Below are 57,671 nucleotides of genomic sequence, written 5' to 3'. Positions count from 1 at the left end.
TTCCTGAAGTCGCAGGACCACGATCTGGCAGGTGCCATTGCCCTCGCGCAAATGCTGCAGAAACAACCCGCCACCCAGGCAGCGGGCCTCTCGCTGGAAGGCGACCTGTACATGGCGAACAAGTCTTATCGCGAGGCCGCCCAAGCCTACCAGCAGGGACTGAAGCTCCAGTACGAGCGGCCGCTGGTGGTCAAGAGCTTCCTGGCGCTGAGCGAAAGCGGGGTCAACGCGCCGGAAGGCGTACTGCGCGACTGGTTGGCCAAACATCCGGACGACGCCGCCACCCGCCTGCTGCTGGCCGACTACTACCTGAACCACACGCAGAACGCGCTGGCTGCCGGAGAGTACGAGCAGGTGTTGAAGACGTATCCGTCCAATATCGACGCACTCAACAACCTCGCCTGGATTTACACGGAGCAAAACAATCCCAAGGCGCTGGCACTGGCGGAGCGGGCGTACAAACTGGCGTCTGGATCGCCGGGCATTGCGGACACCTATGCCTGGGCGCTGATCGCGCACAACCAGCCCAAGACCGCGCTGCCGATCCTGCTGCAGGCAGCCAAGGCGGCACCCAAGGCATCGGCGATTCAATATCACCTGGCCGTGGCCCAGGCGCGCACCGGCGACCATGCCGGCGCGCGAAGCACGCTCGCCGCACTGCAAAAATCCGGCGCCGATTTTCAGGGCAAGCCAGCCGCGGAAAAGCTGTATCGCGAGTTGACCGGCGTAGCCGCCAAGTAGGCGGAAGCCATCGGCGGTTTCGCGCTCTTACCGATTTCCAATAAGAAAGCCCAGAAGAACCAGTCCAACTCCGATGGCCCAACCGGTGATGAGCGCAACCATGAGCCGACCGATCCGGATGCTTTGCAGACGCCAACACAGATCGCTCAGCAACCACCACAGGCCGGTGAAGACGGCAAGCGCAAAAAAGCCCCAACCCAGATGACCGGACGACCACAAGAAGTCATTCATGGGGAGGTCACGCCTTCTGCAACGGCAGTTTCGCCGGCCCAGACACGATCGCCCGTGCGCACCAGCAGTTTCACGGCGGGCGGCAGCTCGAGCACCACGGTGCTCCCCAGCAAGATCCGGCCGATCCGCTGGCCGCGCTCGATCTGCTCGCCCTCCCGGACCCAAGTCTCGATACGCCGCGCCGCCAGGCTGGTAATCAAGCGCACCGCGACTTGTCCGGCATCGGTCGCAATCACCAGGCGCTTTTGTACCGGACAGGATTTCTCACGGAGAAAAGCAAACTCCCTTCCCTCTCCGTCCATGAAGCCGTCGCCGTGCGATTCCACGCTGAGCACCCTTCCGGACACCGGGCTGCGCTGCACATGCATGTCCCAGAAACTGAGCGCAATCACCAGATAGCGCACTCCCCCGTGTACCTCCGCACTGGTCACTAGCCCGTCTGCCGGGGCCAGCATGCTGTTGCCGGGAGGCGCAATACGCTCCGGATCACTGTAAAAATGGCGCAAAAACGCACGCTGAAATCCCCCCTGCTCCAGCCACGTGCGGATTTGCGATTCCGGCCAGCGTCTTCGCGGTGGAAGCCAGCGCCGTATCAGCGGCGACGGATACGGGAAATAAAGCGCCCAGAGCACGATGGCCACGGCCACCACGCACAAGATCACGATTTGCAGAATAAGTATCGTCATTGCGGATTGGACATCATGTCTGGCTTCCTGCTGGCGACAAGCCGTGCAACACAACGAATACTCAAGATCGACCCCCGTTCAGATGTGGATCGCATCCGTAAACTACTGTAAATCCAATGGAGCGCTCGCTGGGTGTGAGTCAGCGTAGGTATCCAAACTCCGGCCTACCTCGTTCTGGCGCCGGACAAAAATCAGACGCAATGGCGCGTTGCGTGAACTGGTTCACGCTCCCTGGATTTCTTCACTCTATTTTCACCGCTGATTCAGAAGCAGCCCGCTAACTGTCAACGGTAAAACCGTGTTTCCACCTTGACGACCGCGTTTCGCGAACGGGAAGCGGGCTCTGCCGGACGTGCTGCGTGGTTCTCAAGGCGTAACGCAAATTATGCGCCAGGCGTGGCGGGTCATGGAGGAGCCGTGACATTCAAAGAACCGCCAGCGGCACCCGGGCTTGATCGGCAACTTCGCGGGAGCAACCAGATCGTCAGCCAATGGCCGCATCTGTCGATGCAGCCTGACGCAGGCGACCGCTCCGGGACATTCTGGTGCGGCAACACAAGACGGCAGGATCACAAACTGATGCGTATAAGCGACCAAGCCGTACGGTTCAACCAAGAAAACTGGCTTGGTAAGACCGCTGCGAAGATGCTGTGTGGGTGCGCAGGCTGCGTGTTGATGCTCGGTGCGGTGACGGCACGAGCGGGAACCGTGGTGACGGACAAGGTGATCAGCACGGTCGCGCAGGCGCAGACCAATGTTCCCGTCACCTTCGGCCAGGTCTTCAAGGCTGGCGACATACCCCAGGGCGAGACGGTTACCGCCACCCTCAATGGCCAGCCGATAGCCTTGCAGGTGGACAGCAAGGCTACCCATCCCGACGGCAGCTTGCGCCACGCGGTGCTGACAGCGACGGTTCCGACGCTGCCGGGTAATGCAACCTTAGCGTTGACGCTCTCCGCAGGGCCCGCGCCAACGGTGACCGGGCTGGACCAGCCCGTCAGCCTGTCGCAATTGCTAGCGACAAGCTACGACGCCAACGTATCGCTCAACATCGGCGGCCGCAAATACAGCGCAAATGCCCGCGCACTGTTGCAGACGGCCAGCAACACGAATGCGTGCAAGCCGTGGGGCACCCAATGCAATCAGTGGCTTTCCGGCCCCCAGACCAGCGAGTGGATCGTTAACGGCCCCGTGACGGCGGCGGATGGCACGACCAACCCGAACTTGAGAATCTACTTCGCGGTGCGAGCCTACGCAGGCGGCTCGCATGGCACCGTGCGCCAAGTGCAAACCGATGTCATCGTGGAAAACACCGCGGCCTACACGCCGCAGGCGCAGCCGCAATACACGGCGACCCTGACTTCCGGAAACGAGGTTTACTCCAGCCCCGCGCTGACGCATTACGCCTACACGCGCTGGCACCAGGTGCTGTGGTGGAACCATGTCCAGCCACAGGTCTACTTGCAGCAGGACACCGGGTACATTCAGGCGAGCAAGGCGGTGTCGCGCTACATGCCGTTGACGCCCGACGAGAAGTTTCTGGCCGGCTTGCGCCAGACCTGCGCGCCCCTGGATCACTGCGACCAGACCCAGAAGATGCACATGACCGGGGCACAGGCAGCGATCGGTCCGCTGCCGCGCTGGACCAGCGTGTACATCATCGACCCGGATGTACGGGCCTACAACTGGATGCTGGCCAACACCGATGCGCTGGGTGCGTATGACATCCACTACCGGGATGCGGCGACCGGCTGGCCGGTCAGCATCCAGAAGCACCCTTACATCACGACCGCGGCCTGGGGCTACGCGCAAGGCGTGGCGCAGCAACCGATGACGGGATCCGCGGCCAACCAGGCGAAGATTGCTGCCTACCGGCGTGACCTGCTGCCGAACTGCGTGAACAACGCGGTGGTGACGGGGTGCACCACGGGGTATTACGGGACGGGAAGCCCAACGCTGTGGGACAACGCGCACCAGCCGGCGCAGGCATACGTACCGTACATGGTGACGGGTTCGTACTATTACATGTCTGAATTGGCCTTTGCCGCCTCGCGCAACCAGCTTTCGCCGAATCCCGTTTACCGTGGTTACTCGCAGGGATTGATTGATGACAGCTACAGCCAGGTGCGCGGCAAAGCCTGGGTACTGCGCCAGATGGCCGACGCGGCGTGGTTGTTGCCGGATAGCTACCCGCTGAAGGCGGAGTTCAACGCGAGTGTCAATAACTCGCTGGCGGACTGGAATCAGAAGTACGCAAACAATCCAGGCGCCAACCCGCTGGGCCTGGTGGATAGCGGCCATAGCTACAGCATGAACGGCGGCACCAGGAACGCGATGGCGCCATGGATGCACAACTTCTTCACCTGGTCGGCGGGTCACGCCGCGGAGCTGGGCTTTGCGGGTGCTGCGCAACTGCGTGATTGGCTGGCCAGATTCGAGATTGGCTTGATGACCGACTGGCAATCCAATTCCACGCAAGGGTATTGCTGGCTGGAAGCCTCGGCCTATACGTTGGTGGTTACCGAACCCACTGGGCGGACCTACCTGCCGTCGTACAGCGCCATATATGCGGCGACGTTTCCGAGTCTGGTTGGGCTGGCCTGCAATTCGCCGGCGATGGTCGCCGCGATGGGAACCCTGGAGGGCCAATCGTGGCAAGCGGGCCAGATGCACGGCTATGCGTATTCCTATACGGGCTATCCGGCCAACCTGCAGATTGGGTTGGCTGCCGCTGCCGATAGTGCCGTGCCCAACGCTCACCAAGCGTGGAGTCTGTTTGAATCGCGCAGCGTGAAACCCAGCGGCACCACCTCCTACAACAACTACCCCAACTTCGCCGTCATCCCGCGGTCCGTCCAAGCCGGCACAAGCACGGCGCCGCCGACCATGCCGCCGCCGGCCACGACTCCACCACCAGCCACGACGCCGCCACCAAGTACGCCACCGCCAACGTTGCCGCCGTCACCGATCGCGGCACCGCCAAAAACCGAACCGCCGTTCCCGCCGTCACAGCCCGTGGATACCCAACCAAAATCCGTCGGTCCCGTGTTCGGCCTGTTCGGTGGCGCAACGACGAGGGCCAACGCGGACAAGCCTGGATTCATGGAGCGTGCCGTGAATGAGGTCTGCAGCCGGGTTGCCCTGTTTTGCGCGCGGTTTCTGTCCGCCGATTGGTTCAGCCCGCCGGTCCGGAGCCCGGGCGCATCGACACCAGCCACCAGCAAGGCCCCCATGCGGGCGTACCCATCGCGGGCAACGGGTGGCGTGGCGTCAGAACTTGCCCCGCACACCACGATCGCCTCGAGTGGCACGGTGCTGCGCACCGTTCCCGCCATGGTGAAAGTTGCGTTGCCACCGTGTCGGGAGGGAGACAGTGCGGGCGGGCGGCAGGCGGTGAATTCGGATTGCCGGGTGAAGCCCACCGGGATGATTTACCGGACCGCGCTGAAGTAGCCGCCTGTCACGAAATGGGTGTGCCTGTAGCCAAGCCGGGGACCATCCCCGGCTTGGCACATTCTGGGTGTAGCATCTGACGCGACCCGCGTGTGTCCGGCAGCCGCGGTGCGTCCAGGCTCCGCTCCGATACGAGCCCCGACACGCCACTGCACCTGCATCTGGACGATTGGACGGTACGGAGGTTGGCACGATGGCAACGAATCTTCGCAGCCGATCCAGCTCAGACGACGTGCTGGATGCGCTTGGCCACTTCGCCGTCAGCACGCTATGCGTGGTCGGGATACTGATGCTCGGAACGGCGGCGCACGCGGCTACCGTCGTCACCGACAACATCCACAGCCTGGCCAAGCAGGGGCAGACCGACGTTCCCGTCACCTTTGGCCAGGTCTTCAAGAGCGGCGACGTGCCAAGCGGATCGTCACTGACGGCCACACTCGGCGGCCAGCCGGTCATGTTGCAGGTGGACCCGAAGGCGACCAACCCGGATGGCAGCTTGCGCCATGCGGTGCTGACGTTGAACGTGCCTGCACTGGCGGCCGGGGCGAAGTTGCCACTGGTGCTTTCGACCGGGACGGCCGCATCGGCAGCACCCATTACCGTGGCGCAGCTGCTGGCGACCGGTTATGACGCCACGGCATCGATCCCCATCAGCGGCAAGATCTACACGGCCAGCGCGCGTGCGGCGTTGCAGGCAGCTGACACGGCGAAACAATGCAAGCCATGGAATCGCCACTGCGATGTGTGGTTGTCGGGTCCGCTCGCGAGCGAGTGGGTGGTGAACGGTCCGGTGACAGCTTCCGATGGCACCACCAACCTCAATCTGCGGATCTACTTTGCCATCCGCGCGTATGCGGGAACGATGCCAGGCAGCGTCGGGCGAGTGCGCACCGACATCATTGTCGAGAATTCCGATGCGTTTTCGCCACAGGCACAGCCGCAATACACGGCGACCCTGACGTCGGGGAGTGCGAGCTACACGAGCCCCGCACTGACGCATTACGCCTACACGCGCTGGCACCAGGTGCTGTGGTGGAACCATGTCCAGCCACAGGTCTATTTGCAGCAGGACACCGGGTACATTCAGGCGAGCAAGGCGGTGTCGCGCTACATGCCGTTGACGCCCGACGAGAAGTTTCTGGCCAGCTTGCGCCAGACCTGCACGCCCCTGGATCACTGCGATCAGACCCAGAAGATGCACATGGCGGGCGCACAGGCAGCGATCGGTCCGCTGCCGCGCTGGACCAGCGTGTACATCGTCGACCCGGATGTGCGGGCCTACAACTGGATGCTGGCCAACACCGATGCGCTGGGCGCGTATGACATTCACTACCGGGATGCGGCGACCGGCTGGCCGGTCAGCATCCAGAAGCACCCTTACATCACGACCGCGGCCTGGGGCTACGCGCAAGGCGTCGCGCAGCAACCGATGACGGGCTCCGCGGCCAACCAGGCGAAGATTGCTGCCTACCGGCGTGACCTGCTGCCGAACTGCGTGAACAACGCGGTGGTGACGGGGTGCACCACGGGGTATTACGCGACGGGAAGCCCAACGTTGTGGGACAACGCGCACCAGCCGGCAGAGTCCTACGTGCCGTACATGGTGACAGGCGACTACTACTACATGTCCGAACTCGCGTTCGGCGCTTCACACAACGAGATCTGGTCAAACCCGGTTTATCGTGGGCTCTCGAAAGGCCTGATCGATGAGAGTCACGCCCAGACGCGAGGCAAGGCGTGGGTACTGCGTGAGATGGCGAACGCGGCATGGTTGTTGCCCGATCACCATCCCTTGAAGGCCGAGTTCAACGCCGATGTCGAAAACTCGCTGGCGGACTGGAATCAGAAGTACACCAACAACCCGAACGCCAATCCGCTGGCGGTGATGGACAGCGGCGCCACTTACCCCGTGGTAAACGCGCAGAAGGAGCGCACGGGGGAGAAAGGCATGGCGCCGTGGATGCAGAACTTCCTTACCTGGTCGGCGGGTCACGCCGCGGAGCTGGGCTTTGCGGGTGCGGCGGAGTTCCGCAGTTGGCTGGCCAAGTTCGAGATCAGCATCATGACGGGTTGGCAATCCAATCCGACCCACGGCTTTTGCTGGCTGGAGGCTTCGGCTTACAACTTTGTGGTGAAGGACGCCAACGGCAACTGGATAACCAACTACGAGGCGGTGTACGCGGCGACGTTTCCGAGTCTGGTCGGGCTGGCCTGTAATTCGCCGGCGATGATCGCGGAGATCGGCAAGCTGGAGAAGCAGCCGTGGCAGGCAGGTAAAATGGTGGGCTATCCCCATTCAAGTACGGGCTTCCCTGCGAATTTACAGATTGGCTTGGCATCGGCGGCTGACAGTGGCTTGCCCGACGCGCACGAGGCGTGGCGTCTGTTTGAGTCGCGCAGCGTGAAACCCAACGGCACGACCGCCTACAACAACTACCCCAACTTCGCGATCCTGCCGCGCTCCCTGACGCAGTGACCCATCGAACTGCTTCTGCACAACGCCCCTGCTTGCCACAACCTGGGATTTGCCTGGATGCCCAGGCCACCGGTTCGGATCACAACTGCTTGGCCCGCGCGAACGCGACATCTACATAAAGAAGTGGACCGCCTCTTGCCTGCTGGGTAAGTACGGGAAAATCAATCAAGCGAAAACCGTTGTCTTTCATGAACGCCCCGATCTCGATCAAATCCGGCTCCCCTTCCTGCCGTTTCGTGATCGCGACCTCCATGAGAACGACATCGGTTTGTTCCAGTACCTTTACGGCGCCACGCAGCACCTCGAGTTCAAAACCCTCCGTATCGATTTTCACGAAAAACGGACCCGGCTGCTCACGATAGTTATCCAATGGGACGATACGTAACTCGCCAGATTTTTCCGACGCTCCCCACCGTTGTTCAGTGTCTGGGTTCGGTGGCAAGAACGACGATCCGGTAGGACTGCTCAACAAGCGATAAATCGGCAGGCGTTGCTCCTTGCTGCCGACTCCTACCAAATGATATTCGGCGTCAATGCGCCCACAGATCTCGCGCAGCGCTGGCTCGAACTGCATTTGCGGCTCGATCAACACGAAATGGGCCTGGGGAAATGCCGCATAAAGCCAGGGTGTGCCGTCTCCCACTCCTATATCAAACACGGTGCGCGGCCGTACCCCGGCCTCCACCATGCGACGGAGGAAGCTGGAGTATCCGGAGGGAGGGGAGCCAACAATCTTCAGCTCATAGCCGAAGCGCGCGATGATGCGCTCCATGACCATGCGTGATATCCGCCTGATGCCCATGGGTCCACCTTTGACGTCTCGCACGATTCTCTTGCTCGGCACGTCTGGCGCTTGCGCGCCACGCGTGATGCGCTGACACGATGATGCGTTAGCGCGACTCTACCAGAACCTGGAAGCCTGACGATGGGATGCTGGATTGCCTGGTGCCGCGATGCTGGTCCACGATCGGGTCCGCTTCGCGCAACTCAGCTCTCACCCTCGATGTTGTGTAGCGCTGCGCGCGGGCAGGACCTCTGATTGAACGCACCAACTACAATTGGACACTCGCTCCGCAAAGGTCAGTCGATGGCCATCCGAGACATCTTCAACCGCGTGCGCCCCAAGGGGTTCTATCGCCCGGACATCGACGGCATGCGTGCGCTGGCGGTATTGGCGGTAGTCGTCTACCACTATTCGCCAGCGAACTTTCCGGGTGGTTTCATAGGCGTCGACATCTTCTTCGTCATCAGCGGTTACCTGATTACAGGAATCCTGGTCAAGGCAATCGAGGGAAACGAGTTCCCGACCTTTCGTGGTCTGCTGTCGGACTTCTACCAACGCCGCATACGCCGAATCTTTCCCTCGCTGATCCTTGTGTTGTTTGCCTGCCTGGCCATTGGATGGCTGGTGCTGTTTTCCTCGGAATACGAGCGTCTTGGCAAGTACGTTGCGGCAGGCGCCGGTTATGTGGAGAACTTCGTCTTATGGAATGAAGCCGGCTATTTCGATCACGCATCGATCGACAAAAGCCTGTTGCACCTGTGGAGCTTGTCGGTAGAGGAGCAGTTCTACATTGCGTGGCCGCTGCTTTTGTGGGTCGTTACCCGCCGACGCTGGCCGCTGCTGAGGTCCATTGGCCTGATCGCGGCAGTGACCTTTGCGTTGAATGTATCACTGGTCTTCAGCGGCCATACCACACAAGCGTTCTATTCCCCCGTCTCCCGCACTTGGGAACTGATGGTAGGGGCGTGGCTTGCCGTAGGGCACCGGCGCGGCGTCTCATGGTTGTCCGATTGGCGCTCCATGCAATCCTGGGGAGGGCTGATTCTCATCGTTGCAGGGCTTGCGCTCATCGAGCCCACAAGCGCATTCCCGGGCTTCTGGGCGCTGCTTCCCGTGCTCGGGACCGCGCTGATCGTCAATGCGGGGCCGAACACGTTCTTGAACGGCCGCTTGCTGAGTTGGCGTCCGGTGGTGTGGGTAGGGCTGATCAGTTACCCGCTGTATCTGTGGCATTGGGCCCTGCTCTCACTGGTGGTCATCGTCTTTGGCGACAACAGCCCGACGTTTCGCCACGTATCCAGGCTTGTGCTGGTGGTGGTGTCGATTCTGCTGGCTTGGCTGACCTACCGCTACTTCGAGGGACCGGTCCGCAGGAGTCGGAGTGGGTTCACCACCATTGGCCTCACCGTGGCAGTTGCCACATTGGGTGTGGCGGGCTTGGCTGTTTACGTGGCAACAGGAGTGCCAGACAGGCCAGCAAGTTTTGTTTCCGCCAGAGCCGAGCAGTATGTCAAATCCATGCAACTGGATGCCCTCGCCAACTCCCGGGACTGCTTCAACCCCCAGACCAAAATGACGTTTTTGCAGAAACAAGGCCATGACGCGTACCTGCCCGATAAATGGTACTGCGAGGTCGGCGACATACATTCCAAAACGGTGATGCTCGCTTATGGCGACAGCCATGCGCGGGCCATGGTCCCGACCCTGGACAAGTACGGCAAGGCTACCAACACGAAGATCGTTTTTTCATCCATCGGAAGTTGCTTGCCACTCGCGGACGTCATCGTGCGCACCGATTATTCGAATGCATGTCACGAGCTGGGCAAGAAAGTAACCCGTTTCGCCAGTGAAGAGCGGCCGAAAGCCATCATATTGATCGAAGCGTGGGCGAGTTATCTCGGTACTGGCAACATTCACATCCAACACTCGATCACTGGCGAGCAAGCGTTGCGCACCGCGTTGAGCGAAACGCTTGGCTTCTATCAGAAACTGGGGATCCCTGTCGTGCTCATGGAGGACAACCCCCACCAACTCACCCCGGTCCCCAAGGCGGCCATCCGATTTGCCGTGAACCCGTCGGACCAACGGCTGAACGCCAGTGCGGTGACGCGACTTGGAGATGAGCAGCAGCAAGCGGGCGCCAATTCGATACTCAAATCAGTCGCCTCGCAGTACCCGCTGGCGTCGGTACTGGAGGTCGGCGACGCGCTGTGCAACGCCGACATATGCCCGTGGGTAATGCACCATGAGTTTCTCTACTACGACTTGGATCACTTGAGTGCAGCGGGCGCGCTGCAGGTCTATCCGACGTTTGCGGCGCATATGGACGCCATAGGGCGTCACGGCGACTTGAGTAATTAGTGCGAGCATGACTGCAGCCCGCGGTTTGTGTCGGTGGGGAGACCAGCGCCGCTGTGCCGGATGGGTGCCCGCCCGAGCAGGCCTGGCGCATTGATTGTGGCTGGCCTAAAGAAGCAGCTTTCGCCATGCGACCTCCACTGCCAGCGCTCGTGCCAGGGCCTGGTTACCGGGCAAGCGTTGCAGGTCCAGCAGCCGGTCCAAGCACCATTCACCGGGCAGTACCGCGCGGCAGTGCGCCAGCAATGTCGGTGCCACTGCGCGCCTGCGCAGATAGCGCCCTGCAGCGTTGATGAAGGGTCGTGCGAATACCGGCCGTGAGCTGCTCATCCATGCGTGGAATCGCATCCTGGCATGCGGGCCATCACTAAACCGGAAACCGTACTCCGACATCTGGCGAGCCACGCCGGTGTGCAAGGCATCGATCAGACGGGCTTCCAGCAACCCGACGTCTTTCCACGCCAAGGGCAAGCGCCAGGCCAGTGCAACCGCCACTGGGTCCACCAAGGGAGTCATATAGTACCCATGGCGTACGGCTACGCTGTTGTTCACCGCCATCCAATGATGGCAACGAAATAATGGATAGGCGAGTTCTATCCGGCTGCGTTCGACAGGTTGGGTGAGGTTGTCGCCGGATACGCCCACCGCGCACGCAATGGCTGTCGCCATGCGGTTCTCATAGGTCGACAGGGCGCCGGGCTGCCGGAGCACCCGCCGATCGAAACCACGATAGAAGGCACGCACGATGTCCATCGCGCTGAAGCGGCGGTCGGGGAGATGGAAGTAGTTGCGAAAGATTTCACCACCGCCGCCGTTCAGGCCCAGACGACCGCCTGCAGTCTGGTCGAGGCGCGTTTGCTGGTCGACGCCCGAGTCGTACACGCCATCATTTGGAAGTCCGTCGAAGAACAGCGAGCTGGCGACGAGACGTTCGAGATTGGGTCGCGCTAGTTGTGCGTCCAGTGTGCCTTTGTCGATCACATCCAGCGGAATATCGACGCTGCCCGCGACGGAGCGGGCAATTGGGACATCTCCAGACGTCTCTTTGCCGTACACAAACAGCTCCGGTCGATTCCCCGACGCCAGCAGGCCTGCCAGGATGAGGCGCGAGTCGAATCCACCAGAAATCGCCGCACGCGTGTGCGACGGGAATGCCGCCGCCGTTTCCGCGAACACGGTTGCGAGGTGCGCCGCGACTTGTTCCACCGCCGCGTCGAGGGTGGCAGGGATTGCCGCCACACCGCTGTCCCATAGGCGCGTGCGGTCGTACCGGACGTTTCGGGTCAGGTCCAGCCCGCTGCCAAGCGGAAGCGTGGTGACACCCTCGGCGACGGTCTCGTCGGAGTGCGAGGCCCCCAGTAGCACGTACTCAACCGCAGCCGCCGCATTCAACCCGACCCGGCCGGCATAGGCGCAGGTCGCAAGCCAGCTGCTGCTGTGAAACAACCCATCGGGACTCGTGTACAACCGGACAAAACCGAGGCCGTCGTTCAGCACCATACACTGGTGCGCGGTGCGCAGAAACAGTACGAAGTTTCCGCGCAGCGAAGCCTCGTCAATCTGCCTGCCGGCGCTGCTGTCTTCGATCAGCGATCCCAACGCTCCCTTGCCAAATTTGCCGCCGTACCACAGCGGCCCCACGCAGTACGCGTTGCCGAGCGGCGTCTGGAGTTCAAGGTTTTCCACTTCAAGCTGGGATGGCGACGCCCAAGCGACCATGGCGCCGCCGCTCCAGTCCAAGCGGGGCCCCGGGACAAACCCTTGTTGCTGCATGGAACCCGATGCGCGACGCACGCCCTCCGGGTTGGCGCCAGTAACCGATACGTAAAGCGCGTTGAGCATCTGTTACCTCACTCGAGGTAGAAAGGGAATCCGAGTGTGTTTCCCATCCGAGTGTTACTGCGGCCCATACCCCCAATGCCGGGCTCACTCGTGATGCGTGGTCTATCAGGTGAGTGCGCGAAGCCGTGCTGCGGTCTTTTCGACCAATGGCAACATTTTCCAACGGGCAATGACCGCGTCAAGCGCTCCGCGCCGGCGGTATCCACCCCAATAACACAGTGAAAAATACAGCTGTGCCCAGCGTAGCGCGCGCATGTCGACCGCGTCGCCAAAGCCGACAAGGAAGGCGGTTTCCGCCAGCTCATGGCGGCGACGTGCACGGACGCCGATGCCGCCAAGATTTGCGAGCCAGAGGTGATTCACAAAAGGTGCAAGATCGTAGACTGCTGCGCCCGTAGTCGCCCGCTGAATGTCCAGGCCCACGTACCGTGTAGCGTTGCACAACATGTTGCTGGGCTTGAAATCGCCGTGGATCCGCACTCCATCCATGGCAAGCGTGTCGACATCGCGGCCGACGCGCGCAAACAGCTCACATGCAGAACGCAGCTTGCGGTCCGCAGCGAACGCGCTGCCGTAGGTCGCCTCCAGGTAGTCAATCCGCTTGCCCACTTCAAGCCCTTGCCTGACGTCGCGGCCACCGCCCGCTCCATGCAGCTTGTGCAGCCAAACTCCTGCCGACTGGAACGCCACGTACACTCCCGTGGCGTTCAGCTTGCGGGCATGGCGATCGAGCTCTTCGCCTGGGAACAACCCGGTAATCATGACGCCATGGTCGGCAACCGCAAGAAAGCCCAATGGCTCCAGCGTTCCGTAGCGTGCGCAACCAGCGAATACAGGTTGAAGCGCGCACAGGGTTTCATACTCCTCGCGTACCTCGGCGCAGCCATCCGGGTCAGTGACCCTGCCGCGGCTCGCCTTGGCCACAATTTGCGCGCCGCATTGCGCGCATTGCAACCGATGGATACTGGAGTTCTGGCGCGCCGTCGGCCTGGCTGCCCACACCCACTGGGCATTGGCATGGCACTGTGCGCACGCGAAACGTGTGTTGAGTGCTTGTGGTATGTCGAGACCTGACATGGCCTAGCCAAATAGAATCTGGTTGCATCTTGGGAAACGCGACGCGGCGCGCCGGAATTCATCCAACAACGGATGCCGAACGATTCGTGCGCCGACCAGCCACCCTGCGCAGCCCGCAACCACGGCACCGCAAAGGGCAGGAATCATATGTTGCTGGATCAGGCCGGGCCAGAATGCCACCACCGCTGGCGCGATGCAGGTGGTAATCGTCACCGCAATACTCGGAATTACCGCTCTCGCGCATTTGCCCATGGATAGCGGTTCGTAGCTGCGCAGCCGCCGGTAGTAGAGAACTGTCGCCGCGATATACACCAGCACCTGAACCGCTGCGACGGCCGTGACGCTGTACAAGGCCGCCACAATCGTTACACCAATCCGTACCAACTGGTATTGCACTTCGATGAGCGTCACGGCACCCACGTGGCCCAACGCAACCAGGAACTGACTGCATTGGTACGTCAAGGTGCCCACGATGGCAGCGGCACACAGCCAGCGCATCAGCGGCACCGCCGCATCCCATTGGCTACCGAACAAGACGCGGATGATCGGGAATGCCAGCAGTACGCCGGCGGCGAAGAACGGCCAGCTGATACCGGTGAGATAGACGAGGGATCTCAGGAAAAGCTGCGGGGCGGCGCCGGTTTCGCGGTGTTCGCGCGCAAACGCCGGGAACGCGACGCCGTTGATCGCGCCCACGAAGGTGCTGCTATACATGTTGACGATACCGTAGCCGCGCGAATAAAGGCCGGTGGCGGCCATGCCCAGCATGCGACCAATCACGAGGTTTGCGGACTGATCGCCCACCTGCCGTGCAATATCGGCGATGGTCCGGTTGGATCCGAAACCCAGTACGCGCTTCCAGTGCAACAGGCTGAGACTCGTGACCCGGTACTGCCTGCCCCACACGGCACAACCCGCCACCATCACCAGGATGCCGACCACCGAAGCCCAGGCCATGCTCATGTAACTGAAACCGGCATATGCCAATCCGACCGTGGTGCAGCTGCGTGTGATGTTCTCGCCGAGGCGGATCTTGAGCAGCTTTCCGAACTCCAGATCGCGTTTCATCAACGTCTGACTGATGGCGCCAAATGGCAGCAGCACGAAGACGATACTGACCACCTGCAATACATCGGACACACCGGGGTTGCCGTAAAACCTTCCTGCGACTCCGCTGAGCGCAAACAACGCAATACCCAGCGACCACGCAATCACCAGGTTGATCGTGAAGACGGTGCGAATCTTCTGCTCGTCGAGCTCTTCTTCCTGGATCAGGAATTCGCTCACGCCGAAGTCGCGCAACATCTGCATCAGTGCCACCAGACCGGCCGCCACGGAATAAATGCCGATTTCTGTGGGCGTCAGGAGGTGACTGACGACGATGACCCCGCCGAAGGTGAATACCAGACTGACAAGGGTTTGGACGAAAGACAGCGACAGCGCCTTGCGTACGCTGTTCTTGGGCTTTCTGCCGCCTATGCTCACGATACGGCCGCTGCCGATTGCGATTGCCTCGCCCGCGCGGATTCCGCGGCCGGCGTGATCCGTTCCGCGACGATATAGATTGCCTCGCTGACCAGCGAAGCCAGGCGATAACGTTGCACCTCGCGCAAGCCCGATTGCTGCAACAGAACCCTGATGTCGGCATTGCTGACGGGGTAGTTTGCGGAAGCCTGATTGCCCAACCAGTGTTTCACGCGCCGCCGGAACCGCTGATAGCCCGAATCGAGGCTGTGGTTGATGACCACGATCGAGCGACTCAGCCTGGCCACACCCGTGAGGAACTCGACCTGCTGATCGAGCGGGAAATGCATCAGAACCCTGGCGCACAGTGCAGCGTCATACAACGGTTCGTGTGGCCGCGATGCCTTGACATCCACGACCTCGCAGGCGAAGCGACCCGGGAAGCCACGCAGACGTTGCCTTGCTATTTCCAGCATTTCGTCGGAAATATCCAGGCCATGCACCCGGTAACCGGCGGCCAGTAACGGCTCGGCCAGCCGCCCCGTTCCGCACGGCGCGTCGGCGATTGTTTGCCCCTTGGGAACGCGGGCAAAACACTTCACGATGGTGCGTTTTTCCAGATGGTTGAATACCCGTCCCGGAACGCTCGCAAAACGCTTTCGGTCGTACTCGCTCGCGACCTTCCGGCTCTGGTAATGCTCGTCGGGACTCCAGTTCATGTTTCGTGTCCTCGAAAGGCTTGCGGATGGTCGGGGATCTCAGGGTTGAGACGGTGTCACGTCAGTGGACTCGCGGAACATGTTTTCGGGTGTGGCGGCAGCACCATCCAGCATGCCTGCAAGCCTCGCTGCACCCGCGCTTCTTGCATACCCCATTACGGCTTGCCTGCGCGCAACGGGGGCACGGCCTTCACGCACCGCGCGAACGAACGCGGGTAGCCGAGTGGCAATCGCATCAACATCATCAATCGGCACCGGCTCCGCACTGTCCGTGCTGCGTAATACTGCAGCCGTGTCTCCGTGCTCGCCCACCAGCGCGAAGATCGGCCGCCCGATGCGCAGGTACTCGTACAACTTCGCAGGAATCTGGCGGTCGAAGCGGGGGCCTTGGAACAACAACAGCGCATCCGCGCGAGCCTGTTCCTCGAGCGCCTCCCGATTGGAAGCTGGGGGCGCCAGCGTCACCATCTCCCCGAGTCCCAGACGCTCGATTTCGCGCGTGTACATTGCTTCCGACCCACTGGCTCGCAACACCACGTGGACGTCGGCGGCGCCCAGCGTGCCGTTGGCCTGGAGGCGCGCAAGTGCCGCAAAGAACGGCGCTGGATTGCGGCCATCCGTATACAACAGGCCGCTGTGCACCAGTACCAGGGGTCGCCCTGGCTGCGACGGTGGTTCGGGAAGCCCGTTGAACGCGATCTCGTCGTAACCGTTTTCGATCACGGCAAGGCGGCCCTCGGCATGCGCTGCGGGATAGCTCCCTGCAAAGGCGCGCAGGGCTCCCGGCGTAGTGACTACGACACGCGATGCATCCCGCAGTACGCGTCGTTCCCAACGCTGCTGTGAGGCAACAGCATAGGGATTTTCGGCCTCGACCGAGCTGGCGACCGGGTCCCGGAAATCCGCGACCCACGGCAACATGGTGATACGGCTCAGGGTCCGAGCAATGCAGTGTGCCGTCATGATGGGATAGGTGGACCAGATCGCGCACACCTGATGACGACGGATCAGGCGCATTCCCTGCACGACCGCCGCCGGCCACCAGGAGCTCCAGCGATCGGGCTGCGCCAGGAATCCGGGATACTTCCCGCCGATACCGAAATGGCGCCGGGCATCGAACGCCAACGCGCGGTGTGTCACGCAGCCTTCTGGAATGAGCTGAGCGGCGATCGGCGCAGTGCGTGGGTAAGCCAGCGCCCGCGCCGACAACACAACGGGGTCCCAGCCAAATGCCGGCAGGTGGCGCGCAAAACCAAGCGTGCGCAGGTGCCCGCTTCCCATCGCAGCAGGCGGGAAATGGAAGGCGATCATCAAGACTTTCCTGCTCACGTCCTCACTCCGCAAGCGCACTGTGCACCGGCGGCGATCGCACGCCCACACCGAAGCCGTGGCTCCGCTCGCCCGTCCGTTGTGCCCCACCCTCCTGCACATGCAGCCCCAGTAGTGCGCACACGGCCATCAGCTGGTAGCTCAGGTCAAAATAGGTCATCGGCAGGAAGGCCCCGGCTGCCATGAACGCTATCAGGGCTACCTGCAACATGGATGCAAGATCGTACGCCCATTTTTGATCTGGCAGGTCCCGCGTGCTCTTCCGAACGCGGCTGCAATTTCGCCAGCTGGCGAACATCAGCGTGAGAAAAAGAACCAGCCCGGGGAAGCCCTGCTCACCCAATACGCGAAAATAGATGCTGTGTATGGCGCGTTGCTCGGCGCCATCAGGCGCAAAGGCATCCCACAAGGGTGCACTTAGATAATCGTCGAACCCTCCACCCACCAATGGGTGGTGAATGGCGACGTTCGCGGCGAATTTCCAGGACTGTATCCGTGACTCGCCTGAAGACGTCTCCCTGGCCTGATGCAGCGTGTCCATGCGCGCCGCCCATTCGGGCGGCATGAAATGATAGGCGACCAAACCCACTGCAACCGCAACCAGGACAACAGCAAGCCGCCGGCGGCTCTTCAAGAACAAGGCGCCGGCGACGATGGCCAGACCTATCAGGCCACCCCGCGAATACGTGCCCAATACCGCGATGCCGGTAAACAACATGGCGATGCCCATCCCAATGCGCACGACTCGCGGAGACGAATGCAGCTGCAGATAGCGCATGAGCGGAAGCGTCATGCATAGCGCGAGTGCCAAGGCATTGTTGTCGGCAATGAAACTGTTGGGAGGTCCGAGCACATTGCTGCTACCGCCGTGCGTAACCGTGAACAGGCCACCCTTGAGGCCATAAAATCCCAGTGAAACGACAATGACCCATATAAGCCAGTGAATACGCTCCCGGCTATTTACCATCATCAAGGTGACGAACACCATGACCAAGACCTTGGCAAACTCCTGCCATTTGCTCCAAGCCGAATCTGGCACTGCCGCATAGAAAGTGGTAATTCCGGTCCACATCAGAAACAGGAACAGAAAAACGCTGATCGGAGACTTGGGAATCTTCTTGCTTTCCTTACTGAACGCCAAACCGACCAGCGTGGCGATGGCAATCAGCTGCACCCAGGGGAAACCGACGGCGAAGCCGAAGCACAGCCGGTTGGGATTCATGTAGCCGAGCCAAGACCATGCCAGCAGGCCCCAATACGGCCGCTTCAGAATGAAGGGGAGCATCCCGAAGATAAGCAGCGCAAAGGCGATATCGCGCATGGCGTCAACCCGCTTCCAATTGCAGCATGAGTGCGTCCATGAAGAACTTGGCGGCCCAGTTTGGATAACGGTTTTTCATGTAGCCGCCTGATCGCGGATACGAGCCCGGCACTCCACCACGCACCGCCCCGTCGGTCGCAGTCACATCCTGGATGGACAGATTGAAGCGATTGGCGCGTTCCACCACCGGTTTCCAGGCGTGCTCGCCGGTTTCCGCCGCCAGACGCTGCCAGATGATCGCCATTTGCGCGTTGCCGGTCACGCAGGTCCAGCGGCTTGCCGCCCGCCAGGCAGAATCCAACCGGCCGGGCAAGGCACCGTCGCGGCGCTGGGCTTGCGCGACGGATCGCGCCACGCGCGCCGCGGCATCCACAAAGGCGCTGTTGGCAGCGATCAAGCCGACCTCCAGAATGCCGCGGGTCGCATACGCGATGGTATGCGTAAGCGGACGATCGTTGTCTTCAAGGTCGTTGTTTTCCAGCCATCCGTTGGGATGCATCTGGGCGAGTGCCCACTGCACATTGCGCACGGCCGCGTCCAGATAACGGGGCTCCTGCAAGGCGCAGCTGGCCTCGGCCAGCGCGAACGCCACGCGTGTGTTGTAGGTGTTCACGGCGTGGGCGGCAAACGGCGAAGCAAAACGCCGCCATGCGCCATCCGGGTCCTGAGCGGCCACCAGCCAATCCGCCGCGCGCAGCGCCGAGTCACGAAAACGCGCGTCCCGCGTCTGCTGCCAGGCGCACAGCCAGCCAAACAACACCTGTCCCGTGTTGAAGATGGTCGGCACCGCCTGTGTCGTATCCAACGTACCGGCACGCACGCTCCCATCAGGGAGCTGGATGGCCGATTCCCACTCGGCCATGCGGATGGCGCGTTCCCGGTATTCGCTTTGACCGGAGAACTCCGCGTAGCGCAAGAAGGTCGGAATGATGTACCCGGTGGTTTCCGGATAGGCGCCAGCCCACTGGCGTTTCACCGCATCGTAATAGGCGCTGACACCGCCGCAGCCGGTGGCGTCCTGGGCGCGCGCCAGCCATTCGGCGGCGGCCTGCAGCCCACGGCGCGCATCCACGGCTGGACGTGTCCAGCGTCCGGACAGGAGGTTGGTGACCGCGCTCATGGCTTGCTCCTGGCCGCAGGTGGTCCCGGCATCAGCTTCAAAGTTCGACGGTGCAGCGCGCGCCAGGCGTGTTGCAGGCTTCGCACCAGGCACGGCATCGGATCACGCCACCGGCACAAGGCATCGGCCACATGACCACCGCGCGGATGGCCCTGCATGAGCCGCTGGCCCTGGGCGGCTGCGGACTGCACGTCCTCGGATCGCACCCGCCATACGACGGGCCGTTTCGTCGCGACGGCCGCCGGGAACGGCAGATCGAGCTCGGAGCACCATGCGGCGTACGGCAGGTTGACGCCGTTCAAGGTCGCCACTTCCTCTTGGTAATCGGTACGCCCGACCGTCGGCTCCACCATGCGGAACTCGCCGCTGCGCGTGTCGCGCTTGTACTCCATGCTGGCCATGCCAATCACGCCCGCGGCCTGGAAAAATCGGGTAGTCATGGCGGAAAGGTCTGCATGGACTTCCGGAGCCGCGGTGCAACTGGCCGTACCGCCCACCTGTGGCGGCCACGATCGGATTTTGCGACCGGTGAATGATCCGACAACCCGGCTCTGCCGATCGAGGTACTGCAGACAAAAGTAAATGTTGGAGTCCGGGCCCTCGATCCACTCCTGCACCACCACGTCCGCCATCACCGGCAGGATGCGACGGATCAGCTCAACACCTTCCGCGGCGCTCTCCACGCGATACGCCTTCTTGAACCGCCGCCCATAATCGGCATCCCGTTCGCCGGGTTTGATCACCACCGGATAATGCAGGCCCTCGAGCGCGGACAAATCCGCGGGTGTGCGTACGTGCACCAGCGGCGGAATGGGGCTGCCGAGTTGTTCGGCACGGCGCTGGAACCCCTGTTTGTGCAACAAGGTATCCACGACGCCTCTGGGCGGCAGGCTGAATCGATAAAGGGCGGACAGCCGATCGCGATGATGTGAAACGGTCTTGACGCTTTCTTCCCGGGTCAGGAGCAGCACCGGGCGCACACCGGAAAACTGCGTCGTACCCAGGCGCACAAGGTCTTCGACCAGCGTTTCACCGTGCGCCGCACGTATCTTCAAGGGCTGCGCCGCCCGGGTGTGCATTTCCGGGCGCTGCACATCGGAATCCAGCAACCAGACCGGGACCCGCGCGCGCGCCAGGCTGCGCGCCACGCCCAGGCCATTGGCTCCGGCGCCCAGTACCAGCGCAGGCGTATCAACGCTCATGCGCCCCTCCCGTGCTGCGCCGCTGGCGGTCGAGTGCGTCGGTATAAACGGCCCGGTAGCGTGCCACGCTCGCCGACCAGGTGCGTTCGCGCTCGACGAACTCCCGCCCATTGGCTATCACCTTGTCCCAGCTCGCGGGAGTCTGCAGCAGCTTGATCAGACACTGCGCGAGGGCCTCGGCCGATCCTGCGGGAAAAAGATGGCCATTGTGGCCGTCGCGAACCAGCTCGCGGTGGCCGCCGACATCCGAAGCCGCCACCAGCTTGCCCATGGCCATCGCCTCGAGCGGCTTCAGCGGCGTCACCAATTCCGTCAGCCGTCGCGAGATACGCGGATAGACCATGACGTCCATGGCGCTGTAGTAGCGGGTGACTTCGCTGTGCGGCACGCGGCCGACGAAATGCACGACGCGCTCGAGGCCGAGGTGGGTGGCCAGCGCCCGCAGATCGGCGTCCTGCGGTCCCCCGCCCAGCAACAGCAGGCGTGCCTGCGGCACTGCGCGCAGCACCAGCGGCATTGCCCGGAGCAGCATATCCAGCCCCTCATAGGCGTAGAACGAGCCGGCGAACCCCAGCGTGCTCCCGCGCGTCAGTCCATATGCCTCCAGCAACTCCACATCGTTGGTGGCCGTGAATCGAAATTGGGAAGTATCCACGGCGTTGGGAATGACGGTGATCTTGTCTGCGGGAATGCCGCGCTTCAGCATGTCGCCACGCAAGCCGTCGCAGATCGTGGTCACGGCGTCTGCCCGTTGCAGGGCCCGGGTTTCCAGCGCGCGCGTCAACCGATATCGCGGCCCTCCCTCTCGCGCCGTACCGAGGTCGACGGCAGCGTCTTCCCAGAACGCACGGACTTCGTACACCACCGGGATGCCGACGGCCCGGCCCACCGCGAGCGCGGGGAACGCGTCCAGCGCCGGGGAGTGCGCATGGATAATGTCGGGACGCACGCTGTCCACCACTTCGGCCAGCCGGGTCTGCAATGCGCGCATCAGGTAACGATGCTGGAGCAGCGGCAACCTCGCCAGCAAGCCGGACGCCGGCGGGGTGCGGTAGAACATCCAGTCACCGACATGTTCCTCACGCTGCCGGTCGTTGCCCTGCTTGGGACCGGTCAGTTGCATCGTTTCCCACCCCAGCGCACGCTGCGCCCCGAGGATGGCGAGCGTCCGGAATGTATAACCGCTGTGCAAGGGCAGCGAATGGTCGAGCACGTGCAGGATACGCAACGGCCGGTCGGCCGACGTCCCCGGCCGAGCTTGACGCTGCGCGATGCTCAAGACGTCGTTCATGGCTCTGCCCCGGGTGTCGCGCCACCTGCAGCGGCCAACGACACCTGCGCATAAAGTGCGTGCTGCGCTTCCACGACCGGCTGCCACCCCAGCCGCTCCGCCACGCCGCGGGTGGCGGCACGTGTCGGCGCCCGGTCCCGCAACTGCAGCCATGCCGCGGCAATGGCTTCGTCACTCCGCTGTGCGGCGATCTCCCCCGCTTCGGGCGTATCCAGCAATTCGCTGACTCCGGCAAACGGCGTGGCCACCACCGGCGTACCACAGGCCAGGGATTCCAGCACGACGTTGGGCATGCCTTCACGGCTCGATGCCTGCACCAGCACGTCTGCCGCGTTGTAGTAGTCACACAGGTCCGCGTGGGAGATGGCGCCAAGCAGCCGCACGCGCGCGTGGAGACCAAGTTGTTCCACCAGGCCGCGCAGCTTGCGCTGTTCCGGCCCCTCGCCGACGATCAACAGCGTCGTATCCGGCACGCGCGCCAGCGCCGCGATGACGATGTGCACGCCCTTGAGTGCGACCAGATGGCCCACCGTCAACCACACCGGACCCGTGAGGCTCAACTTGGCGCGGATCACCGCGCGGTCCCGTGGCTCGAAACGATCGAGATCAACGCCATTACGCAGAACCGTAATCTTCCCGGGATCCACACCCAAGGCGGTGACTTGGTCCTTGAGCGCTTGCGATACAGCCACGATGGCAGCGGCGCGCCCTGCCGCCCACTGGATTTGCGCCCTGGGTCGACGATAGTGCGGGATCCACGTCACGTCGGTACCGCGCGCGGTGATCACCACCGGTTTGCCCAGGGCCGCACCAAGCCGTACTGCAGCCACGCCATCCGGGTAGAAGTAGTGGGCATCGATGAGATCGAAGTCGGTCCCGCTGGCTTGCAGTTCCCGGAGGACCGGCAGAAGCGCGCGATACATCAGCCATGGCGCGATGTTCATGCCCAGTTTCGGAATGACCGGATAGCGGGGATGGCTGATCTGGATGCCATGGCGCTGCTCATGCGCAGGCACCCTGGCAAATGCCGAGTAGGCCCCGAAGCGCTGATGCCGAAACGGAAACCATGGCACCGGCGCTACAACAGTCGCGGTAATCCGGCCGGAATCCACGAGGTGGCGCAGCCGCTCCTCGACAAATACGCCGTGGCGCGGTTGGACGGCATTCGGATACAGGCTGGTGAATACCAGCAGGCGGATCCTGCGTTCGCCACCCGCTTCAGCTCTGCTTCCGGCGCTTCGCCGCGCCGCGTCGAATTTTTCCTCTGCCGACGGCATGACACCGTCGGCGACACCATTGACCGATGCCGTCTTCATGGCATGGCCTTCGACAGCGCGCCCGGATGGCTGTCGAACAGTTTGCCGATCCAGGCAGTGCCGGAGCGCGGCATTCCGAACACCAGAATGCAGCGACTCATGGCTGTGCCCCAGCGGCCACGACCCTGCGCGCGGGCCCGGCGGGGGCCGCGGCAGCGGGCTGCTGCATGTGGCGCAGAAAGGCGTCCAGCATCAGCAGGCTCCACAGCGTCGCGCTGTGATCGTGCCGGCCAGCCGCATGTTGGCGCACCAGCCGATCGAGCACGGCCGGCTCGAAATACCCGCATTCAGCAATGGCTCCGGCAAGCAAGGCGTCCCGAGAGCGCCGTGCGAGTGGGCCACGCAACCATGCCGCCAGCGGCACACTGAAACCCATCTTGGTCCGGTACAGCACGTCGTGCGGCAAATCCGCTTCGAGCGTTTTCTTGAGGATGTATTTGCTGGTACTTCCTCTCAGCTTCAGCCCGGGCGGCAACGAGGACGCCCACTCGACCAGACGGTGATCGAGCAGAGGTACGCGGACCTCCAGGCTGTGCGCCATGCTGGCGCGGTCCACCTTGGTCAGGATGTCGCCGGGAAGCCAGGTCTTGAGGTCCAGGTACTGGGCCAGCAGCAGCGGATGATCGGTGGGCGCGCGTTTTGCGTGGGCGCGGAACACGGCAAGCGCGCTGTAACCCTGAAGTTCGCGCTTGAAGCTCGCGCTGTACAGCTGCTGGCGCAGCGCCGCCGAGGTGGTGCTGACGGTGTGGAAATAGGCTTCCACATCGTCGCGGGCGAGGGCTTGCAGTGTGGTCCTGGCGCGCAGCGGGCGCGGTGCCCAGTCAGCCTTGGGATAGATGCTGCCCAATAAACCAAACACCGGCTTTCTCAACGCCAGCGGCAGGCGCGCGCGCAGCCCACTTTCCCACGCATGCAGGCGATAGCGCCGGTAGCCGGCGAAATTCTCGTCGCCGCCGTCGCCGGACAGCGCCACGGTCACCTGGGTGCGCGCCAACTCGCACACGCGGTACGTCGGCAGCGCCGAACTGTCGGAAAACGGTTCGTCGTAAACCGCCGCCAGCGTGTCGAGGAGTGCGTAATCATCGGCGCCGACCCGTTGCTCGAAATGCTGCGTATGCAGATGCCGGGCCACGCGCCGCGCATAGGCGGTTTCGTCGAAACCGCCATGGTCGAAACCGATGGAACAGGTGCGCACCGGTTGGTGCGACGCCCGGCTCATGCTGGCCACCACGGCGCTGGAATCCACGCCGCCGGAAAGAAACGCGCCGAGCGGAACGTCCGCGATCATCTGGCCTGCCACGACTCTGTCCAGCAAGCTGCGGAGCTGCACTGCGCCCTCGTCCGCAGTCATGTCGGCCGCAAGATTGAACGGCACGTCCCAGTATTGCCGGGGAACCGGTTCCGGCTCGCCGGCGTGCCAGCTCAACCAATGACCGGGCGACAGTTTGAAAATTCCGCGATAGATGCTTTTCGGGTCTGGCACGTAGCCGAGTGCGAGATAGTCCTCCAACGCCTGCGGATCGAGCCGGCGTTCCACGCCGGGATGTGCCAGCAGTCCCTTGAGTTCGGAAGCGAACACCAGATCGCCGGAACTGGTGAAGCCGTAATGCAGCGGCTTGATGCCAAGGTGATCGCGGGCCAGATAGAGGCGCTGCGTACGCATGTCCCACACCGCGAACGCAAACATGCCAACGAGGCGCGTGAGGCAGGCTTCACCCCACTGTTGCCAGGCACGCAGCAGGACTTCCGTGTCGCAGCGGCTGCGAAACACCACGCCCCGCGCCTCCAGTTCGGCTTTGAGCGATGGGAAGTTGTACAGCTCGCCGTTGTAGACCAGTGCGAGACCAGCCGCTTCATCCACCATCGGCTGCCGCCCATTGTCCAGGTCGATGATGGACAGGCGACGATGCCCCAGACCCACGCCCTGGCCGAGATACAGCCCGGCCGCATCCGGTCCGCGGTGCCGTTGCGCATCCCGCATGGCCAGCAGGATTCTTTCATCCACACTGGCATGCTTCGACGAGACGATTCCGGTCAGACCACACACGTCAATTCTCCTTGTGCCCGGTCAAGCCGGACATCACGCGTGGCTGTACGGCGTCCGCCTGCCGGCCCAACAGTTCGTCGTACAGTGCGACATACGCGGACACCATTGCGCGCAAACTGAAATGCGCAGCGACGCGCGCACGCCCGGCGTCGCCATGCCGACACCGCAGTTCTTCGTCTGCGACATAGGCGCGCAGAGCCGCCGCAAGGGCGTGCGGATCGCCGGCCGGCACCAGCGTACCGGTCACCCCGGCCTCGACCATCGAGGCTACGCCCCCGACGTCGGTTGCGACCACGGGCAGCCCGGCGGCCATGGCTTCCAGCAAGGTGATCGGCATGCCTTCGGCAACCGAAGACAAGGCAAACACGTCACACTCCGCCAGCAGTTGCGCCACATCACCGCGGTTGCCGAGCAGCCGCACCGTTTCCGTCAGGCCAAGCTGGACAATCCGCTGCTCCAATTCCCCGCGTTGCGGCCCGTCACCGGCGATGATCAAGCGGCATGCGGCATTTTTGCGCCCGTCTTCTTCACACAAAAGCTTGAACGCGAGGAGCAAACCGGCGTGATTCTTGACCTTGTCAAGGCGTGCCACATTGCCAACCAGCACGGTGCCCGGCGGCGCAAAATCGCCAAGCTGCCTGCGCGGCCCGGAGCGAATACGCGGTACATCGAACGGCGCCGCGTCGATTCCGTTCGCGATATGCGTCACCTTGGACGATCGAATGCGCACACGCTCCGTGAGCCAGATTCGCAAGTCCGGTGACACCACGACATATCGCCCAACCAGCGGCGCCATCCAGCGCCGCAACCGGTGGTATCTGGGATTGTCTCCACCCGGATCGGCAGCGTCGCGTCCGTGTTCGGCGTGGACCAGTCGGTGTACGCCGGCCAATTTCACCACCGGCGCCAGATCCAGCGCCCCGATGTTGTAGGTCTGCACCAGGTCGGGCTTCAGCGCGCGCAGCGCGCGCCAGAATCGAAAATAGCAGGGCCAGTCCTTGCCCGGCTTCTTTTCAAGCGACACGCATGCGATGACCGCGTTCTCGATTTCGTGCCGCAATGCTCCGAAGCCCGTCAGCGCAATCACCGCGTGGCGGTAACGATCATGCGTCGCGTTGATCAGCGACACCACGACGCGCTCCATGCCACCGGTGTCCAGCCGGTAGAGCACATGCACGATCAGCGGCCGCTCGTTCATGGCTGGCTCCCCGCAAGACCGGATGGCCGCTGCGCCTGCATATCCGGCGCGCCGGGCGCGGGCAGCGCCTGCGCAAAGGCGTGCAACTTCGTCCGCACCCGATCGGCATCGTCGCTGACAACCGACGACGACAATGCCCACACCGAAGATCGCGGCACCTGCCCGCGCAGTACACCCCACGCCTGCAGCAACTTGGCCAACACTGGCGAGCGGGTGCAGCGGCGCTCCACGCAATACCAGTACCACACCAACCGCGAGCCCGTCGCACCGGCCAGCCGCAGCTCCCCGGCAGTCGTGCTCCACCCGTTGGCGAGCTCCACCTGCCGGCTGGCACGGCTCAGGATTTGCGCATGCGCCGAATCGTAGAGATCGTTGCCGTAGGTGATCAGGGTATGTCCGCGGCGTGGCTTGCCGGTATAGATGGCATGAAACAACTCGACCACATCACCATTGGCGTCCGAGTGATAGGACGCGCGTACCTGCCCTGCCGCCCCCTTGAAGGTCGGCCGCCAGCCGTCCGTGGCGGCTTGCGGGCCGCTCCAGCCCGCGATCGCTGGTGCGGTCAAGCGCATGGTTTCCGGTGGTGCCGATGCCGCGAGTCCGGCGGCCAAGGCCGGGCCCGCGATCAACAGCGCCACCGCCGCCAGCCAAACCACGGTGCGCGCCCTGGCGGGCATGCCGCCACGTGCGGTGGGATGCTCCGGCGCCACGAGTGGGTCGCGGAAAAACCAGCCGGCCAGCAGCAGCAGTACCAGCACCGAGCCGAAGAACTGCCAGCCAAAAATCATGTGGTCCGTGCCGGTCGCGTATTCCAGCCCCCAGGTCTCGCCGATCAGCACGGTGAAATACACCCGCAAGCCATTCGCGACGACCGGCGCCACCGCCGCCATTGCCACGAAAACCACCCGCTTCCACCAGCGCTGGTACATCAGGTAGGCATACAGGCAGCCGAGTGCAGTGCAGGCGATGAAGAACTTCACGCCGCTGCATGCATCGGCCACCATCCATACCGCGGAGGGCGTGATGATCTCCCGGCCGTTGAGCAGGACCGGTGTGCCGGTCAGCTCCAGCGCACGCACGGCAAAATGCGCCGTGATGTCCTGCAGCGGACCCACCAGCGCGTTGCCCCAGGGAACCGCGAACACCACCAGATAGCCGAGTGGGAACGCCAACACCCATAGCGCGCGCCATCCCCAGCAGGCCAGCACCAGCGCCGGAAACAGCGCCACGAATGCGAAATGCTGCGCCAGATTGATGTCGAGCAGGCGGCCGGCATACCAGACAAACACCAACGCAGTCACCCCTGCCAGACCCCAGACACTCGGCACCGGCGGGTTCGCCTGGAGTTGATGGCGCAGATTGAATACCGTCCACAGGCTCAACGGAAAGATCAGAAAGCCGTACTGGTAAGTTCCATCGTGATCCCAGGTCCACACCAGCGATTGCACGGTCTGCCAGTAGCAGACCAGCAGCACGGCGACGGCGACGGCGAAGGCGGCCGCGGCCAGCACCCAGTCGGGAGTGCGCGCGGAAAAGCCAGCCACGGCGGCAAGCGGCCGGTTCATGGGCACGCCTCCAACCCTGCCGTGTCCACGGCATCCACGGAGGCAGTACCGGTCTGCGCATTGCACAGCACGTTTTCATACGTGTCGAGACTGCGCACCCAGTCATAGCGGGACAGCACCTCGGCGCGAGCCGCCGGCACCCGCACGGCTTGCGGCGCATCCAGCCAGCGCAAGGCTTCCGTCGCCATGACCTCGGGCGATGCATCGACGCAGCCCTGGCGACCCGCGAAATCCGCGACGCCCGCGTAGGCCGCAGGCGTCGCCAGCAGGACCTTCTCCATGGCCAGCGCCTCCAGCACCTTGTTCTGAATGCCGCGCGCGATCCGCAACGGTGCCGCCACGGCATGGGCATGCGCCAAGTACGGCCGCACATCCTCTACCCGCCCGGTAACCGTAATACCCGCGAGCTGTCCCAGCGCGCGGACCGCGGCTGTCGGCCTGCTCCCCACGATGTAAAAGCAGGCGTCCTGCCGCCCGGCGGCAATCCGCGGCCAGACTTCGTGCGCGAACCAGTGCACCGCATCCACGTTGGCGCGGTAATCCATGGCACCGACAAACACCACCGCCCGCTCCCCCGGCCGGTAGGGACTGGAACACGTTCGTCGTGGATCCCAATACCCGGCATCCACCCCATTGGGGATACCGTGCACCCGGCCGGCCGATTCCGGCACCAGGTGCCGAAAAAACGCCGCTTCGGCTTCCGAGACAAACACGCTGGCGTCGAATTGCGCGGCAATCGTGCGCTCGAATTCCGCCAGCCGCCGCGCTTCCCGCCGGTACAGCATGCGCTTCACGCCTCCACGGGCCTGCTGCGCATACTGGTGCCATTTGTCGGAGTCCACGTCCACGAAATCCATGACCCGGCGCAGTTGGGTGTGCCGCATGACGAACGGCGCCACGCCAGACGAATAGCACAAGGCCAGCTCCAGCTTGTGGTCGGCCAACAAGCGCTCGACCCAGTGCCGCATCACGCGGTCACGGTAAACCCCAACGGTAAGCGCTTCGCCCCGCGTCAGCGCGGCAAGCGCGCGCCAGCCCGCGCGCCAAGGCGGCAAAGGCCGGACACACACCTCGGCGCACAAGGCCTCGACCGGCGCAAGGTGTCGCCAGTCAGCCGGATCGTCCACGAACGTGCCGAGATACACGCGGTAGCGTTCGGCGAGCCGCTGCAACACGTGGTACGAGCGGATCTTGTCGCCCTTGCTGGGCGGCCAGGGCAGCCGGTGGCAGAGGAACAATACCGATTGCATGCGCTAACCCAGATCCCGCGCAAGCCATGGGCCCAGCGCACAACTCACCGGCAGCGGCAGCCGCTTCCAAGCCTCGATGAACAGACTGTATTTGCTGTTCGTGGGGCTGATATTGGGAACCGTCCTGGCACGCACCAGGTAATAGGCATAGGGCAGCAGTTGCGGCTCAAAGCCCCAATGCTTCTTGAAGTGATAGGAACCGCTGTCCTGCTTGCTGCGGCCGTAGTCGAACAGCCGGGCGCCGCGCTCAACGGCACGTTGCATCACCGCCCAGTACATGAAATCGTTGGCCGCGAGATCACGGCCACGCGCCACGCTGCCGCCGTAATACGGATGCACTTCATCGCGAAAGTAGAAGCTCATGACCGCAGCCACCGGCTGCCCCTGGTGGGTAACAACGGTAACCTCGCAATCCTCGCCAAACGCCTGTTGCAGGCTCGCGTAATAGTTGCGCGACAACACCGGCGTACCCAGATTTCGCACGCTCTCGGCGTACACCCGGTAAAACTCGCCAATACTGCCGTCATGACGCGCTTGCAAGCCGGCACCCACACCCTTGCGCACCATGGCGCGCTGCTTGCGCGGGATCGCCTTGAGATTTTTGTCGTGGTCCGGACAGATCGCTTTGCGGAAGCTGACGTACAGGTCCTTGACCGGCCACGTGGGGTGGCGCAACTCGCGGTCGCGCAGTTCGAGATAATCGACGCGTAGCTCGTCGGCGAGCGCGGTCGCGGCCTGGATGAGCTGCGCCTCGCTGTCCGGGTCGCCCGCCACCACCCCGCCATACACGCAAAATGGCGTTGAAATCAGCGCGTGGCCAAACAGCCGGCTGCGCATCTCGGTGAGTGGCAGAACGCCCGTGATGACCCCATGCCGTTCCGCGTACAAATAGTGGCAGCGGTGGCCAAGCACCTGCTCAAGGATCCCGCGCCAGGCCAGCCGATGGAAAAACGTGGCCTGCGGCGCACTCTCGACAAAAGTGTCCCAGCGCCGCTCGTCGTCCCTTCCCAAGCGCTTGACGGTGCAAGAGTCGGCAGAATGACGGTCGTCCGCACGGTCGAGCATGTCGCATCCCCCCTCAATGCGCACGGAGTTCGGCGGCCTGCAGCACTACCACCGGATAATCGGCGTGGGTGCGGGCGAGAAATACCCGATCCATGCGGTCGAAACGGAAGTCGCGCACGAGCCGCTCAAGTCGGGGCATCGTGCGGGCCAGGTTCAAATAGTGGCGCACCCGGTTCTTGAGCGTCACGCCGGGCACCCGGGGCTGCTGCGGATCCACTTCCCATGGATGAAAATAGAACACGCCGGAGCGCCGCTCGCTCCGGTTGACGCGCCGCAGGCCGCGCTTGAACAGCGCATACGGCAGCAAGCGGAAATAACCGCCGCCGCCGCACGGCCAGTTGCGCCCGCATAGCCGCACCGTCGTCACCGGGATTTCCAGCAAGCCGGAGCGCTTCGCAAAAAACGGGAATCGCGGCGCCGCCGGCATGCCGTACAAATCATGGTGGATCGGCACGATGCTGGAACTGTAGCGGTAACCCGCTTCGCGCAATTCCTCGTGGGCCCACAACGTGGTGGGTCCAATGGAATAACTGGGTGCCCGGTAGCCATGCACTACGGTACCGGTGACGTCCTCAAGCAGAAGTTTCGTGCGCGTAATGCTGTCGCGAAACTCCGCCCGGCTCAGATTCGTCAGACGCTCGTGGCCGAAACCGTGGCTTGCGACCTCATGGCCGGCGGCGCTGATGTCGCGCACCAGCGCGGGGAAGCGCTCCGCCACCCAGCCAAGCACGAAGAAGGTGGCGTGCACGCTGTGACGCTCGAAAAGGTCCAGCACGCGCCGGGTATTGCCTTCGACGCGGACGGGCCAGTGCGGCCAATCCTCGCGCCGTATGCACTTTTCGAAGGCTGCCACCTGGAAATAGTCCTCCACATCCACCGTCATGGCGTTGGTGACGGGCTCGAGCTGTGGCGAGGCCGTGCTCATTTGCCTTCCTGACCGGAACGCGGGTACCGCGCGTCGGCAATCATCGCCTCGTCCACGACCGGTGCCAGCGACGACGCGGCCAGCAGTGCTTCCCTGCGTTGGACCTCTTCGCGCATCAATTGCAACATGAATTTGTGGCGTTCGAGGTCCAGCGCGGCAAGTCCGCCTTCCCGTTTCGATGGCGCGGCAGCACGTGTCAGATCCAGGTCCTGGGGCACCGCTGGAGCTTCCAGTGTCGGCGGCACGCCGGCCATCTCCTCGTGGATCTCGTCAAGCACGACGGTGAGCGCCGCTTGGTCCAGGTCGTGCAGTTCTTCCAGATAACCGTGCAACAGCAGCCGGTCCATGATGAGATTGATCTTGCGCGGGATGCCCCCACTGACCCGGTAAACCCCGCTGAAAATTTCCGGCGCCAGTTCCGGGTCGTTGTTCCAGCCGACGGCATGCAGGCGGTGCAGGATGTACGCGTGGCTCTCTTCCTCGCTCATTGGTTCGAGCCGGTGGGAGGCAATGATGCGCTGGCGCAACTGTTCCATGTGGTTGCTGACGATGATGCGCCGAAGTTCGGTCTGGCCGACAAGGAATATCTGCAGGAGCGCATGGCCCTTGAACTCGAAATTCGACAGGATGCGCAGCATCTCGAGTGCCGCCGGGGTAAGCGTTTGCGCCTCGTCCACCACCAGCAGGGCGTGCGTCAGATGGGCGTGCAGCGATATCAGGTGCCGTTTCACGTCTTGCAGCAAAGCCTCCTTGCTGCGCCCCTCATAAGGCAGGTCAAGCGCCGAAGCCACGGCCGGCAATATATCGTCGCCATCGAGATTGGCCGAAGCGATACTGGCCACGGCAATGTTGCGATGCGCGAGTTCATCGAACAGCTTCTGGATGAGCAGCGTCTTGCCGGTTCCGACTGCGCCGGTGATCACCACGAAGCCTTCGCCCTGCTCGAAACCGTAGAGCAGATACGCCATGGCGCGCTTGTGACCCTTGCTGGGGAACAGCATTCCCGGATCCGGGGTCAACTGGAAAGGCTTGCCACGCAGCTTGTAAAACGCCTGATACATATCGTTCTCAGAACAGGTGGGTGAACTGCAGGAAAATCACGTTTGCGCCGTACCCGTGCGCGCCCGGCGATCCGGTATGCACATTGCGGGAATCACGGCGCAGCCGCAGGCTGGCGAAATTTTTCGGGTTGAGTTGATGCACGAGTGCCAGTTGCGCGTACTGGCTGTAGTTGGTCTGCCCGTCCTGGTGCTGGTAACGCTGCCAGCCATAAGTCGGGGTCAACGTGGTGGACGCCCCGATGTTGAACAGCCAGGTGACATCCGCATTCGCCACCTTTTCCTGACCGCTGTTCAACAGGAAATAGGTGCGCCGCTCGTCGTACAACGTCACCTGCAACCTGCCTTTGGGCATCTCGTAGGCCGCCGATGCGGTGGCGCGCTTCATGAGGTAAACCTGCTGCTCCCTGAGTGAGGGAGTCACAGGGAATCCGGGTGACGGGGTAACGTCCACTCCCTGTCCCAGCAACTGCTGGTTGAGGTCGGTGGGTTGTTCCACATAACTTACGACGGTGGTCAGCAAGGCGGCTGCGCGCGTCCAGGACAACTGGTAACTGCGGCCATAAAACCGGTGCCCGACCAGCACCTTGAGATTATTCAGCGTGCTCGACCACTCGACACCGGCATCCCAGAAGCTCGCACCCAGCCTGTCCGTCGTTCCATCTGCGAGGAATTTGTTTTCCCTGCCGACATCGACAAGCAAGCTGGCATTGTCGTGGATATGCACGGCGGCTCCCAGCTTGGCGATCGCAAAACGCGAGTTGCGGCCGGAGTCAAACTCGATGCGCTGATCGGAATAGCCGAGGTTCCAACTCCACCTTTCGTACTGCGGACTTACAAGGTCGAACTGCAGCGCGTTGCTGGTGATGTCGGATATGCCGGCCAACAAATCGTTGTTTTGCGCGGCAATGCCCTTGGTGTCGTACAGCACGCGCCCGTAGCTGTAACGCAGCGTCGCGGTGCCAACGTTGCCAAGGTCCTGGATCCAGTACGGGCTGAGCGTGGCCCGCGCGACATTGGCGCGGTTACCGTCCAGAAAAAACGTGCCGGATCCGGCCGGCAATTCATTGTTGATGACCTCGCGTCCGTACAACGCACTGCCGTCGAGGAAGAAATGCTGCGGAAGAAGGGTGAGCGTGCCGTGGGTGTCGAGGTTTTGCGCCAATTGGTTATGGCGCGATTGTCCCTTGTACAGGTATCCAGTGAGCGTGTAGTCAAGCACTCCGGAAAATCGCGGCCCGCTGTAGGCCGACTTGATAAACGGTTGAATCTCGGTGATCCAGCTCGTCTGTTTCGGTTTGCCGCTGGCCGCAAGCATGAGGTTATCGGTGTACAGCTCACCGAGCGTGACGCCCGTGACCACGCCCGGGGAATCGACGCTCGGCTGCGGGATGACGCCCGGCGGCAGGTTCTCGGAGCTCCCGGCGGGTTCGCCGGAGGCTGAGTTCAGCGCTGGTTGCGTCCCCATATCCACGTTCTGCGCTGCCGCCCCGGCCAGCCAGCCGCCCAGGGTAATCGACGACAGAACCACCGACGCCGACAAGGCACGCATCTAGGCTTCCCCGGCAAAGCGGCCCCGGGAATACAGGCCATAGTAGTTGTCGTAGTGGTTCTCGCTTGCCGGCAAGCAGCTCATATTGAGAATCAGGCCGACATATTGCGAGTCATTCAAACTTTGCAGAGCGGAATTGACGGCATGCTGGCCTGTGTGACCTGCGGCTATCACCACAACAACCTGGCCCATGTGGGAAGCCAGCACCTGCGACTCCGAAGTCGCCAGCAATGGCGAAGAGTCAAACACCACCAGACGGTGCAGGTTCCGTCCGCCAAGTTCCTCAAGCACGTATTCCATGCGGAGGCTGCCGAACAACTCGGCGGTCAGTGGATGACGTTCCCCTACCGGCACCACCAGCAGATTCGGTACATCGGTTCGCACGATGACCTCGGCGGGATGGCGCCGTTCGTCCACCAGCACGTCCATCAAACCGGGTCGCCCGCTGAGCCCCAAAACGCGGGTGATATGGGATTTCGGTATATCGCCGTCCACCAGCAACACCTCGAAATCCAGCTCGCGCGCCAGGCTCAGGGCGAGATTCAATGCAGTAAAGGTCTTGCCTTCGCCCGGCACCGCACTGGTCACCACGATGCGCCCTGCGTGCGCCAATACCTTGGTGCCATTTCCGATGGCATTGTCCATCAGCGGCCGTTTGACGCGGCGGAGCTCATCCGCGAGCCGATCGTTGGCCTCGTTACCAGCGGGGAGCAACCCCGCGCGCTCGAGCGCCATTTGATCCACGTGCCAGAGCGGTGCGCTTTCCGTGGCCTGCTCCGTCCGCGCCCTGCCCGACAAACGCTCGATCGTCGACGCCGAATGCGGTGCTACCGCCTCGACAGATGGCGATGCCAGCAGTTCAGGCTGCAGGGTCTTGAGCTTCTCGACTGCCTTCTCAACGATGCTCATGCGGCCCCCACCACAAAGAAATGCTGCACCAGCTGGGTAAGCTGTCCGTCAAAGGCGAACCCCAGCACCAGCACCACGGCCAGCAGACCGGCCCCGGCGCAAAACCCGACCACCTGGCGGCGCTGATCCTGGCGGCGCGATGGCGACACGATCAAGCTGAGCGCACCGAGCACGGGATAATCGCCGGACTCCCGTAAACCCTTGAGACTCACGAACACCGGATTCATCTTATGCAGGAAGTACGCAAAACCACCGCCGATAGCCAGCGCCAGCGCGAGCACCAGCAATAACAACAGCCCGCGTTTCGGGCTCACCGGCAGCGGCGGAACGACCGGTGGGTTGATAACGCGGAATTTCAGATTGTTGCCGCTCTGCGTTGCGTCCTGAGACAGCTCGGCCGTGTTCAAACGCTCCACCAATTGGTCGTACTGTTTCTTGGTGACGTCGTAATTGCGCATCAGCCGTTGCAAGGTGGCCTGCACGTCGGAGATCTTGTCCACATTGCCCTTGAGGTCGGCAACCTGCCGTTTCTGCAGGGCGACTTGCGTGGCCAGCGTCTGAATGCTGACCTGGGTGGAATACATGGATTTCTGCATCTCCTGGTAGACCGGGTTGTCCGAAACCACGCCCATCATCGAGGTCCCGGATGCATTCTTCCGCAGGGTTTCGCGCCGCGCCTGAAGTTGCGCGATCATGCGCCGGGTGGAAATCACGTCCGGGTATTCATCCGTATAACTCAGCAACAGCTGGTTGAGCTGCTGCTGGTAGGCGGCAATCTGCTTGTCGACCTCCTGCGTGCGCGGATCGATTCCCGATGAGGTCGGGCTGCTGCTTGCCATGGCGTGCATCTGTTGCTGGATGGTTGCGCGACTGGCGACGGCCGTGTCGTACTGGCCTTGCAAGTTCTGCAATTGGGCCTCGGCGTCCTGCAGGCGCGTGAAGTAATTGCTGCCACCCTGGCTTGGGATGTAGCCGACGTTGGCCTTCTGGAAATCCGCAAGCTTCTGCTCCGCCTCGTTCAGCCGACTGGCATAAGCCTGGACCTGCTGCTGCAGGAAATTCTGCGCCGTCTCGGTGGACGCAGTATTCGCGCCCAGCGTGTCGTTCATGAGAATCTGCAGGAACGCCTGTACCACTTTCTGCGCCATCTGCCGGTCGGGATCGACATAGCTCAGGTCGTAGAGGTCCTTGGGGCCAGCGCCCTTCACCGTGACGGCAGCGCCAAGGTTCACCAACAACTCATCCTTGTCGGCCGGGGTCGTGGCGCGCAGAGACAGCCCGGTCTTGTCTGCCACCGCCTCGAGATTGGGACGCGAAAGCAACGTTTGGGTAATGATCTGGAGGCGCCCACGCACATCCGGCTGCACCGCCACCCCACGCAGCAGCGGATTCGTCAACGCCTCGGTGTCGGCATACACCTGGGCATTGGCCGCGTACTTGTTCGGCAGGCTGAACACCAGCAGCGCGCCAACGATCGTCACGCACCACGTGACGATCAGCGCATGCCAGCGGTAGCGCCACGTGGTGCGCGCCTCCAGCAGTACATGCTGAAACAGCTCACGCAAATCGATCGATTGTTTCTGCATCGCTTCCCTTCCCCGATGTCATTGACGGTTGCCAGGTACTCGCGCCCGTCGCGTCAAAGCAATGACTGCGGAATGATCAGGATGTCGCCGGGGTACATGACCATGTTGTATTTGATCGCGCCGTTCATCAGGTCGCCGAGCCGCACCGGGATGGTCTGCTCATTGCCGTCGGGCAACCGGCGCGCGACCTTCGCACCGTTGCCAGCGGCAAATTTGGTGAGGCCACCGACTTCGATCATCACGTCGAGCAGGGTCATGCCGCTACGGTACGGCACGGCCTTGGGCATCGCTGCCTGCCCGACGACGCGCACCTGCTGGCTATAGGCACCGACGAAATTCTTGACGATCACGGTCACCAGCGGCGAACGGACGTAGCGGCTCAACGCGCTCTCCAGGTCGCCAGCCAGTTTGTCCGGAGTTTCGCCGGCGGCCACGATGGATTGCACCAACGGGATTGAGATACGCCCGTCGGGACGCACCGGCACGGTGGTGCTCAGACTGGGATTGTCGCGCACGAAGATTTCCAGCGAATCGCCCGGACCGATGATGTAGCGATCCACCGGCGGCGTCGCCGCGGCCGTGCCATCGACAGTCGGTGCACTGCTGCAACCGCCAAGCAGCAAGCCAGCCGCCATCACCAGCCAGAAGACGTAGTTTCCCGGTAGCGGTTTCATTCCTTGTTCTCCCCGATTTCAGCGTGCGCCACGTCCGAACAGCACCACTTCCACGGTCTGGACCAGGATGGCCAGATCAAACACGAGGTTGTGGTTTTTTACGTAGAACAGGTCGAAATTCAGCTTCTGCTCGGCGTCCTCCAGGGACGCACCGTACGGGTAGCGCAGTTGGGCCCAGCCGGTCAGCCCCGGCTTCACGCAATGACGCAAGCGGTAATAGCGGATGCGGGTGTTGAAGTCGTCCACGAACTGCGGCCGCTCCGGGCGCGGGCCGATGATGCTCATATCGCCGCACAGCACGTTCCAGAGTTGCGGCAACTCGTCCAACCGGGCATTGCGGATGAAATGCCCGACCCGGGTCACCCGGCTGTCGTTCTTGCTGGCCCAACGGGCCACCCCATCGCGCTCGGCGTCGGTGCCCATGCTGCGGAACTTGATCAACGAAAACAGCCGGCCGTTTTCACCCACCCGTTCCTGGCGATACAGGACCGGCGCGCCGCGACCCGACTCCAGCCGGATGGCCATGGCCGTCAACAGCATGACCGGCCATGCCACCAGCAACACCAGCGCGGCGACGGTCACGTCGAAGGCTCGCTTGATCGTGCGCCGTATCGGGGAGCTGTAGAAGCCATCCGAAAATATCAGCCACGAAGGGTTGGTGAGATCCATCTTGATCCTGCCGGCCTCGCGCTCGAAAAACTCGGTGAGTTCGGTCACCGCCATGCCGCGCTGCTTGCATTCCAACAACGCGTCCACCGGCAAGGTGCCGCGACGATCGTCCGGCCCCACCACGATTTCGTCGACGCCAAGCCGGGTCGCCCATTCGTACAAGTTCCTGTCGGGATGCAGCAGCAAAGGCGCGGGGATGGACACCGGATCGGCACCAACCGGCACGTAACCCAAGACCTTGAAACCGCGTTGATCGGTCTTGCGGCGCATCCTGTGGCTCACCTCGGCGGCACGCTCGCCGGCGCCAAACATCACCACGCGGCGCTTGAACAGGTCGGCGTCCACGAAACCCAGGAACGCAATCCGCCACAACGCCAGGACGAAGTAGCCGACCATCAGCGCGATGCCCAGAACCCCGCGGCCCAGATAGGTCGGAGGAACCACGTAATACAACACGGTAAGCGCGATGCCACCCAGCATGAAGGCAACGCCTTGCCGACTGAGCCGCCCGATCCAGCCCGCCCGCAGGTAGACCTCGTACAACCCCAGCGCCGCCATCGAGACAATCAGCACCGCCGCCACCAGCAACCCACGCCAATGCAGCGCCGCGCTGAACGCAACCTGGGTGTCGACATTGCCCAAGTAACGCAGCACCACTGCGGCATAGACACTCGCCACCAGCAGTACAAACTCGGCCGACACCAGCAACAACTGCCAGTGCAGCGCACGGAAGCGGAATAATCCGTACATGTTTGCGCCTCCCCGCAGCAACGAATCCTTCCGTCGGCAGGACCGATCGTGACAGAAGGGAGGACCGTTATACTCTAAATGTGGCGCAAGTCACGTTTTTAATTGACTTTATATGTTAAAATCGCGCGCACGAAACGTTTGAACCCGGCTCTTGAAACCGGGGCCGCTGCCCTTCGGGTTCAAACCGCCACGTCTTTCCAGCTTTAGCCTTGAACAAGTGATCTTCCCGTGAAAACGCCGGGAGGAACGGTGACCGCGCACCGCAAGCCACAACGCCGGCATGGCGAGTAATGGGGCTTCTGCGCCTGACTGACCGGCGCACGCCGAAAGAGACGAAGGTACCGCTGCCGAATGCAGGCATGACCGGCAGCGAACGCGCCACGTCTGCGCCGCAGCGCGCCGACGTGCGAAAATCGGGCATCCATCGATGGCGCCCTACCTCATGACCACCCAGAAATACGACTTCCGCCAGTTCCAGGAAGAGCTCGCCAAGCTTGAACGCAAGGTCGAGAAGCAGCAGCCGGCCAAGCCGCTCGGCAAGAAAGCCGCGGCGGCACAGCGGCTCGCGATGGCGCGGGAGGAGTTCCTGGTATTGCGTAAGCGGCATGAGCTGAGCGTGGCGGATGTGGTGGCGTTCTTCCCGGAAGAGGAAGGCATTGCCTACCTGCAGCAGCTGATCGTGGCGGCGCAGGCGAAGCCGCGGCGGACGCGCAAGGCGTAGCTGCGCCTGGACCCATCCGGCAGCAGCTCTTGCGGAGGCCGGAGTTATACTGCCTTGCCGACGGTGCGGCCCGCCCTTCCTGGACGGATGCTGCGACGGGGGACTGCCGGACGATGAGCATGCAAATCGACATCCACGCACTGCTGCCTGGTACTGGCCGGCAGTGGCGAACACGGACGCTATGGGGTGCCGTGGCCCTGCTCACGCTGGGCGCGAGCGGCTGTGCCACGTTGCGCGGCGGGCATTCCACGGTGGTGGTCACTTCGCCGCAATCGCCGACGGCATCGCCGGCGCCAGCAGGCACGTCCCGGCAGCCTTCGCTGGCAGCGATCATCCGCAATCAGCTACAGCTTGGCCACTACGCCGAGGGCGAGACAGCGTTGCGGCGCTACCTGAAACAGCATCCCGGCGACCGCGCGGCACAGGCCATGCTGCGCCAGCTCATCGCCGATCCCCGCCAGGTGCTGGGCGAGCGCTGGCGCGTGCATGTCGTGCAGCCGGGCGACTCCTACAGCACCCTGGCCGGCCGTTACCTTGGCGACCCGAACCTGTTCCTGATCCTGGCCCGCTACAACGGCTCGACCAATCCCTCGATGCTGCGCGCAGGCGAGACATTGCGCATGCCACTGTCCGCCGGCGCCGATGCCGCGGTTGCAGCCCAATCACCGGCCGCCACGACGATGCCCACGGCGATCGTGCGGGGTACCGAATCGCCGACGGCAGAGGCGCGCCGGCTGCAGAACGAGAGCGTGTCCCTGCTCGGCCAGGGACACAAGGACCAGGCGCTCGCCCGCCTCGACCAGGCGCTGGCCATCGACCCGCAATTGAAACCGGCCGGAGCCGGGGCGACCGCGCTGCGAACGCAGCTGCTGGACTCGTACCACGAGCGCGCGATCGTGCTGTACCGCGACCAGCAACTGGACCAGGCCATCGCGCTGTGGGATCGGGTGCTGGCGATCGCGCCGGACTACGAGCCGGCGATCGTCTACCGCACCCGCGCGCGCGAGCTCAAGCAGCGGCTCAAGCAGTACTGACTCAGGCCTCGCTGGCGCCGCCCTCCTCGGCTATCGCCGACATGATCTGCGTCGGCCGCGTCACGTCCGCAGCGGCGCTTGCCGGCGCGGACTCCCCGGACCGGTGTTGCCGTGCCTGCAGCGCGCCGTTCATCAGGTTGAAGGCGGCGAACAACCGGCCCAGCTCATCGCGGCGAGACAGCCGGATACGATGGCGAAAATCGCCGCGCGCCACCCGCAGCAGCGCATCGCCCAGCAGGTCCAGCGTGTTGAGCGGCCGGCGGAACAGCCAGTAGGCCGCGCCGACGACGGCCGCCAGGGTCAGCACCAGCACCAAGGCGATTACCCCCAGCGTGGTCCTTTGCGCCGCGCGCAGGGCCGCATTGCTGATCCCGAGGCGCAGGTCGCCCACCGTCTTCGCCTGGTAGTGGATGGGCACGTCGAACAGCAGCATGCCGCCCTGCTCGCGGTCGTCCGCGGTCCGGCTGAGATAGCTCTGGATATCGTCCGGCCGCGGCAGGTATTCCATTCCCTGTGGATCAGGCAACTGGTGGCCGACCTCCTCCTGCCGTGTGCTGGCAATGATGTCGCCGGCTCGGTCGGCGATCGCCAGGTAGTGGATCTGCTGGTTGCGCGAGACGTCGGTGACCAGGGCACGGGTGGCGGCGTGATCGTCGAGCAGCAGGTTCTCGGCCGATTCGCTGGCGATCATGCGCCCCATCGAGCTGCCGAAATCCAGCGCCACGCCGGTCACCGCGGTGCTCTGCTTGGCGTAGATCGCAGCCAACCCCAGCATCAGCACCAGGCTGAGAATCGCGCCCAGGCTGCTGGCCCAGCGCAGGCGCAATGAAATGATGCGGGTCGCCAGCGGATTTTCGCGTTCGCGCTCGTATTCGCGTGCGGCCAGGCGCAGGTCGTCGATGACTTCCGCGCCGCGCTGGTAGCGCGACTCCGCTGTGGGCGCCAGCAAGGTGCGCACGATGCTGATCAGGATCGACGGCGTGGCCGGGTCGCGCGGCCGGATCAGCGGACGCGGCGAGCGCAGGCGCTTCCTGACCAGCTGCTGCACGTTGCCGATGTCCGGCCACGGCAGCTTGCCGGTGAGCAGCCAGTACAGCACCACGCCCAGCGAGAACAGATCGCTGCGTGCGTCGCTGCGCTCGCCGCGCAGGCGCTCCAGCGCCATGTAGGCCGGTGTGCCGCCGATTTCCGCGGGCATCCCGCCGGCGTCACGCGGCGAGCCGCGGCGTTCGGCGATGCCGAAGTCGCTGATCTTGGCGTAGCTCCAGCCATCGGCCAGCATGATGTTCTCGGGCTTGACGTCGTGGTGGAGGATGCCCCGGGCATGCGCATAGTCGAGCGCGGCAGCGAGCTGTCCCACCAGGTCGATGATCACCGGCAGCGACGGAAACCCCTCGCGGCTGACCGCGCTGGCGAGCGTCTCGCCCGAGAGGCGCTCCATCGCGATATAGGAGCGGCCGTCGTCGGTCTCGCCGACGTCGAAGATGGTGACGATGTGCGGATGGGTCAGGTGGCCGGCGGCACGCGCCTCGACCAGGAACCGGCGCCGGTAGGCGGGATCGGCGGCAATCTCCCGGTGCAGGCACTTGATAGCCACCTTGCGCTCGATGCCCGGATCGAAACCCGCGTAGACGACGGCCATCGCGCCTTCGCCGAGAATGCCCTCGACGCGATAGCGGCCGACCTGCTGCGGAATGGCGGTCTCGCTCACGGCGACCCGAGGAACCACCATGCCAACGCGCCCAGGACGGCGAGCGCGGCAAGCAGCAGGAGCGCGCCGATCCAGCGCCGGGATGCGGGCCTCGGCAGGTCGCGCTCACGGGTCAGGAACACGAACTCCGCCTGGCCCAGCCGGATGTGGTCGCCGTGGCGCAAGGTCACCTCGTGGATGCGCCGGTCGTTCACGAACGTGCCGTTGGTGGACAGCGTATTCACGATGATGCAGCGGCCTTGCTGATTGGTGATCCAGGCATGGCTGCCGGATACGCTGAGGTCGTCGACGACGATCTCGTTGTCGACCCGGCGGCCGATGGCCTGCCGGCCCGGGCGAAGGGTGAAGCGGCGTCCCTCGATACCGGGGCTGCTGCCTTCCAGCACCGGCTCGTGCACGCTGGCCCGGTCATCCACCCTCTCCCCGGCATCGCTGGCGTACTGCCGCAATGCCTCGGTGGAAAAAAACCGGGTGCCCTGCGGTCCTGAAGATCGTTCGCCGGAGCGGAACGGTGCCTGACCACGATCGCTCATCGAACCCCCATGCCTTCGAACCAGTTCGAACTATAACCAACTGGGGGACGACCCGGCACCCGGCGGTGTCATAAATCGTTGACGCAGAAGTCACGTGCCTGAACGGCAGCCGGCCGCGGCTGGCCGTGTTCACTGCGGGTTGAGCGGGGCTGCTCGAGACTCGGGTTTCCCGCAGGCAACGAGGTGCTCCCCATGACGAACAAGCTCACTTCACTGACTTTCACTCTGGCGCTGGGGACGCTGGCGCTGGGAGTCTCCGCTGCCGCGGCGGCACAGCAGGCCATGACCGAACCGCAGGTGCAGAGCCAGCTCACCGCACAAGGCTATACCAAGGTGCACGACCTGAAGTTCAAGAACGGCATGTGGTACGCCGAGGCGAAGAGCGCGAACGGCGACCGGGTGGACCTGCGCATCGACGCGCGGACCGGCCAGGTGTACCCGGACGAGCAGGTGTCGCAGCTGAGCAAGCAGGACGTGCGTGCGTCGCTGGAAACCCAGGGCTACACCAACGTGCACGACGTGGAATTCGAGGACGGCATGTGGAAGGCCAAGGCGGACAACCCTGCCGGCAACCGCGTCAAACTGAAGATCGACGCCACCAGCGGCAAGGTGATCGGCACTTACTAGGCCAGTCGTTGAAGAGGGCTGTCCTGCCTTTTTTCAACGCGCCGAGTCCCGCGCTGGCAGGGTGTTCTTCAACACCCTGCCAGCGATACGTTGCCGGGCGCCGGATGGACCGGCAGGCGGATGCTCACTACCATCGGCGGTTCCTTCCCTCGACAGGTGACCGCCCGTGAAGCGACTGCTCCTTTCTGCCCTGATCATGGCCGCATGCTCGGCCGTGCAGGCCGCCGACACGCCGACCTTCAGCACCCAGCGACTGTCCGCCGAAGTGAAGACATTGTCCTCGGATGCCTTCGAGGGCCGCGGCCCGGCCACGCCGGCCGAGACGAAGACCATCGACTACGTGGTCGCGCAGATGAAGGCCGCCGGGCTGCAACCCGGCGGCGACCTCAAGGACGGCAAGCGCAGCTGGACCCAGGCGGTGCCACTGCGGCGCAGCCAGATCGTGGGCACGCCCGCGCTGAAACTGAGCCTGGGCGACAAACATGAAACGCTGACCCAGGGCGAGCAGATCGCCGTGCGCGCGCCGATGGACGGCTCGACCACCGTGGCGGTCGCCAACGCGCCGCTGGTGTTCGTGGGTTACGGCGTCAAGGCGCCGGAGCGCAACTGGGACGACTTCAAGGGCGTCGACCTGCACGGCAAGATCGCCGTGGTGCTGGTCAACGACCCCGACTTCGAGACCGGCCACGGCGACTTCGGCGGCAAGGCCATGACCTACTACGGCCGCTGGACCTACAAGTACGAAGAAGCCGCGCGGCAGGGTGCGCTCGGCATGCTGGTGATCCACGAGACCGCGCCGGCTTCGTACGGCTGGGCCACGGTGAAGAACTCCAATACCAACGCGATGTTCGACATCGTGCGCGACAAGCCGGCCGCGGTGCACCCGGAACTGGAAGGCTGGATCCAGCGCGACCTGGCCGTGCAGATGTTCAAGCACGCCGGGCTGGATTTCGATGCGCTGAAGAAGCAGGCGCAGACGCGCGACTTCAAGCCGGTGGTGCTGAAGGGCGAGAGCCTGTCGGCGAACTTCAAGGTCGATTCCGATGTGATCACCTCGCACAACATCGTGGGCCGCGTCGAGGGCAGCAAGCGTCCGGACGAGACGGTGATCTACAGCGGCCACTGGGACCACCTCGGCGTCGGCGCGCCGGACGCGAAAGGCGACCGCATCTACAACGGCGCCGTCGACAACGCCACCGGCACCGCGGCGCTGATCGAGATGGGCCGCGCGTTCGCGCAGGGGCCGAAGCCCGAGCGCTCGGTGGTGTTCCTCAACGTCACCGCCGAGGAGAAGGGCCTGCTCGGTTCCGAGTACTACGCCGCCAACCCGCTGTACCCGCTGGCCACCACCGTGGGCGTGATCAACATGGATGCGCTCGACCCGCACGGCCCCGCGCGCAACTTCACCATCTCCGGCAGCGCGAAACTCGGCCTGCTGGACGACCTGGTCGCCGTGGCGAAGCAGCACGACGTGGTCTACACCTCGGACCCGAAACCGGAAGCCGGCCATTTCTTCCGCTCCGACCATTTCTCGTTCGCCAAGCGCGGCGTGCCCGCCATCTCGTTCGGCTCAGGCAACGACTGGATCGACGGCGGCCTCGCGGCCGGCAAGGCGGCGGAAGACGACTACACCGCCAAGCGCTATCACCAACCCGCCGACGAATGGCAGGCCAACTGGCCGTTCACCGGCATGGCGCGCGACCTGCAGTTGCTCTACATCGTCGGTCACGACCTGGCGAACTCCGACCAGTGGCCGAACTGGGGCAAGGACTCCGAATTCCGCGGCACCCGCGACGCCAGCGCCGCCGAGCGGAAGTAGCCCGGGGTTCCCGATGTACGCCCTCCCCTGCTCGCAGGGGAGGGTTGGGGTGGGGTCAGCTCTTGACCTTTTTTGCCACCCTCAGCAACCCCCTCCCAACCTCCCCCTGCGGGCAGGGGGAGGAGCAACAGCGGTCAATACCGGCCGTAGGCCCAGCGCAGGAACACCGGCAGCATCCGCTTCCACGACGCCTGGTTGTGCGCGCCGCCGGGCAGCAGGAACAGTGTGGCGTCGGCGTGGCGCGACGGATGCCTCGCGACATCCATGTTGACCGTGTAGCCTAGTTGCTCCAGCCCGCGCAGGCGAAAGCCGTCGGCGCCGCGATAGCCTTGCAGCAGGTCCTGTGTATCGTCGACGGTATCGTTGATGCCGTCGCCGTCGCGATCCTTGGTTTCCTCCGCCGTACCCACCGCGAACCACATGCGCAAGCCTGCGCGCTTGCGGCCGCGATCGACCATCGCCTGCGCCAGCCGCGTGTGCTGCACCGCCGTGGCGCTGCTGCGATCCGCGGCCAGCCAGAACGAGGGCGAGAATGCGCCGATGCGACCGAACACCTCCGGATACTGCCAGCCGAGATTGAACGCGTTCAACGCGCCCAGCGACCAGCCCAGCATCGTGCGCCCGCGCGCGGACTGGCGCGTGCGGTAATGCGCGTCCACATACGGCACCAGTGCCGTGGCGACCCAGGCGGAATAATCCTGCGCGCGCGTGCCGATCGGACCGATCCGCGAACCGCCGACCAGGCTGCATGCCGCGGCACGGTCGGACAGGCCGTAGCCGCTCGCGCGATCGGCGAGCATCCTGATCGCCACCACGATCACCGGCTCGATCGCCCTGTCCCGATACAGCTGCGCCAGGGTCGGCTGCAGGCCGACAGCCTCCATGTCCTGGCCGTCGTTCGCATACAGCACCGGATAGCGGCGTGCCGCGGCGTGGTCGTAATCCGGTGGCAGATACACCGTGACCGCGATCTTCTCCGGCGCGAACGCCGGTGCATCGAGTTGCAGTTGCACCACGCCGGTTTCGTTCGACGCTAGCGCCGACGGCACGCTGCCGGCCAGCAGCACGCCGTACAGGAAGCCCCGCATGAACCAGCGCCGCGCCATCATTCCACGCTGGCGAACCAGGCGCCGTAGCCGGGCAATCGCAACTGGCCGCCGTCGACATGTCCCTGCAGCAGGCCATGGCCGTCCAGCGGGCGCGGCTGACCGAGTGCCGCGGGCAAGTGGATGGCGATGGGCGCACCGGCCAGGTTGAACACCACCAGCACGGTCTGCCCGTCCAGGTGGCGTGTAAATGCCAGCACCGGCTCGGCGGTGTCGATGAACGCGATGTCGCCCCAGCGCAGCGCGGGCTGCGATTTGCGCCAGCGCATGAAGGCGCGGAAACCGTTCAACACCGAATGCGGATCGGCATCCTGCCGGCTCACCGCCAGCGCACGATGCTCCTGCGGCACCGGCAGCCACGGCATGCCGCGACTGAAGCCGGCATGCGCGTCGGCATCATTCCACGGCATCGGCGTGCGGCAACCGTCGCGGCCCTTGAACTGCGGCCAGAACGCGATGCCGTACGGATCCTGCAACGACTCGTACGGCAGCTCGGCCTCGGTCAGGCCCAGTTCCTCGCCCTGATAGACGCACACGGAACCGCGCAGCGAACAGACCATCGCGGCAAGCAGGTTGGCCAGTTGCGGCGAGGGCTGATCCCTGCCCCAGCGCGTCAGCACGCGCTCGACGTCGTGGTTGGAGATCGCCCAGCACGGCCAGCCGTCGGTCATCTGCGCTTCCAGCGCCTGCACCGTGCCGCGGATGTGCGCGGCGCTGAAGTCGTCGGTGAGCAGCTCGAAGCTGTAACCCATGTGCAACCGGCCCGGGCGGGTGTACTCGGCCATCGTCGCCAGCGAGTCCTCCGAGGAGATCTCGCCCAGCGTGGCCGCATCCGGGTAACGGTCCATCAAGGTGCGCAACTCGCCGAGGAAGGCCAGGTTCTCCGGTTGCGTGTTGTTGTAGTAGTGGTACTGGAACGCGTACGGATTATCCGGGCTGAAGCCGCGGCCCACGCGTTTCTCCTTCGGCTTGGGCGGGTTGTCACGCAGCTCGCGATCGTGGAAGCAGAAGTTGATCGCGTCCAGGCGGAAGCCGTCCACGCCCTTGTCGAGCCAGAAGCGCACGCTGTCGAGAATCGCCGCGCGCACGTCGGGATGATGGAAATTCAGGTCGGGCTGCGAGGCGAGGAAGTTGTGCAGGTAGTACTGGCCGCGACGCGGCTCCCACTTCCAGGCCGGCCCGCCGAACAGCGACAGCCAGTTGTTCGGCGCGCTGCCGTCCTCGCGCGCGTCGGCCCACACGTACCAGTCGGCTTTCGGGTTGTCGCGGCTCTCACGGCTTTCCCTGAACCAGGCATGCTCGATCGAGGTATGGCTGAGTACCTGATCGATCATCACCTTCAGGCCAAGGCGATGCGCCTTCGCCAGCAGCGCGTCGAAGTCGGCCAGCGTGCCGAACAGTGGATCGACGTCGCGATAATCGGCGATGTCGTAGCCGAAGTCCGCCATCGGCGAGCGGAAGAACGGTGCGATCCAGATCGCGTCCACGCCGAGGCTGGCCACGTAGTCGAGCCGCTCGATGATGCCCGGCAGATCGCCCACGCCATCGCCATCGGTATCCAGGAAGCTGCGCGGATAGATCTGGTAGGTGACGGCTCCGCGCCACCAGGGTGCATCACTCATTTGAACGCGTCCCCTCAGCATGAGGCGGGCACATTCGATCGCCCGTCGTTGAATGCCGATCAGCTTAGCTGCAGCTCCGTTGCGACCAGCACGGATGTGCATACGTATTCATTCGTGCTGCAGTCGCGGCATGCCGCGTGCGCGGTGTGCCGATGCGGTCCATGCGCCATGCGCCGATGCCGAGTCGCACCGCGGTCCGCGCCGCCGGCCCCTCCTCCCGGAGGCACGATGCTGCAATGCGATAAGCGCGACAGGGCACCCACCATGAATACGTATGCAGAAAATGCTTCGCTGCGGAAATGCCGGCCTACCATGCAAACACGCCGCCGAAAAGCTCGGTAGCGCACCTGCCGACGGTCGTCGCCGACGGAAGCGCGGGGGAATCCAATAACCGAGATCGACGGCGACACACCTTTGTGGGAGGGGAGTACATGGTTCTGAAACATAACGTGCTGGCGATGGCGATTGCATCGGTGTGCCTTGGCGTCTGCGCCACGGCGTACGCCGGGACCGCACCCTCGGCCGGCCAGCAGCAGGACACGCAAGATCAGGCCCAGCCGGCGTCGACCGACAAGGACACCGACGGCAAGCACAAGACGAAGAAGCTGCAGGCCGTCGAGGTCAACGGCTTCGTCAGCAGCATCGAGAACTCCACCGCGCTCAAGCGCAATGCCAGCAGCATCGTCGAGGCCGTGTCGGCCGAACAGGTCGGCAAGCTGCCCGGCGTGAGCATCGCCGATACCCTCGGTCGCCTACCCGGCCTCGCCGTGCAGACCGTCAGCGGTCGCCCGCAGGTGCTGACCATCCACGGCCTGGGCCCGGATTTCTCCACCGCGCTGGTCAACGGCGGCCAGCAGGTTTCCACGTCCAACAACCGCGACGTGCAGTTCGACCAGTACCCGTCGAGCTGGTTTGACAACGTGGTGGTGCACCTGACCCCGCAGGCCGACCTGATCGGCCAGGGCCTCACCGGCACCGTCGACATGCACACCATCCGCCCGCTGGAAAAGAGCGGTCCCGAGGCGGCGCTGAATGCCCACTACATCTGGAACGACATGTCCCAGCTGGCGAGTGGCCCCGGCGTCAGCGACAAGGGCTACAACGTCAACGGCGTGTGGGTGCACCAGTTCGCCGACCACACCCTCGGCGTCACCCTGGGCGTGGACATGGAATCCAACCCCGCGCAGATCCAGCACCAGGCGCCGTGGGGCTACCCGGGCGACGCGAATGGTGACGCCGTGATCGGTGGCGCGAAGAACTACGGCATCTCCGACACGATGAAGCGTCGCGGCGTGCTGGCCACCGTGCAGTGGCAGCCGAACGACTGGTACAACGGCGTCGTCGACCTCACCTACGACAACTTCAAGGAAGTGCAGCAGGCCAAGGGCATGGAGTTCCCGCTGTTCTGGGGCAACGCGACACTGCAGCCGGGCGGCAACGTGCAGAACGGCTTCGTGCAGAGCGGCACCTACGACGGCGTCAAGGCCGTCATCCGCAACGACTACAACAGCACCAGCGCCCGGGTCTACAACTTCAACTGGGACAACAAGTTCACCATCAACGAGGACTGGACGGCCGATCTCGACGCGAATTATTCGCGCGCCACGCGCCGCGACGTCAATCTCGAAAGCTATTCCGGCACGGCCTTCGGCGCGAACAACGGCGCCAGGGACACGCTCGGTTTCGTCGAGCGCAACGACGGACTGTTCTACGTCAACCCGTCGCTGGATTACGGCAACGGCATGGTGCTGACCGATCCGCAGGGTTGGGGCGGCGGCAACGACGTGGTGCAGGCCGGCTTCATCAATGCGCCGCACACCGTGGATTACCTGGCCAACCTGCGCCTGAGCGCTGAGCGCAGCTTCTCCAGCGGTCCGTTCTCCAGCCTGGAGTTCGGCGTGGCGCACAGCACGCGCGACAAGACCTACCACATCGACCAGAGCTTCCTGACCCTTGGCGGCGGCACCATCAGCGGCGGTAGCGCCGTCGAGACCGCGCCGTTCAGCGGCACCAGCTGCAGCCCGCTGGCCTGGATGGGCGTGGGTGCGCAGACCTGCTACAACCCGTTCGATCTGATCAGCGACGGCACCCTGGTAAGCGTGCCTACCTTCGGCTCGTCGCTGGCGATGCCACCGAACTGGAACGTGCGCGAAAAGACGCTGACCCCGTTCGTGCAGTTCAACCTCGACACCTACCTTGGCGGCGTCAGCCTGCGCGGCAACTTCGGCGTGCAGGCACAGCACACCTCGCAGCGTTCGACCGGCGAACGCGTGGCGCCCGGCAGCGCGATCACCGGCAACGCGATCACGCTGATCCCGGTGGTCGGCAGCACCAGCTACACCAAGGTCCTGCCCAGCGCCAACCTGATCTTCGGCTTCGGCGACAACGATGACCTGCGCGTCAGCGCCGCGCGTACGTTGGCCCGCCCGCGCATGGATCAGATGAACGCCAGCCTGGGGGTGAGCGGCAACTTCACCCGTCTGCAGAACACCGACCCGAACCAGGCGTACTTCAGCGCCTCGGGCGGCAACGCCAAGCTCAAGCCGACCATGGCCGACAACTACAACGTCAGCTACGAGCACTACTTCTCCGGCGGCAACGGCTACGAGTGCAACGCCGCCGAAGCGAAGAACTCGGACATCTGCCGCAGCGGCGGCGGTGGCTACGTCGCACTGTCGGGCTACTTCCTCAAGCTGAAGGACTACATCAACCCGAACGCAGCCTTCCTGTACGACTTCAGCGCCTTCCTGCCGTTCGGCCTGACGCCGGACCAGCTGGCCCAGCTCGGCACCACCCAGGGCATCGTCTCCGGCCCGACCAACGACGGCCACGGCTACGTGAAGGGCGCCCAGGTGACCTTGAACCTGCCGTTCAACCTGGTCACGCCGGCACTCGACGGCTTCGGAGCGATCCTCACCGGCAACCGCACCAAGAGCTCGCTGGTGTTCGCCGGCAACAGCACGCCGATCACCGTGCCGGGCCTGTCGAAGTGGGTCGCCAACGCCACGCTGTACTACCAGCACAGCGGCTTCGAAGCCCGCATCAGCGACAGCTACCGTTCGAGCTTCCTGGGCGAGGTGTCGGGCATCAGCGCGTCGCGCATCGAGCAGACCATCCAGGGCGGCAGCACCTACGATGCCCAGGTCAGCTACAGCATCGATAGCGGCAGCCTGAAGGGTCTGACCTTCATCGTGCAGGGCTCCAACCTGTCCAACAAGACCTTCATCACCTACCAGAACGACGACCCACGCCAGGTGCTGACGTGGGAGCGTTACGGCCGCCGCTACGATATCGGCGTCTCGTACAAGTTCCAGTAAGCCGTATCGACATTACCTCCCCATGGTGCCCCGCTGTGTATTCTCCGGCGGGGTTTTTTTTCATGATCCGCGCATCCGCAGCGGCGGCGGCGCGACAGCGAAGACAGGACGCCGAGGAGCCATGACATGAACGATCCCCGCATCCGCCGCATCGTGATCGTCGGTGGCGGCACCGCCGGCTGGATGGCAGCAGCGCTGCTCGCGAAGGCTCTCGGAGCGGGTGTTGCCATACGCCTGGTCGAATCGGCCGAGATCGGCACCGTCGGCGTGGGCGAGGCCACCATCCCGCAGATCCGCCACATCAACCGCTTCCTCGGCATCGACGAGGACGACATGCTGCGTGCCGTCCACGGCACTTACAAACTGGGCGTGCAGCTCAACGGCTTCGGCCGCCTCGGCGATTCCTATCTGCACGCCTTCGGCGACCTCGGCCTGCCGCTGGGCCTGACGCCGTTCCACCACTACTGGTTGAGAAGCCGCAGCCGGGCGGACGCGCCGGACCTGTGGGCGTATTCGCTCAACGCCGCGGCCGCGGCCGAGAACCGCTTCGCGCCGCTGGAATCCGTACCGGGCAGCCCGATCGGCGGCATCCGCTACGCCTACCATTTCGACGCCTCGCGCTACGCCCAATACCTGCGCGAACATATCGCGCCGGGCGCGGTGCAGCGCATCGAAGGCAAGGTGGTGGACGTGCGCCTGCGCGCCGGCGACGGCTTCATCGAATCGCTGCAGCTGGACAACGGCGAGATCGTCGAGGGCGACTTCTTCATCGACTGCTCCGGCTTCCGCGGCCTGCTGATCGAGGGCGCGCTGAACACCGGCTACGAGAACTGGCAGCACTGGCTGCCCTGCGACCGTGCGCTGGCCGTGGCCAGCGCCCCGGGCGGCCCGATGCGCCCATATACCCAGGCCAGCGCGCGCACGGCCGGCTGGCAGTGGCGCATCCCGCTGCGCCACCGCGTGGGCAACGGCCACGTGTACTGCAGCCGCTTCATCAGCGACGACGAAGCCGCCGCGCAACTCCTGGCGAACCTGGAGACCGAAGCGCTGGGCGACCCGCGTCCGCTGCGCTTCGTCACTGGCATGCGCAATCAGGCGTGGAACCGCAACTGCCTCGCACTGGGCCTGGCTGCCGGCTTCATGGAGCCGCTGGAGTCGACCAGCATCCACCTGGTGCAGTCCGGCATCAACCGCCTGCTGGCGATGTTCCCCGACCGCCACTGCGAGCAGCAGCTGGTGGACGAGTACAACCGCCAGACCCGCTTCGAGTACGAGCGCGTGCGCGATTTCCTGATCCTGCACTACAAGGCCACCGAGCGCACCGACACGCCGTTCTGGCAGCAGTGCGGCGCGATGGATATCCCGCCGGCGCTGGCGCACCGCATCGAACTGTTCCGCCGCACCGGCATGATCTTCCGCGAAGCCGACGAGCTGTTCACCGAGAGCGGCTGGGTGCAGGTACTGCTGGGCCAGCGCATCGAGCCGGATCGCCATCACCCGCTGGCCGACGCGCTGACCGCGGAGCAGCTGGACGGCTTCCTCGCCGACATCCGCACCCTGGTCGGCCGCGCGAAGAACACGCTGCCGCCGCACCACGAATTCGTGGCGCGTGCGGCCGGCAGCCTAGCCGCATGAGCACCGCCGCATTCCACCGTGACCGGGGACCGACCATGATCCGCTGCATCGCTTCATCCCTGCTCTTCGCCCTGCTCGCACTGGGCAGCTCCGCGCCGGCCGCGGCCGCGCCGGCCGTTCCTGCTGCATCGGCGCCCTCCGGTGTGTGGTACGAGATCTTCGTGCGCAGCTGGTACGACACCGACGGCGACGGCACCGGCGACCTCAACGGCGTCACCGCGAAGCTCGACTACCTCAAGTCGCTCGGCGTCGGCGGCATCTGGCTGATGCCGATCAATCCGTCGCCCAGCTACCACGGCTACGACGTCACCGACTATTACGCCATCAACCCGCAGTACGGCACGATGGCCGACTTCGAACGCCTGCTGCGCGAGGCGCACAAGCGCCACATCAAGGTGATCATCGACCTGGTGATCAACCACACCAGCGACCAGCACCCCTGGTTCGAAGCCGCCCGCGATCCCGCCGATCCGCATCACGACTGGTACAGCTGGGCCGGCCCGCACACCGACCTGCACGCCGCGGACGCCGCCGGTTCGCAGGCCTGGCATGCACTCGGCACGGCGCATTACCTGGGCGACTTCTCCGCCAACATGCCGGACCTCGACTACGACACGCCGGCGGTGCGCAAGGAAATGGTCAAGCTCGGCCAGTACTGGCTGAAGAAGGGCGTGGACGGCTTCCGTCTCGACGCCGCGCAGCACATCTACTACGACTTCAAGGCGGATGCCGACAATCCGCTCACGCTCAAGAAGAACCTCGCCTGGTGGTCCGAATTCCGCCAGGGCCTGAATACGGTCAACCCCGCGGCCTATGTGGTCGGCGAGGTGACCCGCGACTCCGCCGACGAACTGGCGCCGTACTTCAAGCCGCTCGATGCGGTGTTCGACTTCCCGCTGGCGGTGCAGCTGATCGACAGCGCGAAGCACGAACGCGCCGGCAATCTCGGCGCACTGCTCGCGCACACCGACTCCGCCTACCGCAAGGTCGCCGGCAAATCCGGCGTGGACGCGCCGTTCCTGTCCAACCACGACCAGGAACGCGTGATGAGCCAGCTCGACGGCAACCCGCAGCACATGCGCATGGCCGCCGCGATGCTGCTCACCCTGCCCGGCCAGCCGTTCGTCTACTACGGCGAGGAACTGGGCATGCGCGGAAAGAAGCCCGACCCGGACCTGCGCGAGCCGATGCGCTGGCACCGCGATCCGCACGGCACGGGCGAGACACGCTGGAAAACGTTCAGTGCCGGCGACGGCTCCGACGTCTCGGTGGAGGCCGAGCAGCAGGCCGGCGATTCGCTGCTGCACTACTACGCCATGCTGATCGGCTGGCGCCGGGAGATCAGCGCGCTGCGCGACGGCACGCTCACCGCGCCCGCGCTGGCCAACCCGCACATCGCCGCCTGGCAGCTCGACGATGCCGGCAGCCACGTGCTGGTGCTGCACAATCTGTCCGGCCAACCGCAACAGGTGCCGCTGGGCGACACCCGTTTCCGCCACTTGCTGCGACACAGCCGCGCCGGCACCGCACTGCGGCGCGACCACCTGACCTTGCCTCCCTATGCCAGCGCCATCCTGGACTGAACCCGCGACCCGCGAGGAGCCCGCCATGACCATCCCCCCCACCCGCACCGCAAAACCCGGCCCGACCCTGGCCGCCTGGCTGTGGCTTGGCCTCGCCCTGGCTCCGGCGGGCGGCATCGCTGCGGCCGTCCCCGCGCAGACTGCACAGGCATCCCCCATGGCCCAACTTGCCAACCACGCCATCACGATCGACTTCGGTGCCGACCGGCTGGATGTCCACTTCATCGCGCCCGGCATCGTGCGCGTGCATTTCGAACCCGGCCGCCATACCGGCATGCCCACGCTGGTGCTCGACCCCGCCGCCGCACCGACGCGCTTCGCGCAGGTACGCGGCGCGAAGGACGCCGATGGCGCGAGCCTCGCTTCCGCCGCTGCCTCGGTCCACTGGGATCGCCAGCATCGCCAGCTGCGCATCGACGACGCACGGCAACGCACGCTGCTGCGCATCGACGTCGACGCCCTGCGCCACGGCCGGCTGCAGGCGCAGCACGCCGGCGACGACGCGCTGTACGGCATCGGCGGCTACAACGCCACCGAGGATGCTTCCGCCGGCATGCTGCGCAGCGGCAAGCAGGTGGCCAGCGCCGGCGAGCAAGGCCATGCCGGCGCACCGTTCGTGTGGAGCAGCGCCGGCTACGGCGTGCTGCTGGACAGCGACGGCGCCACGTTCACGCTGCAACCCGGCATGATCGGCGCTGACAGCCCACGCAAGGATACGGACGTCTATATCCTGCTCGGCACGCCGACGCAGCTGTTCGGCGCGCTGGCGCAGCTCAGCGGCCGCACGCCGCTGTTCCCGAAGTGGGCGATGGGCTTCACCAACAGCCAGTGGGGCATCGATCAGAAGGAATTGCTGCAGATCGTCGACACCTACCGCGCCAAGCACATCCCGATCGACAACATCACGCTGGACTTCGACTGGAAGGCCTGGGGCGATGACAACTACGGCGAGTTCCGCTGGAACCCGACCAAGTTCCCCGACGGTCCCAGCGGCGCCTTGAAGAAGCAGATGGACGCCCGCGGGATCAAGCTGACCGGCATCATGAAACCGCGCATCCACGTCGACACGGTGGAGGGACGCTATGCCAGCGCGCACGATTTCTGGGTGCCGGGCGAAGCAGTCAGCGACGATTATTTTTCGCACAAGCCGGTGAAGAACATCGACTTCGACCTGGCCGCCGCGCGCCGCTGGTTCGGCGACCTGGCGATCAAGTACGGCTACGACGACGGCATCGTGGGCTGGTGGAACGACGAGGCGGACACCACCGGCAGCGATACCGAGTTCATGAACATGCAGCGCGCGCTGTACGACAGCCAGCGCGGCGTCTCGAACCAGCGTGTGTGGTCGATCAACCGCAACTTCTGGCTTGGCTCGCAGCGCTACGCCTATGGCCTGTGGTCCGGCGACATCCCCACCGGCTTCGCCAGCATGGCCGGCCAGCGCGCGCGCATGCTCAGCGCGATCAACGTGGGCGCGATGCAGTGGGGCATGGACGGCGGCGGTTTCAAGGACGGCACGCCGACGCCGGAGAACTACGCGCGATGGATCCAGTTCGGCGCGTTCACGCCGATCTTCCGCGTGCACGGCGAGCTCGGCCAGAAGCGCCAACCGTGGGTGTACGGCCCGGTCGCGGAGAAGGCCGCGACCGCTGCGATCCGCCTTCGCTACGCGCTGATTCCCTACATCTACAGCTACGAGCATGCACGCCGCGCCACCGGCGTCGGCCTGGTGCGTCCGCTGCTGTTCGACTGGCCCGAGGATCCGAACGTGCGCAACGACGTCGATTCGTGGCTGTTCGGCGACTGGCTGCTGGCCTCACCGGTGGTCGTGCAGGGCCAGACCGCGAAGGACATCTACCTGCCCGCCGGGCGCTGGACCGACTGGTTCAGCGGCAAGGTCTACGAGGGCGGCCGCAGCATCCGCCTGGCGATCGACAGCAAGACGTGGAGCGACATCCCGCTGTTCGTCCGCGACGGCGCGATCATCCCGACCCGTCCCCCCGAGGACTACGTGGGCGAGCAGCCGCTGGTCCAGCTCGACGTCGACGTGTTCCCCGCCGCACGGCGCAGCACATTCGACTACTACGACGACGACGGCAGCAGCTACGACTACGAGCACGGCGCGTACTTCCTGCAGCCGCTGTCGGCGCAACGCCGCGGCAACGCGATCGAGCTGGAACTCGGCGCCGCCAGCGGCAGCTTCAAGCCGGCACTGCGTTTCTACCTGCTGAAGATCCACGGCGCTGCGGCCGCCAGCGTCGGCCAGCTGAAAGCCTTTGCCGATCCCGCCGCCCTGCAGCGCAGCGGCGGCGAAGGCTGGGCCCGCGGCCACGACCGCTACGGCGACGTCACCTACGTACGGGTGGCCGCAGCGCGTGCCGCGCAGATCACGATCGCCATGTAGGACCGGCCGGCGGCCCAAGGTTTCCTGAAAGCGCAAGAACCCCGGCGTGCCCATGCGGGCACGCCGGATCCACCCACCTGCGGAGGGATGTTCGATGGGCAATCAAGGCAACGCGAGACATGGCTCGAAATCCACCCTGGCGTGCGCGCTCGCTGCGGCGCTGGCGCTCTATGCATTACCGTCCCTCCACGAACAGGCGCGGGCCGCCAGCAACGACAACAACGTGGAATGGAGCGGCCTGTTCCACGACCAGGGCCCGCTCTACGACAACCACGTCGAGCCGACTTCCGCCCAGGCGGTCACGCTGACCCTGCGCACCTTCAAGGGCGACATCAGCAGCGCCAACATCAAGTACTACGACAGCGCGGACGGCGCGTTCCACTGGGTGGCGATGAGCTGGTCGGCGAACGACCCCACCGGCAACTTCGACTACTGGAAGGGCACCGTGCCGGCCAGCGCCTCGAAGAAGTACTACCGCTTCCAGATCAACGACGGCAGCGCCACCGCCTGGCTCAACGCCGCAGGCACCACTTCCGCCGAACCGTCCTCCGGCGACTTCTTCATCCTGCCCGGATTCACCACGCCGGCGTGGATGAAGAACGGCGTGATGTACCAGATTTTCCCGGACCGTTTCTACAACGGCAGCACCGCCAACGACGTGAGCAACGGCCAGTACACGTATGCGGGCTGTGCCACCGAGAAGCATGCCTGGGGGACGAGCGTGGTGGCCAACGTCAGCGGCTGCAACACCGCCGTATTCTTCGGCGGCGACCTGGCCGGCATCGACCAGAAGCTGGGCTACATCAAGAACACCGTGGGCGCCGACATCATCTATCTCAACCCGGTCTTCCTCTCGCCGAGCAACCACAAGTACGACACCGAGGACTACATGACGGTGGAC

General features: G+C 64.2%; 42 protein-coding genes (2 of these 42 cut by a window edge). 13 read left to right on the top strand and 29 right to left on the bottom strand.

All coding sequences use genetic code 11. From position 1 onward, the window contains the following. On the top strand, nucleotides 1-741 hold the end of the coding sequence (gene prsT / locus ABIE04_RS16030; protein ID WP_354552449.1) for an XrtA/PEP-CTERM system TPR-repeat protein PrsT. The gene continues 2,067 nt to the left of window position 1, outside the view; 741 of the gene's 2,808 nt are visible here — the last part of the coding sequence; its start codon lies beyond the left edge, outside the window; it ends in the stop codon at nucleotides 739-741. Nucleotides 742-768: 27 nt separating this feature from the next. Here the strand turns inward: prsT and ABIE04_RS16025 are convergent, their stop codons facing one another. Both ABIE04_RS16025 and ABIE04_RS16020 read right to left on the bottom strand, forming a co-directional pair. Then, complete coding sequence (locus ABIE04_RS16025; RefSeq protein WP_354552447.1) at nucleotides 769-972, bottom strand: hypothetical protein; 204 nt, start codon at nucleotides 970-972, stop codon at nucleotides 769-771. Further along, nucleotides 969-1,658 (bottom strand): phosphatidylserine decarboxylase, encoded by a 690-nt coding sequence (locus ABIE04_RS16020; protein WP_354552445.1) that lies wholly within the window; start codon nucleotides 1,656-1,658, stop codon nucleotides 969-971. Before ABIE04_RS16020 ends, ABIE04_RS16025 begins: the two co-directional genes overlap by 4 nt. Nucleotides 1,659-2,075: 417 nt before the next feature. Here ABIE04_RS16020 and ABIE04_RS16015 point away from each other — a divergent pair, with 417 nt between their 5' ends. Together ABIE04_RS16015 and ABIE04_RS16010 are read left to right on the top strand one after the other, a co-directional pair. Next, nucleotides 2,076-5,111, top strand: a complete 3,036-nt coding sequence (locus ABIE04_RS16015) for a hypothetical protein (RefSeq protein ID WP_354552443.1) — start codon at nucleotides 2,076-2,078, stop codon at nucleotides 5,109-5,111. A 193-nt stretch (nucleotides 5,112-5,304) separates the two neighbouring features. After that, nucleotides 5,305-7,587 (top strand): hypothetical protein, encoded by a 2,283-nt coding sequence (locus ABIE04_RS16010; RefSeq protein ID WP_354552440.1) that lies wholly within the window; start codon nucleotides 5,305-5,307, stop codon nucleotides 7,585-7,587. Between the two features lie 79 nt (nucleotides 7,588-7,666). On the opposite strand, the gene ABIE04_RS16005 is transcribed toward ABIE04_RS16010, so the two are convergent. Continuing rightward, entirely contained in the window at nucleotides 7,667-8,365 is a 699-nt protein-coding gene (locus ABIE04_RS16005; RefSeq protein WP_354552438.1) for an FkbM family methyltransferase, read from the bottom strand. A gap of 309 nt (nucleotides 8,366-8,674) precedes the next feature. On the opposite strand from ABIE04_RS16005, the gene ABIE04_RS16000 reads away from it, so the two are divergent. Beyond that, nucleotides 8,675-10,732 carry an acyltransferase family protein gene (locus ABIE04_RS16000; RefSeq protein ID WP_354552436.1) on the top strand — a complete coding sequence of 686 codons (2,058 nt, stop codon included), beginning with the start codon at nucleotides 8,675-8,677 and terminating at the stop codon, nucleotides 10,730-10,732. Nucleotides 10,733-10,837: 105 nt separating this feature from the next. On the opposite strand, the gene ABIE04_RS15995 is transcribed toward ABIE04_RS16000, so the two are convergent. The 22 genes from ABIE04_RS15995 to ABIE04_RS15890 form a co-directional block, all read right to left on the bottom strand. Next, nucleotides 10,838-12,571, bottom strand: a complete 1,734-nt coding sequence (locus tag ABIE04_RS15995; RefSeq protein WP_354552434.1) for an asparagine synthase — start codon at nucleotides 12,569-12,571, stop codon at nucleotides 10,838-10,840. Between the two features lie 105 nt (nucleotides 12,572-12,676). Continuing rightward, nucleotides 12,677-13,648: a phosphotransferase gene (locus tag ABIE04_RS15990; protein WP_354552432.1), complete on the bottom strand. Its 972-nt coding sequence runs from the start codon at nucleotides 13,646-13,648 to the stop codon at nucleotides 12,677-12,679. Between the two features lie 3 nt (nucleotides 13,649-13,651). Beyond that, nucleotides 13,652-15,133: a lipopolysaccharide biosynthesis protein gene (locus ABIE04_RS15985; RefSeq protein WP_354552430.1), complete on the bottom strand. Its 1,482-nt coding sequence runs from the start codon at nucleotides 15,131-15,133 to the stop codon at nucleotides 13,652-13,654. After that, nucleotides 15,130-15,831, bottom strand: a complete 702-nt coding sequence (locus ABIE04_RS15980) for a methyltransferase domain-containing protein (RefSeq protein WP_354552428.1) — start codon at nucleotides 15,829-15,831, stop codon at nucleotides 15,130-15,132. The genes ABIE04_RS15985 and ABIE04_RS15980 overlap by 4 nt, the downstream gene beginning before the upstream one ends. A gap of 39 nt (nucleotides 15,832-15,870) precedes the next feature. Then, on the bottom strand, nucleotides 15,871-17,142 hold the full coding sequence (locus ABIE04_RS15975) for a hypothetical protein (protein ID WP_354552426.1): 1,272 nt from the start codon (nucleotides 17,140-17,142) through the stop codon (nucleotides 15,871-15,873). A gap of 22 nt (nucleotides 17,143-17,164) precedes the next feature. Beyond that, nucleotides 17,165-18,481 (bottom strand): putative O-glycosylation ligase, exosortase A system-associated, encoded by a 1,317-nt coding sequence (locus tag ABIE04_RS15970; RefSeq protein ID WP_354552423.1) that lies wholly within the window; start codon nucleotides 18,479-18,481, stop codon nucleotides 17,165-17,167. Between the two features lie 4 nt (nucleotides 18,482-18,485). Further along, the gene (locus tag ABIE04_RS15965; protein WP_354552421.1) at nucleotides 18,486-19,601 is read right to left on the bottom strand and encodes a hypothetical protein; all 1,116 of its coding nucleotides are present in this window, start codon (nucleotides 19,599-19,601) and stop codon (nucleotides 18,486-18,488) included. After that, the gene (locus ABIE04_RS15960; protein WP_354552418.1) at nucleotides 19,598-20,803 is read right to left on the bottom strand and encodes a carboxylate--amine ligase; all 1,206 of its coding nucleotides are present in this window, start codon (nucleotides 20,801-20,803) and stop codon (nucleotides 19,598-19,600) included. The genes ABIE04_RS15965 and ABIE04_RS15960 overlap by 4 nt, the downstream gene beginning before the upstream one ends. Next, a complete protein-coding gene (locus ABIE04_RS15955) occupies nucleotides 20,793-22,094 on the bottom strand; it encodes a TIGR04063 family PEP-CTERM/XrtA system glycosyltransferase (RefSeq protein ID WP_354552416.1) in 1,302 nt (433 codons plus the stop codon). Before ABIE04_RS15955 ends, ABIE04_RS15960 begins: the two co-directional genes overlap by 11 nt. Then, a complete protein-coding gene (locus tag ABIE04_RS15950; RefSeq protein ID WP_354552413.1) occupies nucleotides 22,091-23,410 on the bottom strand; it encodes a glycosyltransferase family 4 protein in 1,320 nt (439 codons plus the stop codon). Before ABIE04_RS15950 ends, ABIE04_RS15955 begins: the two co-directional genes overlap by 4 nt. Before the next feature lie 97 nt (nucleotides 23,411-23,507). Beyond that, the gene (locus ABIE04_RS15945; RefSeq protein ID WP_354552411.1) at nucleotides 23,508-25,457 is read right to left on the bottom strand and encodes an XrtA/PEP-CTERM system amidotransferase; all 1,950 of its coding nucleotides are present in this window, start codon (nucleotides 25,455-25,457) and stop codon (nucleotides 23,508-23,510) included. 1 nt (nucleotide 25,458) lies between these two features. Then, nucleotides 25,459-26,655 (bottom strand): TIGR03088 family PEP-CTERM/XrtA system glycosyltransferase, encoded by a 1,197-nt coding sequence (locus tag ABIE04_RS15940; RefSeq protein WP_354552409.1) that lies wholly within the window; start codon nucleotides 26,653-26,655, stop codon nucleotides 25,459-25,461. Continuing rightward, nucleotides 26,652-28,166, bottom strand: coding sequence for an exosortase A (gene xrtA, locus ABIE04_RS15935; RefSeq protein WP_354552407.1), 1,515 nt, complete (start codon nucleotides 28,164-28,166; stop codon nucleotides 26,652-26,654). The genes ABIE04_RS15940 and xrtA overlap by 4 nt, the downstream gene beginning before the upstream one ends. A 50-nt stretch (nucleotides 28,167-28,216) precedes the next feature. Beyond that, entirely contained in the window at nucleotides 28,217-29,470 is a 1,254-nt protein-coding gene (locus tag ABIE04_RS15930; RefSeq protein ID WP_354552405.1) for a TIGR03087 family PEP-CTERM/XrtA system glycosyltransferase, read from the bottom strand. Between the two features lie 3 nt (nucleotides 29,471-29,473). After that, nucleotides 29,474-30,535, bottom strand: coding sequence for a FemAB family XrtA/PEP-CTERM system-associated protein (locus tag ABIE04_RS15925; protein WP_354552403.1), 1,062 nt, complete (start codon nucleotides 30,533-30,535; stop codon nucleotides 29,474-29,476). A gap of 13 nt (nucleotides 30,536-30,548) precedes the next feature. Continuing rightward, nucleotides 30,549-31,460 (bottom strand): XrtA system polysaccharide deacetylase, encoded by a 912-nt coding sequence (locus tag ABIE04_RS15920; protein ID WP_354552401.1) that lies wholly within the window; start codon nucleotides 31,458-31,460, stop codon nucleotides 30,549-30,551. Further along, nucleotides 31,457-32,521: an XrtA/PEP-CTERM system-associated ATPase gene (locus ABIE04_RS15915; protein ID WP_354552398.1), complete on the bottom strand. Its 1,065-nt coding sequence runs from the start codon at nucleotides 32,519-32,521 to the stop codon at nucleotides 31,457-31,459. Before ABIE04_RS15915 ends, ABIE04_RS15920 begins: the two co-directional genes overlap by 4 nt. A 7-nt stretch (nucleotides 32,522-32,528) precedes the next feature. Further along, nucleotides 32,529-34,070, bottom strand: coding sequence for a TIGR03016 family PEP-CTERM system-associated outer membrane protein (locus tag ABIE04_RS15910; RefSeq protein WP_354552396.1), 1,542 nt, complete (start codon nucleotides 34,068-34,070; stop codon nucleotides 32,529-32,531). Next, nucleotides 34,071-34,979: an AAA family ATPase gene (locus ABIE04_RS15905; RefSeq protein ID WP_354552394.1), complete on the bottom strand. Its 909-nt coding sequence runs from the start codon at nucleotides 34,977-34,979 to the stop codon at nucleotides 34,071-34,073. After that, the gene (locus ABIE04_RS15900) at nucleotides 34,976-36,565 is read right to left on the bottom strand and encodes an XrtA system polysaccharide chain length determinant (RefSeq protein WP_354552392.1); all 1,590 of its coding nucleotides are present in this window, start codon (nucleotides 36,563-36,565) and stop codon (nucleotides 34,976-34,978) included. Before ABIE04_RS15900 ends, ABIE04_RS15905 begins: the two co-directional genes overlap by 4 nt. Nucleotides 36,566-36,618: 53 nt before the next feature. Beyond that, nucleotides 36,619-37,239 carry an XrtA/PEP-CTERM system exopolysaccharide export protein gene (locus tag ABIE04_RS15895; protein ID WP_354552390.1) on the bottom strand — a complete coding sequence of 207 codons (621 nt, stop codon included), beginning with the start codon at nucleotides 37,237-37,239 and terminating at the stop codon, nucleotides 36,619-36,621. A gap of 18 nt (nucleotides 37,240-37,257) precedes the next feature. Then, on the bottom strand, nucleotides 37,258-38,658 hold the full coding sequence (locus ABIE04_RS15890; protein WP_354552388.1) for a TIGR03013 family XrtA/PEP-CTERM system glycosyltransferase: 1,401 nt from the start codon (nucleotides 38,656-38,658) through the stop codon (nucleotides 37,258-37,260). A 442-nt stretch (nucleotides 38,659-39,100) separates the two neighbouring features. On the opposite strand from ABIE04_RS15890, the gene ABIE04_RS15885 reads away from it, so the two are divergent. Both ABIE04_RS15885 and ABIE04_RS15880 read left to right on the top strand, forming a co-directional pair. Next, nucleotides 39,101-39,379 carry a 2-hydroxyacyl-CoA dehydratase gene (locus ABIE04_RS15885; protein WP_354552386.1) on the top strand — a complete coding sequence of 93 codons (279 nt, stop codon included), beginning with the start codon at nucleotides 39,101-39,103 and terminating at the stop codon, nucleotides 39,377-39,379. Between the two features lie 113 nt (nucleotides 39,380-39,492). Then, entirely contained in the window at nucleotides 39,493-40,413 is a 921-nt protein-coding gene (locus ABIE04_RS15880) for a LysM peptidoglycan-binding domain-containing protein (RefSeq protein WP_354552384.1), read from the top strand. 1 nt (nucleotide 40,414) lies between these two features. On the opposite strand, the gene ABIE04_RS15875 is transcribed toward ABIE04_RS15880, so the two are convergent. Next, entirely contained in the window at nucleotides 40,415-42,124 is a 1,710-nt protein-coding gene (locus ABIE04_RS15875; protein WP_354552381.1) for a protein kinase domain-containing protein, read from the bottom strand. Then, a complete protein-coding gene (locus ABIE04_RS15870; RefSeq protein ID WP_354552378.1) occupies nucleotides 42,121-42,657 on the bottom strand; it encodes an FHA domain-containing protein in 537 nt (178 codons plus the stop codon). The genes ABIE04_RS15875 and ABIE04_RS15870 overlap by 4 nt, the downstream gene beginning before the upstream one ends. Before the next feature lie 192 nt (nucleotides 42,658-42,849). On the opposite strand from ABIE04_RS15870, the gene ABIE04_RS15865 reads away from it, so the two are divergent. Both ABIE04_RS15865 and ABIE04_RS15860 read left to right on the top strand, forming a co-directional pair. Next, nucleotides 42,850-43,284 carry a PepSY domain-containing protein gene (locus ABIE04_RS15865; protein ID WP_354552376.1) on the top strand — a complete coding sequence of 145 codons (435 nt, stop codon included), beginning with the start codon at nucleotides 42,850-42,852 and terminating at the stop codon, nucleotides 43,282-43,284. Between the two features lie 166 nt (nucleotides 43,285-43,450). Then, nucleotides 43,451-45,103: a M28 family metallopeptidase gene (locus tag ABIE04_RS15860; RefSeq protein ID WP_354552374.1), complete on the top strand. Its 1,653-nt coding sequence runs from the start codon at nucleotides 43,451-43,453 to the stop codon at nucleotides 45,101-45,103. Nucleotides 45,104-45,237: 134 nt separating this feature from the next. On the opposite strand, the gene ABIE04_RS15855 is transcribed toward ABIE04_RS15860, so the two are convergent. After that, on the bottom strand, nucleotides 45,238-46,191 hold the full coding sequence (locus ABIE04_RS15855) for an alpha/beta hydrolase (protein ID WP_354552372.1): 954 nt from the start codon (nucleotides 46,189-46,191) through the stop codon (nucleotides 45,238-45,240). 17 nt (nucleotides 46,192-46,208) lie between these two features. Next, nucleotides 46,209-47,831, bottom strand: a complete 1,623-nt coding sequence (locus ABIE04_RS15850) for an alpha-glucosidase family protein (protein WP_354552370.1) — start codon at nucleotides 47,829-47,831, stop codon at nucleotides 46,209-46,211. 431 nt (nucleotides 47,832-48,262) lie between these two features. Between ABIE04_RS15850 and ABIE04_RS15845 the strand changes: the two genes are divergently transcribed. The 5 genes from ABIE04_RS15845 to ABIE04_RS15825 form a co-directional block, all read left to right on the top strand. After that, on the top strand, nucleotides 48,263-51,148 hold the full coding sequence (locus tag ABIE04_RS15845; protein WP_354552367.1) for a TonB-dependent receptor: 2,886 nt from the start codon (nucleotides 48,263-48,265) through the stop codon (nucleotides 51,146-51,148). Nucleotides 51,149-51,274: 126 nt separating this feature from the next. Beyond that, nucleotides 51,275-52,783 carry a tryptophan halogenase family protein gene (locus ABIE04_RS15840; RefSeq protein ID WP_354552365.1) on the top strand — a complete coding sequence of 503 codons (1,509 nt, stop codon included), beginning with the start codon at nucleotides 51,275-51,277 and terminating at the stop codon, nucleotides 52,781-52,783. A 35-nt stretch (nucleotides 52,784-52,818) separates the two neighbouring features. Then, nucleotides 52,819-54,366, top strand: coding sequence for an alpha-amylase family glycosyl hydrolase (locus ABIE04_RS15835; protein WP_354552363.1), 1,548 nt, complete (start codon nucleotides 52,819-52,821; stop codon nucleotides 54,364-54,366). 25 nt (nucleotides 54,367-54,391) lie between these two features. Further along, entirely contained in the window at nucleotides 54,392-56,770 is a 2,379-nt protein-coding gene (locus ABIE04_RS15830) for a TIM-barrel domain-containing protein (protein ID WP_354552360.1), read from the top strand. A 94-nt stretch (nucleotides 56,771-56,864) separates the two neighbouring features. Further along, on the top strand, nucleotides 56,865-57,671 hold the 5' end (the start) of the coding sequence (locus ABIE04_RS15825; RefSeq protein ID WP_354552358.1) for a glycoside hydrolase family 13 protein. The gene runs 1,221 nt beyond the window's last position; the window shows 807 of its 2,028 coding nt (coding positions 1-807); its start codon is at nucleotides 56,865-56,867; the stop codon falls past the right edge of the window.

The organism is Rhodanobacter soli (assembly GCF_040548735.1).
Classification (GTDB): domain Bacteria; phylum Pseudomonadota; class Gammaproteobacteria; order Xanthomonadales; family Rhodanobacteraceae; genus Rhodanobacter; species Rhodanobacter soli_A.
Note: the sequence above shows the minus strand (reverse complement) of the source record. Positions and strands in the feature narration are given on the sequence as shown.

Coding starts and splice junctions, on each gene's coding strand:
- ABIE04_RS16005 (WP_354552438.1), bottom strand. CDS start 8,365: ATGGTCATGGAGCGCATCATCGCGCGCTTCGGCTATGAGCTGAAGATT.
- ABIE04_RS15840 (WP_354552365.1), top strand. CDS start 51,275: ATGAACGATCCCCGCATCCGCCGCATCGTGATCGTCGGTGGCGGCACC.
- ABIE04_RS15980 (WP_354552428.1), bottom strand. CDS start 15,831: ATGAACTGGAGTCCCGACGAGCATTACCAGAGCCGGAAGGTCGCGAGC.
- ABIE04_RS15995 (WP_354552434.1), bottom strand. CDS start 12,571: ATGCTCAACGCGCTTTACGTATCGGTTACTGGCGCCAACCCGGAGGGC.
- ABIE04_RS16000 (WP_354552436.1), top strand. CDS start 8,675: ATGGCCATCCGAGACATCTTCAACCGCGTGCGCCCCAAGGGGTTCTAT.
- ABIE04_RS15885 (WP_354552386.1), top strand. CDS start 39,101: ATGACCACCCAGAAATACGACTTCCGCCAGTTCCAGGAAGAGCTCGCC.
- ABIE04_RS15890 (WP_354552388.1), bottom strand. CDS start 38,658: ATGTACGGATTATTCCGCTTCCGTGCGCTGCACTGGCAGTTGTTGCTG.
- ABIE04_RS15905 (WP_354552394.1), bottom strand. CDS start 34,979: ATGAGCATCGTTGAGAAGGCAGTCGAGAAGCTCAAGACCCTGCAGCCT.
- ABIE04_RS15940 (WP_354552409.1), bottom strand. CDS start 26,655: ATGAACGAGCGGCCGCTGATCGTGCATGTGCTCTACCGGCTGGACACC.
- ABIE04_RS15865 (WP_354552376.1), top strand. CDS start 42,850: ATGACGAACAAGCTCACTTCACTGACTTTCACTCTGGCGCTGGGGACG.
- ABIE04_RS15870 (WP_354552378.1), bottom strand. CDS start 42,657: ATGAGCGATCGTGGTCAGGCACCGTTCCGCTCCGGCGAACGATCTTCA.
- ABIE04_RS16025 (WP_354552447.1), bottom strand. CDS start 972: ATGAATGACTTCTTGTGGTCGTCCGGTCATCTGGGTTGGGGCTTTTTT.
- ABIE04_RS16020 (WP_354552445.1), bottom strand. CDS start 1,658: ATGACGATACTTATTCTGCAAATCGTGATCTTGTGCGTGGTGGCCGTG.
- ABIE04_RS15960 (WP_354552418.1), bottom strand. CDS start 20,803: ATGAGCGTTGATACGCCTGCGCTGGTACTGGGCGCCGGAGCCAATGGC.
- ABIE04_RS15955 (WP_354552416.1), bottom strand. CDS start 22,094: ATGAACGACGTCTTGAGCATCGCGCAGCGTCAAGCTCGGCCGGGGACG.
- ABIE04_RS15930 (WP_354552405.1), bottom strand. CDS start 29,470: ATGCAATCGGTATTGTTCCTCTGCCACCGGCTGCCCTGGCCGCCCAGC.
- ABIE04_RS16010 (WP_354552440.1), top strand. CDS start 5,305: ATGGCAACGAATCTTCGCAGCCGATCCAGCTCAGACGACGTGCTGGAT.
- ABIE04_RS15845 (WP_354552367.1), top strand. CDS start 48,263: ATGGTTCTGAAACATAACGTGCTGGCGATGGCGATTGCATCGGTGTGC.
- ABIE04_RS15900 (WP_354552392.1), bottom strand. CDS start 36,565: ATGCAGAAACAATCGATCGATTTGCGTGAGCTGTTTCAGCATGTACTG.
- ABIE04_RS15830 (WP_354552360.1), top strand. CDS start 54,392: ATGACCATCCCCCCCACCCGCACCGCAAAACCCGGCCCGACCCTGGCC.
- ABIE04_RS15850 (WP_354552370.1), bottom strand. CDS start 47,831: ATGAGTGATGCACCCTGGTGGCGCGGAGCCGTCACCTACCAGATCTAT.
- ABIE04_RS15975 (WP_354552426.1), bottom strand. CDS start 17,142: ATGATCGCCTTCCATTTCCCGCCTGCTGCGATGGGAAGCGGGCACCTG.
- ABIE04_RS15910 (WP_354552396.1), bottom strand. CDS start 34,070: ATGCGTGCCTTGTCGGCGTCGGTGGTTCTGTCGTCGATTACCCTGGGC.
- ABIE04_RS15965 (WP_354552421.1), bottom strand. CDS start 19,601: ATGAGCGCGGTCACCAACCTCCTGTCCGGACGCTGGACACGTCCAGCC.
- ABIE04_RS15855 (WP_354552372.1), bottom strand. CDS start 46,191: ATGCGGGGCTTCCTGTACGGCGTGCTGCTGGCCGGCAGCGTGCCGTCG.
- ABIE04_RS15990 (WP_354552432.1), bottom strand. CDS start 13,648: ATGTCAGGTCTCGACATACCACAAGCACTCAACACACGTTTCGCGTGC.
- ABIE04_RS15925 (WP_354552403.1), bottom strand. CDS start 30,535: ATGCTCGACCGTGCGGACGACCGTCATTCTGCCGACTCTTGCACCGTC.
- ABIE04_RS15895 (WP_354552390.1), bottom strand. CDS start 37,239: ATGAAACCGCTACCGGGAAACTACGTCTTCTGGCTGGTGATGGCGGCT.
- ABIE04_RS15920 (WP_354552401.1), bottom strand. CDS start 31,460: ATGAGCACGGCCTCGCCACAGCTCGAGCCCGTCACCAACGCCATGACG.
- ABIE04_RS15835 (WP_354552363.1), top strand. CDS start 52,819: ATGATCCGCTGCATCGCTTCATCCCTGCTCTTCGCCCTGCTCGCACTG.
- ABIE04_RS15970 (WP_354552423.1), bottom strand. CDS start 18,481: ATGCGCGATATCGCCTTTGCGCTGCTTATCTTCGGGATGCTCCCCTTC.
- ABIE04_RS15915 (WP_354552398.1), bottom strand. CDS start 32,521: ATGTATCAGGCGTTTTACAAGCTGCGTGGCAAGCCTTTCCAGTTGACC.
- ABIE04_RS15880 (WP_354552384.1), top strand. CDS start 39,493: ATGAGCATGCAAATCGACATCCACGCACTGCTGCCTGGTACTGGCCGG.
- ABIE04_RS15950 (WP_354552413.1), bottom strand. CDS start 23,410: ATGAAGACGGCATCGGTCAATGGTGTCGCCGACGGTGTCATGCCGTCG.